General features: G+C 55.3%; 45 protein-coding genes and 3 pseudogenes (2 of these 48 cut by a window edge). 28 read left to right on the top strand and 20 right to left on the bottom strand.

All coding sequences use genetic code 11. The annotated features are described in order from the left end of the window. Positions 1-743, top strand: the 3' portion of a protein-coding gene (lspA, locus tag ACP7DW_RS22755; protein WP_071080217.1) for a signal peptidase II. It extends 334 nt beyond the left edge of the window; the window shows 743 of its 1,077 coding nt (coding positions 335-1,077); the start codon falls outside the window, past its left edge; the stop codon is at positions 741-743. A 32-nt stretch (positions 744-775) separates the two neighbouring features. Then, positions 776-1,089 (top strand): annotated as a pseudogene (locus tag ACP7DW_RS22750) (Tn3 family transposase); the annotation flags it as partial. 899 nt (positions 1,090-1,988) lie between these two features. Here ACP7DW_RS22750 and ACP7DW_RS22745 read toward each other — a convergent pair. The 4 genes from ACP7DW_RS22745 to ACP7DW_RS22730 are packed head-to-tail and all read right to left on the bottom strand — an operon-like array spanning position 1,989 to position 8,050. Next, on the bottom strand, positions 1,989-2,318 hold the full coding sequence (locus ACP7DW_RS22745; RefSeq protein WP_071080219.1) for a P-II family nitrogen regulator: 330 nt from the start codon (positions 2,316-2,318) through the stop codon (positions 1,989-1,991). A 48-nt stretch (positions 2,319-2,366) separates the two neighbouring features. Then, a complete protein-coding gene (locus ACP7DW_RS22740) occupies positions 2,367-5,459 on the bottom strand; it encodes an efflux RND transporter permease subunit (RefSeq protein WP_071080220.1) in 3,093 nt (1,030 codons plus the stop codon). Positions 5,460-5,468: 9 nt separating this feature from the next. Further along, positions 5,469-6,683: an efflux RND transporter periplasmic adaptor subunit gene (locus ACP7DW_RS22735; RefSeq protein ID WP_071080542.1), complete on the bottom strand. Its 1,215-nt coding sequence runs from the start codon at positions 6,681-6,683 to the stop codon at positions 5,469-5,471. 47 nt (positions 6,684-6,730) lie between these two features. Beyond that, on the bottom strand, positions 6,731-8,050 hold the full coding sequence (locus ACP7DW_RS22730) for a TolC family protein (RefSeq protein ID WP_101481277.1): 1,320 nt from the start codon (positions 8,048-8,050) through the stop codon (positions 6,731-6,733). Between the two features lie 542 nt (positions 8,051-8,592). On the opposite strand from ACP7DW_RS22730, the gene ACP7DW_RS22725 reads away from it, so the two are divergent. The 14 genes and pseudogenes from ACP7DW_RS22725 to ACP7DW_RS22660 all read left to right on the top strand — a co-directional run bounded on the left by ACP7DW_RS22725 (position 8,593) and on the right by ACP7DW_RS22660 (position 28,780). After that, the gene (locus tag ACP7DW_RS22725) at positions 8,593-10,545 is read left to right on the top strand and encodes an FTR1 family protein (RefSeq protein ID WP_071080221.1); all 1,953 of its coding nucleotides are present in this window, start codon (positions 8,593-8,595) and stop codon (positions 10,543-10,545) included. 227 nt (positions 10,546-10,772) lie between these two features. Then, a complete protein-coding gene (locus tag ACP7DW_RS22720; RefSeq protein ID WP_257561005.1) occupies positions 10,773-11,315 on the top strand; it encodes a sensor histidine kinase in 543 nt (180 codons plus the stop codon). Positions 11,316-12,071: 756 nt separating this feature from the next. Further along, positions 12,072-13,397 (top strand): TolC family protein, encoded by a 1,326-nt coding sequence (locus tag ACP7DW_RS22715; protein ID WP_071080223.1) that lies wholly within the window; start codon positions 12,072-12,074, stop codon positions 13,395-13,397. After that, positions 13,394-14,914 carry an efflux RND transporter periplasmic adaptor subunit gene (locus tag ACP7DW_RS22710; RefSeq protein WP_071080224.1) on the top strand — a complete coding sequence of 507 codons (1,521 nt, stop codon included), beginning with the start codon at positions 13,394-13,396 and terminating at the stop codon, positions 14,912-14,914. The genes ACP7DW_RS22715 and ACP7DW_RS22710 overlap by 4 nt, the downstream gene beginning before the upstream one ends. Positions 14,915-14,928: 14 nt before the next feature. Then, positions 14,929-18,114 (top strand): CusA/CzcA family heavy metal efflux RND transporter, encoded by a 3,186-nt coding sequence (locus ACP7DW_RS22705; protein WP_071080225.1) that lies wholly within the window; start codon positions 14,929-14,931, stop codon positions 18,112-18,114. A gap of 376 nt (positions 18,115-18,490) precedes the next feature. Further along, a complete protein-coding gene (locus tag ACP7DW_RS22700) occupies positions 18,491-18,733 on the top strand; it encodes a hypothetical protein (protein ID WP_071080226.1) in 243 nt (80 codons plus the stop codon). 247 nt (positions 18,734-18,980) lie between these two features. Continuing rightward, positions 18,981-19,373 (top strand): hypothetical protein, encoded by a 393-nt coding sequence (locus ACP7DW_RS22695; RefSeq protein WP_081344992.1) that lies wholly within the window; start codon positions 18,981-18,983, stop codon positions 19,371-19,373. 45 nt (positions 19,374-19,418) lie between these two features. Then, a complete protein-coding gene (locus ACP7DW_RS22690; protein WP_242428561.1) occupies positions 19,419-20,186 on the top strand; it encodes a ZIP family metal transporter in 768 nt (255 codons plus the stop codon). A gap of 112 nt (positions 20,187-20,298) precedes the next feature. Next, a complete protein-coding gene (locus tag ACP7DW_RS22685) occupies positions 20,299-22,890 on the top strand; it encodes a heavy metal translocating P-type ATPase (protein WP_101481278.1) in 2,592 nt (863 codons plus the stop codon). Positions 22,891-23,228: 338 nt separating this feature from the next. Next, positions 23,229-23,708, top strand: a pseudogene (locus tag ACP7DW_RS22680) (DUF4158 domain-containing protein); the annotation flags it as partial. A 1,260-nt stretch (positions 23,709-24,968) separates the two neighbouring features. Continuing rightward, positions 24,969-25,987: pseudogene (locus ACP7DW_RS22675) on the top strand (transposase); the annotation flags it as partial. 112 nt (positions 25,988-26,099) lie between these two features. Further along, entirely contained in the window at positions 26,100-26,528 is a 429-nt protein-coding gene (locus ACP7DW_RS22670; RefSeq protein ID WP_242428562.1) for a tyrosine-type recombinase/integrase, read from the top strand. A 156-nt stretch (positions 26,529-26,684) separates the two neighbouring features. Beyond that, the gene (locus tag ACP7DW_RS22665) at positions 26,685-27,356 is read left to right on the top strand and encodes a heavy metal response regulator transcription factor (RefSeq protein ID WP_071080232.1); all 672 of its coding nucleotides are present in this window, start codon (positions 26,685-26,687) and stop codon (positions 27,354-27,356) included. Then, positions 27,353-28,780, top strand: a complete 1,428-nt coding sequence (locus tag ACP7DW_RS22660) for a heavy metal sensor histidine kinase (RefSeq protein ID WP_071080233.1) — start codon at positions 27,353-27,355, stop codon at positions 28,778-28,780. The genes ACP7DW_RS22665 and ACP7DW_RS22660 overlap by 4 nt, the downstream gene beginning before the upstream one ends. A 42-nt stretch (positions 28,781-28,822) precedes the next feature. Here the strand turns inward: ACP7DW_RS22660 and ACP7DW_RS22655 are convergent, their stop codons facing one another. The 8 genes from ACP7DW_RS22655 to ACP7DW_RS22620 all read right to left on the bottom strand — a co-directional run bounded on the left by ACP7DW_RS22655 (position 28,823) and on the right by ACP7DW_RS22620 (position 34,072). Next, positions 28,823-29,308 carry an arsinothricin resistance N-acetyltransferase ArsN1 family B gene (locus tag ACP7DW_RS22655; RefSeq protein ID WP_071080234.1) on the bottom strand — a complete coding sequence of 162 codons (486 nt, stop codon included), beginning with the start codon at positions 29,306-29,308 and terminating at the stop codon, positions 28,823-28,825. A gap of 103 nt (positions 29,309-29,411) precedes the next feature. Then, positions 29,412-30,071 (bottom strand): NADPH-dependent FMN reductase, encoded by a 660-nt coding sequence (locus ACP7DW_RS22650; protein ID WP_218973449.1) that lies wholly within the window; start codon positions 30,069-30,071, stop codon positions 29,412-29,414. Between the two features lie 78 nt (positions 30,072-30,149). Beyond that, entirely contained in the window at positions 30,150-30,893 is a 744-nt protein-coding gene (gene arsH / locus ACP7DW_RS22645; protein WP_071080235.1) for an arsenical resistance protein ArsH, read from the bottom strand. Beyond that, the gene (arsC, locus tag ACP7DW_RS22640; RefSeq protein ID WP_139174851.1) at positions 30,886-31,317 is read right to left on the bottom strand and encodes an arsenate reductase (glutaredoxin); all 432 of its coding nucleotides are present in this window, start codon (positions 31,315-31,317) and stop codon (positions 30,886-30,888) included. Before arsC ends, arsH begins: the two co-directional genes overlap by 8 nt. Positions 31,318-31,331: 14 nt before the next feature. Next, positions 31,332-32,615, bottom strand: coding sequence for an arsenic transporter (locus ACP7DW_RS22635; RefSeq protein WP_071080238.1), 1,284 nt, complete (start codon positions 32,613-32,615; stop codon positions 31,332-31,334). Then, complete coding sequence (locus tag ACP7DW_RS22630; protein WP_071080239.1) at positions 32,609-33,118, bottom strand: arsenate reductase ArsC; 510 nt, start codon at positions 33,116-33,118, stop codon at positions 32,609-32,611. Before ACP7DW_RS22630 ends, ACP7DW_RS22635 begins: the two co-directional genes overlap by 7 nt. A gap of 69 nt (positions 33,119-33,187) precedes the next feature. Next, a complete protein-coding gene (locus tag ACP7DW_RS22625) occupies positions 33,188-33,688 on the bottom strand; it encodes an arsenate reductase ArsC (protein ID WP_071080240.1) in 501 nt (166 codons plus the stop codon). A gap of 57 nt (positions 33,689-33,745) precedes the next feature. Continuing rightward, positions 33,746-34,072 (bottom strand): ArsR/SmtB family transcription factor, encoded by a 327-nt coding sequence (locus ACP7DW_RS22620; protein ID WP_070289040.1) that lies wholly within the window; start codon positions 34,070-34,072, stop codon positions 33,746-33,748. Between the two features lie 554 nt (positions 34,073-34,626). On the opposite strand from ACP7DW_RS22620, the gene ACP7DW_RS22615 reads away from it, so the two are divergent. Beyond that, the gene (locus ACP7DW_RS22615; RefSeq protein WP_081344994.1) at positions 34,627-34,971 is read left to right on the top strand and encodes a CzcE family metal-binding protein; all 345 of its coding nucleotides are present in this window, start codon (positions 34,627-34,629) and stop codon (positions 34,969-34,971) included. 39 nt (positions 34,972-35,010) lie between these two features. Here the strand turns inward: ACP7DW_RS22615 and ACP7DW_RS22610 are convergent, their stop codons facing one another. After that, complete coding sequence (locus ACP7DW_RS22610) at positions 35,011-35,439, bottom strand: YybH family protein (protein WP_081344995.1); 429 nt, start codon at positions 35,437-35,439, stop codon at positions 35,011-35,013. Between the two features lie 459 nt (positions 35,440-35,898). Here ACP7DW_RS22610 and ACP7DW_RS22605 point away from each other — a divergent pair, with 459 nt between their 5' ends. From ACP7DW_RS22605 to ACP7DW_RS22560, 10 genes are all read left to right on the top strand, one after another. Further along, the gene (locus tag ACP7DW_RS22605; protein WP_139174853.1) at positions 35,899-36,252 is read left to right on the top strand and encodes a hypothetical protein; all 354 of its coding nucleotides are present in this window, start codon (positions 35,899-35,901) and stop codon (positions 36,250-36,252) included. Between the two features lies 1 nt (position 36,253). After that, positions 36,254-37,639 carry a TolC family protein gene (locus ACP7DW_RS22600; RefSeq protein WP_071080242.1) on the top strand — a complete coding sequence of 462 codons (1,386 nt, stop codon included), beginning with the start codon at positions 36,254-36,256 and terminating at the stop codon, positions 37,637-37,639. Further along, positions 37,636-39,027 carry a multicopper oxidase family protein gene (locus ACP7DW_RS22595; protein WP_071080244.1) on the top strand — a complete coding sequence of 464 codons (1,392 nt, stop codon included), beginning with the start codon at positions 37,636-37,638 and terminating at the stop codon, positions 39,025-39,027. Before ACP7DW_RS22600 ends, ACP7DW_RS22595 begins: the two co-directional genes overlap by 4 nt. A 24-nt stretch (positions 39,028-39,051) precedes the next feature. Next, the gene (locus tag ACP7DW_RS22590; protein WP_071080246.1) at positions 39,052-39,381 is read left to right on the top strand and encodes a copper-binding protein; all 330 of its coding nucleotides are present in this window, start codon (positions 39,052-39,054) and stop codon (positions 39,379-39,381) included. 21 nt (positions 39,382-39,402) lie between these two features. Continuing rightward, the gene (locus ACP7DW_RS22585; protein ID WP_071080248.1) at positions 39,403-39,771 is read left to right on the top strand and encodes a copper resistance CopC family protein; all 369 of its coding nucleotides are present in this window, start codon (positions 39,403-39,405) and stop codon (positions 39,769-39,771) included. Beyond that, on the top strand, positions 39,772-40,671 hold the full coding sequence (locus ACP7DW_RS22580; protein ID WP_071080250.1) for a copper resistance D family protein: 900 nt from the start codon (positions 39,772-39,774) through the stop codon (positions 40,669-40,671). It begins immediately after the preceding gene. A gap of 41 nt (positions 40,672-40,712) precedes the next feature. Further along, positions 40,713-41,216, top strand: coding sequence for a cupredoxin domain-containing protein (locus ACP7DW_RS22575; RefSeq protein ID WP_373918910.1), 504 nt, complete (start codon positions 40,713-40,715; stop codon positions 41,214-41,216). 99 nt (positions 41,217-41,315) lie between these two features. Beyond that, positions 41,316-43,697: a heavy metal translocating P-type ATPase gene (locus ACP7DW_RS22570; protein ID WP_081344997.1), complete on the top strand. Its 2,382-nt coding sequence runs from the start codon at positions 41,316-41,318 to the stop codon at positions 43,695-43,697. A 42-nt stretch (positions 43,698-43,739) separates the two neighbouring features. Continuing rightward, positions 43,740-45,131, top strand: coding sequence for a hypothetical protein (locus ACP7DW_RS22565; protein ID WP_232731428.1), 1,392 nt, complete (start codon positions 43,740-43,742; stop codon positions 45,129-45,131). A 97-nt stretch (positions 45,132-45,228) separates the two neighbouring features. Beyond that, positions 45,229-45,768: a flagellar basal body rod protein FlgB gene (locus ACP7DW_RS22560; protein ID WP_306821361.1), complete on the top strand. Its 540-nt coding sequence runs from the start codon at positions 45,229-45,231 to the stop codon at positions 45,766-45,768. A gap of 161 nt (positions 45,769-45,929) precedes the next feature. Here the strand turns inward: ACP7DW_RS22560 and ACP7DW_RS22555 are convergent, their stop codons facing one another. Genes ACP7DW_RS22555 through ACP7DW_RS22535 form a run of 5 tightly spaced genes read right to left on the bottom strand, consistent with a single transcriptional unit; the run spans position 45,930 to position 52,683 of the window. Further along, positions 45,930-46,190, bottom strand: coding sequence for a hypothetical protein (locus ACP7DW_RS22555; RefSeq protein ID WP_070289049.1), 261 nt, complete (start codon positions 46,188-46,190; stop codon positions 45,930-45,932). A 58-nt stretch (positions 46,191-46,248) separates the two neighbouring features. Beyond that, a complete protein-coding gene (locus ACP7DW_RS22550; protein WP_131687601.1) occupies positions 46,249-46,608 on the bottom strand; it encodes a hypothetical protein in 360 nt (119 codons plus the stop codon). Between the two features lie 5 nt (positions 46,609-46,613). Continuing rightward, positions 46,614-49,769 carry an efflux RND transporter permease subunit gene (locus ACP7DW_RS22545; protein ID WP_071080257.1) on the bottom strand — a complete coding sequence of 1,052 codons (3,156 nt, stop codon included), beginning with the start codon at positions 49,767-49,769 and terminating at the stop codon, positions 46,614-46,616. Beyond that, positions 49,766-51,337, bottom strand: a complete 1,572-nt coding sequence (locus tag ACP7DW_RS22540; RefSeq protein ID WP_071080259.1) for an efflux RND transporter periplasmic adaptor subunit — start codon at positions 51,335-51,337, stop codon at positions 49,766-49,768. The genes ACP7DW_RS22545 and ACP7DW_RS22540 overlap by 4 nt, the downstream gene beginning before the upstream one ends. Continuing rightward, positions 51,334-52,683, bottom strand: coding sequence for a TolC family protein (locus ACP7DW_RS22535; protein ID WP_257561006.1), 1,350 nt, complete (start codon positions 52,681-52,683; stop codon positions 51,334-51,336). Before ACP7DW_RS22535 ends, ACP7DW_RS22540 begins: the two co-directional genes overlap by 4 nt. 755 nt (positions 52,684-53,438) lie before the next feature. On the opposite strand from ACP7DW_RS22535, the gene ACP7DW_RS22530 reads away from it, so the two are divergent. Then, on the top strand, positions 53,439-56,411 hold the full coding sequence (locus tag ACP7DW_RS22530; protein ID WP_070289053.1) for a Tn3 family transposase: 2,973 nt from the start codon (positions 53,439-53,441) through the stop codon (positions 56,409-56,411). Positions 56,412-56,420: 9 nt separating this feature from the next. Here ACP7DW_RS22530 and imuA read toward each other — a convergent pair whose 3' ends face one another. Continuing rightward, positions 56,421-57,026, bottom strand: coding sequence for a translesion DNA synthesis-associated protein ImuA (gene imuA, locus ACP7DW_RS22525; protein ID WP_139174855.1), 606 nt, complete (start codon positions 57,024-57,026; stop codon positions 56,421-56,423). 311 nt (positions 57,027-57,337) lie between these two features. Beyond that, positions 57,338-57,671, bottom strand: the 3' portion of a protein-coding gene (locus ACP7DW_RS22520; RefSeq protein WP_242428564.1) for a replication initiation protein. It continues 863 nt past the right edge of the window; only the last 334 of its 1,197 coding nucleotides appear in the window; its start codon lies off the right edge, out of view; it ends in the stop codon at positions 57,338-57,340.

Below are 57,671 nucleotides of genomic sequence, written 5' to 3'. Positions count from 1 at the left end.
TTGAGCAGCACTACAGCCTGCCCAGCGGGCATGCTACCTATGGCGCGCTGGTGGGCGGCGCGCTCTGGCCTTTGATGGGCCGTCGTGGCCACATCGGTTTAATGCTGTACGCCATGCTGGTCGGCTGGTCGCGCATCGCAGCCGGAATGCACTTTCCAGCCGATGTGCTGGCGGGGTGGGTATTAGGATTAAGTTGCTCGGCGCTCACCGGGCGGCTGACCCTGCTGGCTGCCCCTGTGTGGCAATTGCCTCGCCGCACATCGACTTGGATCTGGTTTGCAATGGCCGCCAGCGCTGTCATGACCGATCAGCTCGCGAAGTTCGCCATCACCCGCACGTTTGCCTACGGTGAGCAGGTCGAAGTCACCACCTTCTTCAACTTTGTCCATGTTCTGAATCCCGGCGCGGCATTCAGCTTCTTGGCGAATGCCGGCGGCTGGCAACGTTACTTCTTCATCACGCTGGGTCTGGCCGTTTCTGTTTGGCTGGGACGCATGCTGTGCCAGCAACGGCCACGGCTTGAAGCGGCGGGCTACAGCCTGATTCTTGGTGGTGCGCTTGGCAATGTCGCGGATCGCGTGTTGCGTGGACAGGTTGTTGATTTCCTCGACTTCCATTGGCGGCTCGCGCACTGGCCCGCCTTCAATGTCGCCGATGTGGCAATTTCTGCCGGAGCCGTCTGCTTGCTTTTGGTAGTTGTAATCCAAAGAGGTGTAACCGCAGAAGGCGAATTGTCCGGTTGAGCTATACCCTGCGGCCGGAACTGGATGCAATGCTGGCTCACCAGAACCGTCTGCTCAAGATTGCCCGCGAGGGCGGCCAGATGACGCCTGCCGACCTGGCTAAGTTATCGAGGGCATGGCCACCGTCACCGACGAAATCATCGACCTGCACGACCGCATTATGGGCAAGCTGTTTAATGCTGCCCAGAACAAGCATCAGCAGCAGTTCCAGGCGTCCAGCATGGCGATCAATGCCAAGGCGCGCCTGTGCGGACGCATCGGCCAGGTGCTGGTTGACGCCAAACAGTCGGGCCGCGACCCATTCGCCGCCATTGAGGCCGTCATGTCCTGGGATGCCTTCGTCGATCAGTCCTTCCTCGGTCGGGCAATCCATATTTTCGATGTGATATGTCGCGCGACTTTGGTCTGCAAGCGAGGAGGTCATCATTGACGTCGATGATGTCACCGCACAACCGCAACTTGTTGATTCGTTTTTGTCTTCAAAGAACTCCTTTATTCATGTTTCCCTAGTGTACTGAGTTGGAAATTCGTTGATGATTAAATGTGTTGAAATCGCATGGAGACAAGGAACAAAGCACAGCTAGGCCGGGGCCTGGCGCGCATTTGTGACGCAGTATCGGAGCGATTCTCGGCATATTTATTCAACGAATTTTTAACTCGGGACACTAGCGTTATTTTGCAGGGTTAGCGCTGATGACTGTTTCAGAGAGAATACCGGAAAAGCGTTACTCTCTAGGCTAGGCCAGTGTACGCCACTCGGCGCATGCTATCGAAGGTGACCAGCTTGGTGGCTTGGGCTACTTTTTGTCCCGAGTGAGAGGCGTTTCGGGGGAACTGTCAGGCGAAACACTACCCGACAGGATCTGTATTACTTCCGGCACGTTCCCGTCCTTGCAGTATTGTGGGGATATTTCGACCTTGTCGTAAAGCTCAGGCTTGATCGATGAAGGCACATGCGCGCTGAGATATTCGCCGTGGCGGCCGTGGGGAACCTTGATTCCTATATAAGTTCCGGCAGCGATCTGCGCTGATGTCAATGACGTAAGACAGCGCGGCGGGGATACGCGTAAATTCTCAACGGTGTAGATTTCGCTAACATAGCCGGCTCGGCTGTTGGGACCCAATCCCGGATCTGTCGCACATCCTGTTAGAGTTAGAACCGCAGCCGTCAATGCCGATGCTACCAATGCAAATATGTGAGTTTTCATCGCAGTCTATTTCCATGAAAGTGAGGTCACCTCGTCACTAGCCAACTTTAGTGGCGCTTTGAATGTCGTTGATGAAGACCCATCCTGTGCTGGGCTGCGCAGCCTGAATAATGAGCTGCTGCAGCGACTCAGCCAAGCCGTCGTCACAAATGAGTTCCAACTTTATTTCCGCCACTACCGGCTCGGCAAGCTCGACGGAATAGTGTTGCTGGTGCGGGTCCGCACTGGTGTACAGTCTTTGCACAGTTGAGACTGTCAGGTGATAGCAACCGATACCCGAAGTGATATCGCACATTCCGGAGTCACGCAATGCCTCGGTCACTGCGGTGATGTGATGAGGATGTACAAAAGCGTTAATCTGTTTCATGTCATGCTCCGCTAAGGGATGCCGCCCGTTGGGGCGGCAAATGGTCGATTAAGTCGCCGAAAGAGCTTTACGTTGCTTGCGATTCTCCACCCACTCGTAGAGCAGCGGAAGTAGTAAGAGGGTCAACGCCGTCGAAGTGAATAGACCGCCAACAACAACGGTGGCCAGCGGTCGCTGTGTCTCGGCCCCGACTCCGCTCGACAACAGCATCGGTACCAGACCAAAAATCGCGATCGATGCGGTCATCAGGACCGGTCGCAAACGCAATGCCGCTCCTTGCCGCACCGCGTCGCGAATCGACATGCCTTGTTCGCGCTGGTCATTCAGGAAGGTGACCAGGACTATGCCATTGAGCATGGCAACGCCAAAGACCGCGATGAATCCGATCGCCGACGGCACGGACAGGTATTGTCCCGTGATGAACAGGCCCACCACACCGCCGATTGTCGCGAAGGGCACGTTGGCGATGATGAGCGTGGCGTAGGTGAGTGAATTGAAAGCTGTGTAGAGCAAAATAAAGATCAGGCCGATGGTCAAGGGAACGATGATGGCCAGTTTGGTCATCGCTCGTTGCTGATTCTCGAAGGCACCGCCCCACTCGATCACATAGCCCTCCGGAAGCTTGACCTGTTGAGCGATTTTTGCGCTGGCTTCCTTCACGAAGCTATCTACGTCCCGGCCTTTGACGTCCATCTGGATGACCGCATAGCGCTGCAGCTGTTCCCGGCGGACGAACGAATAGCCTTCGTCGAGTTCGATTGTCGCCACATCCGACAGGGGCACCAGGGCGCCGCTCTCGGTGCGAATCGGGATGGCACTGATGCTTTGGACGCTGTTGCGAAATTCTGGCGCCAACCACACCTGGATGTCGAAGCGTCTGGTGCCCTCGATCACCGTGGACACGGCCTTGCCGCCGATACCTGCCTGGACCACATCGAGGATGTCATTGGCGTTGATCCCGTAGCGCGCTGCGGCGTCCCGGTTCACATTAATGACCAATTGCGGCTTACCCTTGTTTGCTTCGAGCGACAGATCCGCTACGCCAGGAACTTTGTCAAGTACGCCCTTGAGCTGGCCGGATAGCCGGTCCAGCGTGTTCAGGTCCTCACCATACAGCTTCAATGCCAACGTGGCGCGTACGCCTGAAATCAGCTCTTCTACGCGCATCTGGATCGGTTGGGTCGCCGAAATCACCGATGAAGGTGCGGCCTTTTCGAGCTTCTCCTGCATCGTTTTTGCCAACGTCGGCACGTTGATCTTCTCGGGCCAGGTGGCTTGCGGTTTCAGATTCACCAGCAATTCCATGTAGTTCACGTCTGCCGTATCACCTTTTTCGGCCCGTCCAATCATCGCAATGGCCGAGTCAGTTTGGGGGAACGTTTTCAGCGTCTTTTCCAGTTGCTGGGAGATGCGGATCGATTCGTCGAGCGAGGTTGATGGGATGCTGCTTACTCGGAACATGATCGTGCCTTCCTGCAAAGAAGGCATGAACTCCTTGCCCAGAAAAGGAACCAATGCAAAGGACGCGAGCAGCGCCACGACCGCTACGCTGACGACGAGCTTTTTTCGTTCCAGTGCCCAATCCAGCAATGGCAGATAGAGTCGCTTTGCATGCCGAACAACAAAGGTATCCTTCTCTTGCTTAGGTTTCAGAATCAGCGCCGACAATACGGGCACCAGCGTCAGTGTCAGTACCAGTGAACCGATCATGGCAAAGGTGATGGCCAATGCCATCGGCTTGAACATCTTGCCCTCCAATCCGGTCAGGGAGAACAAGGGCAGGAAGACGACAATGATGATCAGGATGGCAAACGCAACGGGGTTCATCACTTCGCGCGCCGCCTCAAGGATGATGTGGGTCTTGTTGACGGACTTGCCGCCTTGATGGGACAGCAAACGAAATCCATTCTCGACCAGCACGACCGCGCCGTCGACCATCATGCCGATCCCCACCGCCAAGCCGGCAAGCGACATCAAGTTCGCTGAGAGACCCCATTGCTTCATCAGGATGAAGCTGATGAGCATTGCCAACGGCAAGGTGACGATAACGACTAGGGCGGACCGGATTTCACCCAGAAACAGGAACAGAATGAGTGCAACCAGAATCGACCCTTCAATCAAAGCGCGTTCCGCCGTGGCGACTGCCTTGTCAACCAATTCGGTACGGTCATAAATGGGCTTAATCGACACGCCTTTGGGCAGCCCTTGTTGAACGACCTTGAGTTTCTCCTTCACCCCTTCAACGACAACCTTGGCATTTTCCCCGATGCGCTGCAGCGCCGTGCCAAGCACGACTTCTTTGCCATCCTTTGTTACGGCACCTGAGCGCAGGGAGGGACCTTCCTTGACCTCGGCGATATCTCGCACATAGACCGGCGTACCGTTGCGGGTCGCCAGTACCACACTGCCAATGTCTTTCACACTAGCGACCAGACCCAGGCCGCGCACCAGATATTGCTCTTGTCCGATGTTCAAATACTGCCCGCCGACCTGGCGGTTATTGGCCGTTAACGTTTCCATGACGGCTTTGAGGCTGATGCCATATTTGATTAACTGATTCGGATTGATCAGCACCTGATACTGCTTTTCATCACCGCCCCAGGATGTCACGTCATCTACGCCAGCCGCCGTGCGCAGTTTGAGCCGCACATTCCAGTCTTGCAGCGTTCGCAAGTCCATTGTCGACATGCTTTGATCAGCCGATTCGACGGTATACCAGAAGACCTGTCCCAGTCCTGAGCTATTGGCACCGAGTGTCGGCTCCCCATACCCTTCCGGTATCCGCTGTTTCGCTTCCAGCAATTTTTCGCTGACCAGTCGCCGCGCGAAATAGGTATCGACGTCATCCTTGAAATTGACACTCACATAGGACAACCCAAACAGCGAGACTGACCGAATCGCCTCCACACCGGCGAGACCAGCCATGCTCGTTTCGATCGGCGTGGTCAGCAGTTTCTCGACATCTTCGGCAGCCAGTCCTGGCGATTCCGTGTAGATATTGACCTGAACCGGGGTGACGTCGGGGAAAGCATCAACCGGCAGATCGCGCCAGGTCTTTATCCCAAAAAGAATAACAATCACGAACGCAACAATGACCAGCACCTTGTAGCGCAGCGATACATCAACAATGGTATTTAGCATAGTGGCCCCTTAATCAGCGTCGCCGATTTGCGACTTGAGCATCTTGGCCTTCAATGCATAGGCACCAGAAGTCACCACTTTTTCGCCTGGCTTGATACCCGACTTCAACACCACGTTTCCACGTAGCTTTTCGCCCAGGTCGACCGCGCGCGCCTCGAAGCCATCGTCCTCGCGCACAAATGCAGTAGGTTGTCCTTGAATTAGTACGACGGCCTGTTCGGGAAGCAGCAGCTTCTTGCTCCCACCTCCCGCCATGATCGCCGCTGTAGCGAACATGTCCAATTTCAGCTTCCCGTCTGGATTAGGAACCTCTACTCTGGCTTTGATTGTGCGCGTCTCCTTGTCCATTAGGCTGCTGATATAAGAGACCTTTCCTGTAAAGCTCTCACCGGGGTAAGCGGTCAAGGTAATGAGTGCCGCTGCGCCGGTCTTGACTCTCGCAATATCCTTCTCGTACAGGTTGACATCAATCCAAACACTGGAGAGGTCCGCTATGGCATAGAGGACCTTATCCGGCTGCGCAAGCTCACCGAGCACCGCTTTTTTTTCCACCACCGTGCCGGCAAACGGCGCGGAGACAGCAAATACAGAGGTGCCGCTTGTGGACGCCTGGTGCCCGGCGACTCCCAAGGTCTGACGCCTATCTTCCGCTGCGCGCAACACGGCCTTGGATTTCTCAAAATCTCCCTTGGCACGCAAATAATCCTTTTGTGGGATGATTTGATCGGCAAACAGCTTGTCAGCACGTTCCGCACCGGCCTTTGCCAAAGCATGTTCGCTGACCGCCTGTATGAATGCAGACTGAGCTTCTCCCACTTCAATGCTGTCGATCAACGCTAGCGTTTGACCCGACCGCACATTGTCTCCCAGATTGCCTATTACTTTGACTAGCCGACCTGCGACTCTCGGCGCGACGTGGGCAAACCGGTCTTGATTGGCACCGATCGATGCTGTCACTTCGATTTGCTCACTGACCTCTTTTTCTTGTAATGGGGCGATGGAGATGTCCGCAGCTTGAATCTCTTCAGCGGAAAGCTGTAGCTTTCCCTTTTCATGTTCGGCGCTTTCTGCCGATTTCCCTTTCTCGCTCGCCGAGTCGGCTCGCTGTCCAGCAGGCTGTTCTTGTTTAGCGGCGGTCGGTGTCGAGGATTGCCCTTTGCCGCAACCGGCGAGGGCCGCTACCAAGAGGAGCGCGCAGGCGCAACGCCATTGGAGTGAGGTCATGGATATTTTTCCGTCAGAATGTTTGGAGTTGGAGTGAATCTCTGGGCTCATCTTGGTGCCCCGGTATCGAGCCATCCGGCTGCCTGCTGCAGAGCAATACGTGTCATCCGCAGTTCGGTTTCGGCATCGATCAGGTCGCGCCGTCCATCGAGTACTTGGCGGTTTACGAGAAGGAGTTGCATCAATCCGATCTCGCCTGCCTGCAGACTCTTGAGCGACAGGCGCTGGTTTTCTTCAAGAGCGGGAAGCGCGGACAGACGCAAAGCGTTCATCCGTACAATTTGGCTCTGTAGTTTTTGCCACATCGCGTTGATGTCCGCTCCTGTGTCGCGAATAGCGCTTTGCCGCTCGATCTGTGCCTGCGTCAGATCAGTACTTGCACGCCCGATTCCGCTGGCGTTATTTCGAAATAGTGGCAACGGCAGTGACAGTGTCAATCGGGTAATCCGTTCGCGGGCATCACTAGCGCCTTCACGGGCGGTCGAAATTCCCATTGTCACGTCCGGGTAACGCGCCGCGTGCTCAAGAGAGAGGCGATGTGTCGCCGCCTGTTCGCGGTGATCGAGTACTCGCAGCTGAGGACGGTTTGCGCTTTGCTCTAGCAATTTTTCCAGTGTGTAGTCGGGCGTCGGAACATCCAGCAAACCTATCGCTTCGGGAAGCTGGCCGGGTGGCAACTGGAGGATCGTGCCCAATTCTGCACGGGCTTGTATCACCTGTTCTTGCAATGAGCCGATTTGATTTCTGGCACGAACCGCTTCGACTTGGGCCAAGTTGCCATCGAGACGGCTATCCTCGCCGGCCGTCACCCGTTTCTTGATTGCCAATGCGGTATCTTCAATGGTCTTCAGCGAGCTCTGTTCCGTTGCCGCACGTTCCTGCAGCGACAGCACTTGGACGAACCGGCGTTCTACTTCACCGCGCAACCGGAGCCGCGCCTCCTCAATCGATGCATCGAGCGCATCAAGTTCCTGTCGGGCCGCTTGGCGCCGATAACCTTGTTGGCCCGCGATTTCGACGGTTTGGGCGATGCCCACCATCCACTCGCGTTGAATGTCGGATGTCAAGCCAGCTTGGGGCACAGTGCGCCGAGTGCGTTCCAATGACAATTCCGGATTGTTACGTAGCAGGCCGCGCGCATCTGCCGCTTCGCCTTCGACCGCCGCCCGCTGTGCTAGCGCACGGCGCAGATCTGGGTTCTGTTGTTCAGCACGCAGAAACGCCTGTTCGAGCGAGAGCGAGGTTCCGGACGTCATGGCAGTAACGGCGGTTTGATCAACTGAGATTTGTATCACCCGTTCACTGGCATGGGCAGCAACGGGAATGACTAGTAGTGCCGCAAAGAGCGGCAGCATAACGACTTGCATCGAATTCTCCAACAAAACGAGGAATATTCGGCGAGAGGTCGCAATAGCGCCAACTAAAGTGTGCGCTTAGAACAGAACGCCCCCGCCAGCTCAGCTGGCGGCAGGCCATTTAGGCCGTATTGGCCCATCGGGAATGTGCGATTGGTATGCCGTGGCATCGGATAAAACGGACACAAAGTCTTGTTCTACCGGAATTAATGAATTGAAGGAGTACGCTGGTGTAGCGGCGGCAAAATTACAAAACAGGTGGCAACCTGGGCAGCAACTACGTTGATATTTGTTGGCAGTTTTCTGAGTGGGCTTATCAACGGTGGAGCGTTGTCCTGCGTTTTCAGACGCAGCCTGCGAAAGACTCGTGTCCGCCAATTCGCGTATGCCTGCTATCGCTGCCCACGCCATGTGGAGCGGCAATAAAGTCATTAGCAGGATAAGGAGCGCACGTTTCATCCCTTAATATTATACACATAAGCCTACGACTAGCAAAAGAAGATTACAATGGGAATTATTCGCATTAACCTTTCGATTTTTGAAGAAAAAACTGTATGTTCACTCTCCGCTTTTTTTCGATTGCCCTGATCTGTCTCGCGTCATCGCTGCTGCCGGTTCATGCAGATGACCTATCCACACAGAACAAAACGAAGCAGGTCTGGCAGTTGCTCGACTATATCGCTGTTGACTATCATAAATCCGTCAAGGACGGTGCGGTGGTCAACCAAGTGGAATACACTGAGATGCAGGAGTTTGCTTACACCGCGGAACGGCAACTGACAGAAATGCCGACCAGCCAGGCCCTACCAGGATTGATAAAGGACGCGGCCACGCTGCGTGCGTCCGTTGCTGAAAAAGCGCCGGCGGCGGCGGTCGGCGACCAAGCGCACGCGTTAGCTGCCGCTTTGCTCGCGATCTATCCTGTTCCGGTTGCTCCCACCAAATTGCCGGATCTGCAGCGTGGTGCAGCGCTCTACCAAAGCCAGTGCGCTTCCTGTCACGGAGTATCGGGCCATGCTGATGGCCCACTGGCCGCCACCTTGAATCCACCACCCATTGCGCTGTCGGACCACAGTCGCGCTCAAGAGCGTAGCGTGTTCGCCCTGCAGCAAATCATCACACAGGGCGTCGCGGGTACATCAATGCCAAGCTTTGCACAACTATCAGAGGATGAGCGTTGGGCTGTCGCCTATTTTGCGTCTACGCTGTCGTACTCTGGGAGTGAGCGTCAGGCAGGCGCAAAGCTATGGTCGTCACGTGCGGATCTGCACGCGGCCGTGCCCACGCTTGCCAAATTGAGCCTGACCGCCGAGGCGGCGCTTGCCAAAACCGCTGTAGGAGATGCGGCGCGGCCGTTGGTCGCCTATTTGAGAAGCACGCCGGACGCCCTCAATGCATCGGGCGCGGACAGTCTTCCGATTGCCAAGAACAAGTTAAGGGAAAGCATTGCCGCCTTGGATAGCGGAGACAAGTCGGCGGCGGCGCGGCTTGCGTTATCTGCCTATCTCGACGGATTCGAACCCGTCGAGCCGGCGCTGGCGGCCAAGAACAAGGGCTTGTTTGAGAATATCGAAAAGACCATGGGCTCTTATCGCAATGCGGTCACTACTGGGAATGTCCCGCAGGCGCATTCCATCGAGCAGCGTTTGCTGGTGTTGCTGACCGAGGCGCAATTAGCGCTCGATTCATCCAATGATCCGCTGTCGACGTTTGTGGGCGCGTTGACGATCCTGCTGCGCGAAGGGCTTGAAGCATTGTTGGTTGTAGTCGCGATGATAGCTTTTCTGAAGAAGGCTGAACGCACCGACGTTCTGCCCTATGTGCATGCCGGCTGGATGGCGGCGCTGGCGGCAGGCGGACTAACATGGGCGGTCGCCACGTACCTAGTCGACCTGAGCGGAGCTAGCCGCGAGATGACAGAGGGGTTTTCGGCCATCTTTGCCGCTATCGTTCTACTCGGCGTTGGCATCTGGATGCATCAAAAGAGTCTGGCGGGGCGCTGGCAATCCTACGTCAAACAAAAGCTGTCGTCGGCGCTGAACAAAAAATCGGCCATGATGCTGTTCCTATTGGCGTTCGTCACGGTCTATCGTGAGGTCTTTGAAACCGTCCTGTTTTACGCGGCGCTTTGGACACCAGAGAACGGTGGGTACTTACTCGCCGGCCTTGCGACCGGCACGGCAATCCTCGCTGCCATCGGTGTGATTTTATTGCGCTCGTCGGCGCGTTTGCCGATCAGCCAGTTTTTCGCGTTCAGCTCGGCTCTGGTTGCAGTGCTGGCAATTGTGCTCATGGGTAAAGGTGTCGCCGCACTGCAAAAAATTGGCTATCTGGAAATAACGCCAATCACCATGCCTCGAATTGACGTCCTAGGTGTCTACCCGTCGATGCAAACCATACTGGCGCAAGTGCTGACCCTGATGATTATTGTGGCCAGCGTTGTCTACAATATCCAGTCTCAACGGAAATCAAGTGCAAAAGCGGATGACGCCATGATGGAACGTTGACTCGGTCAAGATAATTACCGTAATCTCGTCCAAGGAAGATGACCGGCTGGAATACCGTTCGTCGTTTGGGAATTGGCACGAAGTTACTGTAAATGGCGGGGTATCGACGTTGATGCGAATCAGTTTCGTTTCGCCCTCGCACGTAGCAGGCTTCCGGCCGCGTTATCCTCGAATCGACCGGCCTCCTCGATGTAACCTTGCCCCGTGCCATCGTGGCGCCAGCCGCCTTGGCACTTGATGTCGCGGAAGTCAGCACCAGCCCGATGCGCGCTGGTGGCCGTCCCCCGCCGCAGGCTATGGCTCGACAGATCCGGTACGTAGCCAAGCCCGGCCAGCGTCGCGAGTTTTTTGAAGGGTCGGCATCCGACGCCGGGATATCATTCAGCGTCATCGCCACTGGTAAAGTGCTTGCTGATGGACTTCTGCTTCGCCGCGCGGTGAGCAACCTCGTATCGAACGCCATACGGTACACCCCAAAGGGTGAAACTATCACGCTCACGGCGACAGCTAACGACGACGGGGCCGTGGTTTCCGTTTCCAATCCTGGCCCAGTCATCATGCAGGAACACCTGCCGCGGGTGTTTGACCGGTTCTACATTTCCGATAAATCGAGGTCCAGTACGTCAGCCTCGGCTGGGCTTGGACTTTCAATCGTCAATTCCTTCATAGGGCTTCACCATGGCCGTGCCAGTGTCACGAGTGAGCTTGATGGATTTACCCAGTTCACGCTATTTTTTCCTGAGACGACTGCACCGAACGAAACAGTTTGAACTTCCCCTGAAAATTCGTCTTCCACAGGTGACGTAAAATAACGTTACTTTGGAAGACTTAGTTCCTTCGATGGCCAAGGAGCTTGGGCTGAGCGACCAGACGCTGCGCAACTAGATGAAGGCGGCCACTCGGGCCAGCTCAAGGGAGCGGACAACAAGGTGGTGACGCCGGAAGCGATGGAGGTACTTCAGTTTGTGAAATATTGGCTCAGCGCTACGCTCTGAACTTATCGAGGAAATACGCGCAACATTCCAAAGTAATTTCATGCGCTATAATACTTCGCATGGTCAAACGGTTCCTTTACATGATAGCTGTCGCATTTGCTCTCCAGATGAGCTGGGGAGTCGCGAGCGCCTATTGCATGCATGAAACCGGTAAAGCCAGCCAGCATTTCGGACATCACCAGCATGAACACAGCAAATCGAAGGATGTTTGTTGTGGAAATGCGTCTACGCCGAAAAAAACTTCGGTCCACCTCGATTGCCCATCGTGCACTCATGGATCTGTTGGTGTGCTGGCATGGACTGCCAGCTTCCTCGAACCCATGATAGTAGATCATCCGGCGCCCTTGTTGGTACCGGTACTTCCCCCTCCCTACCTCGAATTACCCGAACGCCCTCAGTGGCATGTCGCCGCCTAGTCCGGCGACACTCGTTCCTATACATCTGCACATTTTTAGCTCCCTGTAGATCGTTACGCATACGCGTAGGCGTGTCATCGCCGGATTCTTCCTATTCATTTTTTTGGAGAATTTTATGCGACTATTTTTACTGCCGCTGGGGCTTGCGCTTGCATTGGCATATCCCTTGCAGGCGACTGCACAAACGGCATATCCGCCATCTGCACCTATTATTTCAGAAGCCGCTCAGGTCGGTTCTACGCCTCTCACTCTGTCTGAGGCAATCAGGCTCGCCTTTGAGGGAAACCCGGGATTACGGGCCGCCGCGCGCGATATTGATATCGCCGCTGGTGAGCGTATCCAGGCCGGCGCACGACGCAATCCTGAACTTTCTATCCTGTCCGAGGGTTTGCAGAAAGAACAGCGGACAAGAACCGTACAGTTTAGCCAGCCTTTGGAGCTGGGCGGCAAACGTGCTGCACGCATCGTCGCTGCCGATGTCGGAAGCGAAATCGCTGCCGCTGATCTGGCTGGCTACCGCACGTCGCTGCGTGCAGACGTCGTGACGGCATTTTTCGATGTCGTGGCGGCGCAAGAGCGCTACCAACTTGCACAAGAATCGCAACAACTCGCCCAGCGCGTCAGCGATGCCGCCGCAAGACGTGTCATCGCCGGGAAAGTGTCTCCGGTAGAAGAAACGCGGGCGCGCGTCGCGGGAGCAAGCAGTAAAATTGAACTCAATCAGGCAACTAACGAGTTAACGCTTTCCAAGCGGCGCCTTGCGGCAACCTGGGGCATCCAAACACCGCAGTTCTATTCTGTGGTGGCGCTTGATATGTCATCTACTGCCATTCCGACATCGAACGAATTGCTGACACGCCTGCCAGGCGCACCCCAAACGCTGCGGGCACGGCTCGAAATCGATCGCCAGATCGCACTGGCCAAAGTCGAACGCAGCCGCCGGGTACCCGACTTGAATGTGATTGTCGGCACGCAGCGCGATGAACAACTCGGTCAAGCAGGGCCACGCCGCACCATCCTGGGTCTGTCGATCCCCCTCCCGTTCTTTGACCGCAATCAAGGCAATGTCCTTGCCGCATTGCGCCGTGCCGACAAGGCAAAGGACGAACTGAAAGTGGTGGAGAACAGGTTGACAATGGAAGTTGGCGAAGCATCGGCACGCCTCGAAGCCGCCCAGTCCGAATTGGGGATTTTACGTACCGAAATTTTGCCGGGCGCGCTCAGCGCGTATGAAGCGGCATCCAAGGGGTTTGAGTTGGGCAAGTTCGGATTTCTCGACGTACTCGATGCCCAACGCACGCTGTTCCAGGCCAAAACCCAATATGTACGAGCGCTCGCCGAATCGCATCGGGCCGCTTCAGACATTGACCGCATTCTCGGCCGCGTTGAATCGAACGGCGCATTGATCGCACCTGCGATCTCCTATCAGGAAGCAAAATGAAAACACCGAACATTGAAAAGAAAACAATAGGCGCGATTATCGGCGTTCTGGTCGTCGGCATAGCCTTGCTGATCGCTATTTTATTTACCGGGAAATCCGACAACAAGGAAGAATCCAAGGAGGCCGAAACGTCCGAGAGTGCCGACGCCAAAGGCGGTTCCGGATCCGGCTCGACAAAAAAAGGAGCACACGGTGGCAAGTTATTTGTTCAGGGAGCCACGTCGGTTGAAGTGGTCCTTGCCGAAGAAAACGGCGAGGCCCGCCATCGCCTCTGGCTGTACGAGAACGGCAAACAAATCGCCCCGGCTTCGGCCACTGCGACCGAACAAATCAAACGCGCCGACGGACAAACGCTGAACTTCGACTTTGCCGTCGACAAGGACAGCCTGCTCGCCAAAGGCAGCATCGCCGAGCCACATATCTTCGACGCGTTCATTACCGTGCGCAAGGGTGGCGCGGCGATTCAGATCAAGATCCAGAGCGAGGAAGGCAAAATCGAGCTGAGCGCGGCCCAAATCAAAACCGCCGGTGTGGTCATGGCGACCGCCGGCGGGGCCAAGATCAACAGTGTGTTTCAACTGGCCGGCGAAATACGGTTTAATGAAGACCGTACCGCGCACGTCGTGCCGCGGCTGCAAGGGGTCGTCGAAAGTGTCGCGGTCGAGTTGGGACAGCAGGTCAAAAAGGGACAAGTTTTGGCGGTCATCGCCAGCACGGTACTGTCGGAAATGCGTAGCGAGTCACTTGGCGCCCAGAAGCGCCTGGCCTTGGCGAAACTGACGTATGAGCGCGAGAAGAAGCTCTGGGAAGACAAGATCTCTGCCGAGCAAGATTATCTGCAAGCTCAGCAGAGCCTGCGCGAGGCCGAAATCGCTTCACAAAATGCGACGCAAAAAATCGCCGCCATCGGTGCCTCCACCGGAACTTCGGGCGCATTGAGCCGTTTTGAACTGCGCGCCCCGTTCGACGGCGCTATTGTGGAAAAGCACATTACCCTGGGCGAGTCCGTCACGGCGGAAGCGATGGTGTTTACCATCGCCGACCTGTCCACCGTCTGGGCCGAGATCATTGTCCCGGCCAAGGATATTGGCGCTGTGCGAGTCGGCACGAAAGCCATCGTGAAAGCGACCTCCATGGATTCCGAGGCAAGCGGCGTCGTGTCATACGTTGGATCGCTGCTGGGCGAACAAACCCGCACCGCCAAAGCACGCGTTACCCTGGCCAATCCGAAGCTGGCATGGCGCCCGGGCCTGTTCGTGAACGTCGAACTCACGTCCGATGAGCGCGATGTTGCAGTGGCAGTGTCGAGCGAGGCGATCCAGACGGTGGGCGAAAGTCCTGCTGTGTACATCGGTATCGAGGGTGGCTTCTTTGCCCAGCCAGTGGAAACCGGCCGCAGCGACGGTAAATATACCGAGATCGTCAAAGGCCTTGTCGCCGGTACGGTCTATGCGGCAAAAGGTAGCTTCGTCCTCAAGGCGGAGCAGGGCAAAGACAGCGCCGAACATGCACATTAAGCCGGAGAGAACTCATGTTTGAACGCATAATCCGTTTTTCCATTGAACACCGATGGTTGGTGATGCTTGCCGTTATTGCAATGATGGGCGTTGGTATATTCAGCTACCAAAAACTGCCCATCGACGCGGTGCCGGATATCACCAACGTCCAGGTGCAAATCAATACGTCGGCAGCGGGCTACTCACCGCTCGAAGTCGAACAACGCGTGACGTTTCCTATTGAAACAGTGATGGCCGGCTTACCCGACCTCGACCAGACACGCTCCCTGTCACGTTACGGCCTGTCGCAAATCACCGTGATCTTCAAGGACGGCACGGATATTTACTTCGCGCGGCAACTGGTTAACCAGCGGCTGCAGGAAGCGCGCGAGCGCCTGCCTCAAGGCGTATCGCCAGTGCTCGGTCCTATTTCTACAGGCCTGGGCGAAATCTACCTGTGGACGGTGGAAAGCGAGCCAAATGCAAAAAAAACGGATGGCCAGCCCTACACGCCGACCGATTTGCGCGAGATCCAGGATTGGATCATCAAGCCGCAATTGCGCAATGTGACAGGTGTTACGGAAATTAACTCGATCGGCGGTTACGCGAAGGAATACCACGTCACCCCGAATCCAACAAAATTGTCCTCTTATGGTCTGACTTTCCAGGACATCGTCACCGCGCTCGACAGCAACAACAATAACGTCGGCGCCGGCTATATCGAAAAACGCGGCGAGCAATTCCTGATACGCGCGCCGGGCCAAGTCAAGTCGCTCGACGATATGCGCAATGTCATTCTCAACACAGTACAGGGCGTGCCGATCCGCATCCGCGACGTCGCTGAAGTTGAAGTGGGTCGTGAGCTGCGCACCGGCGCGGCAACCGACAACGGCCGCGAAGTCGTACTCGGTACCGTATTCATGCTCATAGGCCAGAATAGCCGCATTGTGTCGCAGGCGGTCGATAAAAAAATGGAGGAAATTAATCGTACCTTGCCCGCTGGCGTCAAGGCGGTGACGGTCTACGACCGTACTGTCTTGGTGGATAAAGCAATCAATACCGTCAAGAAAAACTTGCTCGAAGGCGCGGTACTGGTAATTGCCGTGCTGTTCCTTTTCCTCGGCAATATTCGGGCCGCACTGATCACCGCGATGGTCATTCCGCTGGCCATGCTTTTCACCTTTACCGGGATGGTTACCTATAAGGTCAGCGCAAATCTGATGAGCCTTGGCGCCCTGGATTTCGGCATCATTATCGATGGCGCCGTTGTGATCGTCGAAAACTGCGTACGCCGGCTTGCGCATGCCCAAGCACACCACCAGCGTGCACTGACCCGCTCGGAGCGCTTTCATGAGGTATTCGCGGCGGCGAAAGAAGCGCGCCGTCCTTTGTTGTTCGGCCAACTCATCATCATGATCGTCTACATCCCCATCTTTGCGCTCACTGGCGTGGAAGGGAAAATGTTTCATCCGATGGCGTTTACGGTAGTTGCCGCTCTGCTGGGTGCGATGATCCTGTCCCTGACATTCATTCCGGCTGCTGTTGCCCTGTTCATCGGCAAGCATGTCGCTGAAAAAGAAAACCGTCTGATGGAGTACGCCAAGCGAATCTATACCCCGCTGTTGGCGAAGGTCATGCTTAACAAGGCAGTCGTGGTAACGGCCTCTGTCGTACTCATTATCCTTTCGGGCGCTCTCGCAAGCCGAATGGGCAGCGAGTTTGTACCGAATCTCAATGAGGGCGATTTTGCCATCCAATCGCTGCGTATTCCAGGCACCAGCCTGACACAATCGCTCGACATGCAGAAAAAGCTCGAAGCCGGCTTGAAAGCCAAGTTTCCAGAGATCGATCGCGTGTTTGCTCGTACTGGTACTGCGGAAATCGCCTCCGATCCCATGCCGCCGAATATTTCGGATGGTTATGTGATGCTCAAGCCTGAAAAAGACTGGCCTGCCCCGAAGAAAACACGGGCCGAGGTGCTGGCCGCAGTGCAGGCCGAGGCAGCAACGTACGCCGGTAACAGCTATGAGTTTTCACAGCCAATCCAACTGCGCTTCAATGAACTCATTTCCGGCGTGCGCAGTGACGTCGCAGTGAAAATTTACGGCGACGACATGGACGTGCTAAACGCCACCGCAGCACAAATCGCCGCGGTGATCGGCCGCATTCCCGGCGCGGCGGAGGTCAAGACCGAGCAAACGTCGGGATTACCGATGCTGACAGTAAATATCGACAGAGAAAAGACGGCGCGTTATGGCCTCAATGTCGGCGCGGTACAAGAGGCCCTGGCCATCGCCACAGGGGGACGCAACGCCGGAACCGTATTCGAGGGCGATCGCCGTTTCGATATCATCGTGCGCCTGCCGGAAAACCTGCGCACCGATCTGGAAGCACTCAAGCGCTTGCCCATCCCACTTGCCCGCGCCGCAGGCAAGGATGGCGTTCCAGGGGAAGTAAGCTTTATTCCTTTGGCCGAAGTGGCAACACTCGATTTTGCACCCGGACCCAACCAGATCAGCCGGGAAAACGGCAAGCGGCGCATCGTCGTCAGTGCCAACGTGCGCGGACGAGACATCGGCACCTTTGTTCCTGAAGCCGAACAGCTGATACAGAGAGAAGTCAAAATCCCGCCAGGCTATTGGATGACGTGGGGCGGTACCTTCGAACAATTACAATCGGCCACCCAGCGACTGCAGCTGGTAGTGCCGCTTGCACTGTTCCTGGTCTTTACCTTGCTATTTGTGATGTTTAACAACGCAAAGGATGGATTGATCGTGTTTACCGGAATTCCATTTGCCTTGACGGGTGGCATCCTGGCGCTCTGGCTGCGCGATATCCCGCTGTCGATTTCCGCTGCGGTGGGCTTCATCGCCTTGTCGGGAGTCGCGGTACTCAACGGCTTGGTGATGATTTCCTTCATCCGTACGCTGCGCGAGGAGGGTATGTCCCTTGATCAGGCGATCACGACGGGGGCACTGACACGCCTGCGGCCGGTGTTGATGACCGCGCTGGTGGCCTCGCTGGGATTCATTCCAATGGCGATCGCAACCGGCACCGGCGCCGAGGTGCAGCAGCCACTGGCGACAGTCGTTATCGGAGGGATTATTTCCTCGACACTGCTCACTTTACTGGTGTTGCCGCTGCTGTATCGCTTGGCGCATGGCAAGGACGACGATGCAGAACCGGTCGGCATCCACAAAAAGGATCCCATTCCAGCTTGATTTTTTGCTACCGAGCTTTTGTTTATTCGGTTTTCCACCTGGATGTTTCAACGCCCAGGTGGATCGAATTTCAGAGCGTCGGCTTGCAATACGCGAGCAAATTATTGCTGTTGATGAAATTTTCAACAGGAAAGTACGAGGAAATTAAATGAGTTACTTAAAAATAATAATAATCTTTTTGAGAGATTGTTCCATGAAAGCCATTCTATTAATTTTACTTGTATTTTTTGTCTATGACTCTGTCTCCTATTGGACCCCGGACATACGGTGGTTGCTGAGCAGATCAAACTAAAAGACAGAAAAATTTAAAAAAAACATCAAATTTTCATCGAATCCCAACCATTAACATCTTTATTTCAGTGAATGAGGGTTTCAAATGATGGATGACAGCCGCACGGCATCTCCGAAAAAAAATAATGAAAGCGTCGCCGTTGTACAGGCGAAGGACATTCATGATGAGGTCACGTGGACCGTGATCGGCACCTCGGCGCTGACGTTTCTACTCGTTGCGGGATTCGTTTTATGGCTGCATTGGTCAAGCAGGACCAAGAAATCCGATCAGAATAAAAAAGGGCATGCGGAGGCACAACCCCGAAAGCGAAAGCGCTCCCGTCGTTAGCCGGGCGCTTGCCTCCGTTTGGTGGCAATAAAGGCTCAAGATAAATGGACTTAAAGAAATGTGTGAACATGTCGGCGACGTGTGTATGAGCGCGCCAGGTGGAAAATGTGCCGATCATGTCCAGGAGATGCACATTAAAATCATTCATATCCTTATTGATCTGGTCGAACGCGCATGCTTTACTTAAAATTATTGAAGACTTGACGTATCCGCAAACCGAGGCGATAACACCAACAGGAAATAGTCGATGAGTCACCAGCCGACAAAACAGCTAGCGGTAAACAAGGCACGAAGGGCAACGCTTTTTTTTATCACGGCGTTTGCCGAATTGGCATCGATCTATTTTGCTCTCGTATGCCTATCGGCTCCTCACAGTGCCTGGTTATGGGCAGCGGTAGCATTGAGCAGCGGTATGTTTTTCGGCTTGGTCATGTTGCACCAATCTGGCAATCAGGGCATGTATTCAATCTATGGCGCCGTTTTCTGTGCCAGCGTAGCGGCTTGGTTTTGGCTCAAGTCGAATCTGCTGATTACGCCGGTCGACTGGTGCGGAATTGCAATCGCTTTATCCTGTGTCGTGCTCATCACTTGGCCGAAGCGTCGCAAGGTGCGGCCTGAGGTTGATCGGTCAGAAAAATGACAAAAAAATCCAGATAAAACAAATAGACTTTTAAAGGGGGGTAAATTGATAAGCGATCATGCCGGCGTAGTGCTCGGCGTATTGGGCTTCGCCATATTCCCCGCGATCGCCGTCGTAGCAGGCGGTCTGGTGGCATTCGTATACCTCCCCCGAAAAGCAGTGCGCAGTGGCATCCAGCACTTCGCTGCCGGACTTATTTTTTGCGTACTGGCCACCGAATTATTGCCTGATCTGGCCCACAGGCGCATGCCGCTGTGGACCATCGTGGGGTTTTCATTGGGCTTCATCACGATGGTAGCGATTAAGTTCTTTTCTGAAAATGCCAAGATGGAAGGTAAGTCTTCGCCAAAGTTGTCCATGGGTTTGCTTGCCGCGATGGGAATCGATATCGCGCTTGATGGACTGCTTATTGGGCTTGGATTTGCTGCAGGAAAAAAGCAAGGCTTGCTGCTCACCATCGCTATGACGTTGGAAGTATTTTTTCTTGGCCTGGCATGTGCCACGTCGCTAAGCGCAAATTCCGAACCACGCGGGCGGATGATCTGGATTCCCGTGCTGCTCGGCGCTTTGCTTCTTGCCGGTGCGGCCGAGGGGGCGATCGCGTTGACCGTGCTGCCTTCGGCGGCGCTCGACGCACTGCTCGCTTTTGGCGTCGCAGCCTTACTGTACCTGGTGACCGAAGAGCTGCTGGTCGAAGCGCACGAGGCTCCTGGAGCTGGTGAGCAGCCCCCTGTCATGCTCATCGGCTTCATGCAGACAGGGATGTTTTTCATCGGCTTCATCGTATTGCTCATCGTAGGGATGATTCTTTAGCGGCAGTATACCGACAGCGGCGCCATAGATGCCGCGCCGGATAAGTTTTAAACATGGCCGGCGTTGTCAGCCGGTGGCCAACTATTACCCTTAAAAGAAAGTAAAAAATTCGATGACCACAGAAACCAAAGTTCGCCTAGACCTGCCCCTTGTGCTACCCGACGTGCGCGATGCAGGCGACCGTTGCGTGGAACGACTGACGAGATTGTTGACCGGTCGCCCTGGCATTGAACAGGTGCATATCACGGGCGTCGATGCGGGCAAGCCTACCTTGTGTGTCCACTATGACCCCGAGGTAATGACTTTGCAGCGCGTGCGCGACTTCGTGAGCGCGGCCGGAGCACAGTTGACATCCAAGTATGTACATCTTTCGCTGCGCACGAGCGCCGCCCTGCATGCGCGTGCGGCCAGAACCTTGGCTGAGAACCTACGCCGCATGCCTGGCGTGTTCGAGGCCGATGTAGCGCCCTCAGGGGCCGTCAGGGTCGAATATGACCGCACACTCGTTTCAGAAACGGTCTTGCGCGATAAAATCTCAGATCCAGAACTATCCGTTTCTGGATCGAGTGGCGCGCAGCCGGGAGCGAACAGCATACCGCCGGGACAACCCGCGCATGAAGAAAGGGACGGCGGTAGCAGTACGGCTCGCCACAAGGACGGCGTGCAAGCAAACAACCATGCAGACCACAAGCATGCCGACAGCGACTCCAAGGACAGCCATGCGAATAACGATCATGCCCATGGCGGGCCGTCCGGCGAAAATTCGGAACTCATCTTTGCAGGTATTGCCGGCATCATGCTCTTGTCAGGTTGGGCAATAGGCCGTCTGGCATTCGGTCCCGATTGGCTGCCAACAGCCATGTTTATCGCGGCGTATTTTTTTGGCGGTTATTTCACCGTCAAGGAAGCTATCGACAATTTACTTGCACGCCGCTTCGAGATCGACACCTTGATGCTCGTTGCGGCCATCGGCGCCGCCGCTTTGGGAAAATGGGCGGAAGGTTCGCTGTTGCTCTTTTTATTCAGCCTAGGGCATTCGCTGGAGCATTATGCGATGGGACGTGCACGCCGAGCGATTGAAGCCTTAGCAAAATTGGCGCCTGAAACGGCCAGCGTGCGCAGGGATGGCAAAGTGGTTGACGTACCCGTAGCTGAGCTACAACTGGGCGATATCGTTATTGTCCTACCGAACGAACGTCTCGCAGCAGATGGCGTCGTTACGAAAGGCACGACCAGCGTGAACCAGGCACCGGTGACGGGGGAAAGTGTTCCAACCGACAAACAGCCGACAGACAATCCTAAGGAGGCGGTATTGGCCTTTGATAAGGTTGCTGCTGAAAATCGAGTCTTTGCAGGAACCATCAATGGCAGCGGGGCTATTGAAGTGATGGTTGCCAGGCGTGCAGATCAATCGACTATGGCCCGCGTGGTAAAAATGGTCACCGATGCCGAGACACAGCGCTCTCCGACGCAAAACTTTACCGAGCGCTTCGAACGTATTTTTGTACCGGTGGTCCTGGGACTGGTAACCCTGCTCTTGTTCGCCTGGGTCGTTGTTGATGAATCATTCGCCGAAAGTTTCTACCGCGCCATGGCGGTACTGGTCGCGGCAAGTCCTTGCGCGTTGGCGATCTCGGTGCCGAGCGCTGTCTTGAGCGGTGTCGCGCGCGCCGCGCGCGGCGGCGTTCTTGTAAAGGGCGGTGCGCCGCTGGAAAATCTGGGTACCCTGACCTCTATTGCCTTTGATAAAACTGGCACCCTCACCGAAGGTAAACCGAAATTGACGGATGCGATCGCAGCCGCAGGGGCGACCGAAGACGAACTGTTATCGGTGGCGATGGCGATCGAGGAACAGAGCGATCATCCGCTGGCGTCCGCGGTCGTGGCCGGCGCGAAGGAACGGTTGGGCGACAAGCCAGCGACCGTGCAGGCATCCGATATCAAGAGTATTACGGGCCGTGGGGTGCAAGCCATGGTGGACGGCGAATTGGTCCATATTGGCAAGCCGGCGCTTTTTTCGGAGATCGACGGCCAGCCGTTGCCGGCGGACGTCGAAGAGTCGAACAGTAAATTGGTGGTGACTGGACGCACGACGATGATAGTACGCAAAGGGCAGCGCTTTCTTGGCGTATTGGGTGTCATGGACACGCCGCGTCCGGTTGCCAGCGACGTCATGGCGGCGCTGCGCAAACTTGGCATTGAACGGCTGATCATGATTTCCGGCGACAACCAGCAAGTCGCCGACGCGGTCGCCAAAAGTGTCGGCCTGACGGAAGCCCGCGGCGATCTCATGCCTGAGAAAAAAGTCGAGGCCATCAAGGAACTGCGCCAGAAACACGGCAAGGTGGCAATGGTCGGCGATGGTGTGAACGATGCGCCGGCGATGGCCAATGCGACGGTTGGTATTGCCATGGGCGCCGCCGGCTCGGATGTCGCGTTGGAAACGGCCGATGTTGCGCTGATGGCAGACGACCTGGCGCAGTTGCCGTTTGCCGTCGGCCTCTCGCGCAGTACGAGCCGCATCATCAAGCAGAACCTATGGGTCAGCCTTGGCGTCGTCGCAGTCCTGATACCAGCCACCATCTTTGGTTTGAACATCGGAACGGCTGTCATTTTTCATGAAGGATCCACGCTACTGGTCGTCATCAATGCCCTGCGTCTGCTTGCGTATGGCGACGTGAAACTAAAACCCACATCCGCTTGAACAAGGTCAAGGCGCCTTTGGGTACCTGACAGACCGCTACAGTGAACGGAACGAACAGGCGCGAACGCGATTGACAGGCAAATCGAACGCATCTAACGACCGCCGCCGAAGTCGCCATTCGACGGCCCGCGGCGCTGGCGGATTCGCCCCCATGGGGTGCATGTCCTCTGGCACGCCGAAAAAAATGCAAGTTGTCAAGTACCCGGCATGAATATAGAATTATTAATATTGAAAATAGAAATTTGATGATTGACCCGCATCTCCCATTCTCCGCCTGAATGGTGCCGAAATGGCGTCAGGCGTAGGGCGGGCGGCGCCACCACGAAGGAGGCCCGTTCTTGAGCAGCATTCATGAAACTGCGTACCCCCGCTTCAAGCCAGAACTCACGCAACGCGAGCTTGAGGATGTCTATACGCCCAACGAAGGGGAAAGTAAATTCATCCACCGTAAGGGCCGAACGGGCCCCGCCAGGCTTTATCTGGCGCTGCTGCTAAAAACAGTCCAGCGCCTGGGTTACTTTCCGATGCTCCATGAAGTGCCGGTGCCGGTTGTTTCGTTTATCGGCAAGACAATCGGGGTGGGGGTCATTTCTGCACGCGACCTTCTGGAAGAAGAGAAGCGGCATCATTCCCGAGAACGAGGTATCGAGGCGGTCAGACAATACGTTGGGATCAGGCCGATCACGAGCGATACCCACAAGGCCATTCTGAGTGCCGCGACCGAGGCCGCGCAGACCAAGCACGAGCTGGCCGACATCATCAACGTCGTCATCGAAGAGCTGATACGCCAACGGTTCGAGTTGCCTGCTTTCAGCACCCTCAATCGCAAAGCATTGACGGTACGCATCGACGTCAACGACCGCTATTTTAAAACGCTCGTGGATCCTCTGCCGGCTGCCTTAATAGAACGGTTTGACGCGATGCTTGTGCCGACGCCGCAGCAGGCGATGAGTGGTTGGCAGCAGCTCAAACAGGATCCCAAAAAACCGACCAATACGGAAGTGCGACTCTATCTGGAACATCTGCAATGGCTCCAGGGTTGGGCGGCCGAGCTACCTGCAGTGGCGCACATCCCCGTGCTAAAACGCAGCCAATATGTGTATGAGGCCCGTGCGCTGGACGTGGCGGACATGAAGGCGCTCAAACACGATAAACGCTACGCGCTGATGGTGCTACTATTTCACGCCCAGATGAGCAAATCTCTTGACGATGCGGTCGAGATGTTTATCCGCAAACTGCGCAAGATTCATACCGGCGCGGAAGAAAAGTTGCGGCAGTATTATCTGGAGCACCAGAAACGCGCGGAGAAACTGATTATCCAGCTGCGCGACGTCCTGGAGGCCTTCGTGGAGGGCGAAACGGACGAGGACAGGGGGGCACGCATCGCCGCGGCCTTCCACGATGAACCGGGCAACCTCCTGATCGAGTGCGACGAACACATCGCCTACACCGGGAACAACTACTTGCCTTTCATGTTGGCGCCTTATCAAACGCAGCGCCCATTGCTGCTAAATTGCCTCAGCCTGCTTAATCTCGAATCGACATCGGCCGATCGGTCCCTCATCGATGCGATCTGCTTTGTATTGGCGAACCGGCAAAGCCATCGCGAAAGCCTGTCGATCGCCGAAACGAACGTCAGTCTAAAATGGATACGGGAAAAATGGCGCAAGCTGGTCACCGGCCAACGATCCGGTGCGGTCTCGGAAGTGAATCGAAAGTATTTTGAACTGTGCGTGTTGACCGAGGCGATGCAAGAGCTACAGTCGGGAGATTTGTTTGTCGCCAATAGCGATCACTTCAGTGACTACCGGACGCAGCTGATCGATTGGGATTTGTATCAGGCCCAAGTGGAAGAATATGGCGCCATGCTCGGCATGCAGACCGAGCCAAAGGCATTCTCGGCAGCGCTCAAGCAATCGCTCGCGGCGATCGCGGCGAGCGTCGACGCCGGCTTGCCGGAAAACGAGCACGTGGATCTGAACGGCACGGAGTTAATCCTGCGCAAGCACGCGAAGGACGCGAAGCCGGAGGCGTTGGAACGAATCGACAAAATTCTCACCACGCGCCTTCCCGAAAAAAACATCTTAGACATCTTGGTGGAGTCGGAGGGGTGGCTGGATCTGCATAAACAGTTCGGCCATTGTCCGGATTCGATTCCAAAGTCGACGACCCGCGCAAGCGCTTTATCACCACGCTGTTTTGCTATGGATGCAACCTTGGCGCCACCCAGACTGCCCGTTCAGTCAAAGATCTAAGCCGTAAACAGGTGGCTTGGCTCAATTTGCACCACATTACAGAAGAGCGCTTGGAAAAGGCCATCGTCCAGGTCATCAATGCATACAACAAATTCCTGCTACCGAAGTACTGGGGCTCGGGCAAGAGCGCGTCGGCAGACGGAACTAAGTGGAACATGTACGAGCAGAACCTGCTGTCCGAATACCACATCCGTTATGGCGGCTATGGCGGTATTGGGTACTACCACGTCTCAGACATGTATATCGCATTGTTCAGCCATTTCATCCCGTGCGGCGTGTACGAGGCGATTTGCATCCTGGATGGACTGATCAAGAACGAGTCGGACATTCAGCCCGATACCTTGCACGGTGACACCCATGCGCAAAGCGCTCCAGTATTTGGCCTGGCCTATCTGCTGGGGATCAATCTGATGCCCCGCATCCGGAATCTGAAAAGCCTAGTATTTTACAAGCCAGACCGGGGCAAACGTTACGAAAATATTAACGGTCTGTTCAGCGAGTCAATTAACTGGGAGCTGATCGAAACCCATTTGCCGGACATGCTTCGCATCGCGTTGTCAATCAAGGCCGGCAAGATCACGCCGTCGACAATCCTGCGCAGACTTGGCACGTCAAGCCGCAAAAACAAATTATATTTTGCCTTCCGTGAACTAGGCAGGGTTGTGCGAACCGAGTTTCTTTTGAAATATATCGGTGACGTGGAACTACGCAAAACCATCAACGCGGCGACCAACAAGAGCGAGGAGTTCAACCAATTTATCAAGTGGCTGTTTTTTGGCAATCAGGGCATCATCGCGGAAAACGTGCGACATGAACTGGCCACGGAGCTGCGGTACCGCCGCAACAAAGCTTTGTTTCTGCTTGGTTTCTGGCGCGGGTTTCGCGGCGACGAGTTGACGCGCCTGCAAATCGCAGCATGTTCACGTCACGCAAGGTGAAGGGATGACTTGCTTCTTGCCGCCCACCAAAGGTGATCGCCAGTTCAAGGGCGGCAACTTCAAGGTGCCGTTGCTATCGCGCCTGTGCCCAGTCAGCGCTTATGAGGAATGGATCGCTGCGGCGAGATTGACGGCTGGACTGGTGTTTCGTGCCATTGATCGCTGGGGCAACATCAGCGATAACGGACTGAACATCGATAGCCTGGTACCGCTCCTGCGTAATATCCTGCAGGAAGCCGGCGTTGATGCGCATGAGTTGTACAGCGCTCACTCGCTGCGGCGCGACTTTGCCAACTGGGCAACAGCCAATGGATGGGATCTCAAAACGCTGATGGAGCACGTGGGCTGGAAAAACGCCCAATCCGCCATGCGCTACATCGACAGGGAAGATCCCTTTAACCAGCGCCGTATCGAACAAAACCTGTATCCTCTTTATAGCAAGTAATTAAACAGCTGCAGGTGGACCTTTAATTCTGACAAGATTGTAATCCTGGCGTTAGACGATTGTCATCTTTCCAAGGTAGACTGAAGACAGAGACCGACGGCGATCTTCACCATCCGCATAACGTGGACACAGCAGTTGAACTAGTGGAAAAGTGACATGCGATTATTAGTGGTTGAGGACGAGCAAAAGGCGGGCGAATATATTCAGAAAGGTCTGAGTGAGTCTGGTTTTGTTGTTGACTTGGCGAGAACTGGGCCCGACGGACTTCACGCTGCCACGACTGCCCATTACGACCTGATCGTGCTTGACGTCATGCTTCCGGGCTTAGATGGTTGGCAAATCATTGCTGAGTTGCGCAAAACGGTCGATACGCCTGTGCTGTTTCTTACCGCACGGGATGGACTCGATGACCGCATCAAAGGTCTGGAGCTTGGTGCGGATGATTACTTAGTCAAGCCATTCGCTTTTGTTGAGCTGCTTGTTCGTATTCGAACGTTGTTGCGCCGGGGGCCGATCAGAGAAGCTGATATTTTTCAGATTGCCGATCTGGAACTGGACATTCCTAAGCGAAGAGTCATACGGGCCGGTGTTCGGATTGATTTGACTGCGAAAGAATTTGCACTTTTGCATTTGCTATCCAAGCGGGTCGGACAAGTTTTATCCCGGCCGTTGATTGCATCGCAAGTATGGGATATGAATTTCGACAGCGACACAAACGTGGTGGATGTCGCAGTACGCCGTCTACGAGCAAAAATTGACGACCCCTTCGAGGTAAAACTGATCCATACGATTCGGAGTATGGGCTATGTGTTAGAAGATAGACAATGAAGGCCAAGAACTGGTCTCTCACCACGCAGCTGGGGGCGCTCTTCGTCTGCATCTCGGCAATTGTATTTTCGGCCTTAGGCATCTATCTCTATCAAGCTCTCGCGGTGCAGCTCCAAGCACGGGATGATGCAGACCTTGTCGACCGTATTGTGTTCATCAGACATATGCTTGAGGAGACACCGAGTGTAGAGTCGATTCGTGTGGATCCGCACCGTTTTTTAGATGCTGTCGATTTGCATGGCGGCTTTTTGCTCGTTATGCAGGCACAAGACGGTGAAGAATTAACCCGCAATACCCGTGACCGTTCATTCATGCATGCCAGCGGGGCTGTGCCGGTAGAGACGATGCCAGAGCCATCTCACGTACGTGCTGCACTAGGGCATAGCGAACCCAACCTAAGAGTTATTGCTGCGCTGGGTACCGTTGGTTCGACAGGTTCCGTGGTGAAAATCACGCTCGCCCGAAGCGAAGAGAGCCGCGCAGCTGTTCTATCTGCATACAAGTTAAAAGTGCTTGCATCGGGCTTCTTTGGTGCGGTGCTAACAGCCCTACTGGGGTTTCTACTAGTACGTCGCGCGTTGCACAAAGTAAAGCTCATCGCGCAGCAAGCTCAGCAGGTCAGTGCGCACAATTTGGAAGTGCGCTTGCATGCAAAATCAGCACCGAAGGAAATCCAGATACTGGCTGATTCGTTCAATGAGGTGCTTGACCGCCTGCAAAATAGCTTTAATAACCTTTCCCAATTCGCAGATGACCTGGCACATGATTTGCGTACGCCGCTCAACAATCTGATGGTTCAAACAGAAGTTGCTCTGTCTCACCCCAGAGAATCGGAGGAATATCAAAACCTTCTCTCATCTAACTACGAGGAGTTTGGCCGTCTTGCTAGAATGGTGGAAAGCATATTATTTTTGGCGCGGGCTGACCATGACCAAGTTTTGCTAGCAACTGAACAGCTTGATATGGATGTTGAGCTGACGCGAATCGCCGAGTATTTTGAAGGGCCAGCGTCCGACGCCGGGATATCATTCATCGTCATCGCCACTGGTAAAGTGCTTGCTGATGGACTCCTGCTTCGCCGCGCGGTGAGCAACCTTGTATCGAACGCCCTTCGGTACACGCCGAAGGGCGAAACTATCTTGCTCAAGGCGATAGAGGACGACGACGGGGCCGTAGTTTCTGTTTCCAATCCTGGCCCAGGCATCGCGCAAGAACACCTGCCGCGGTTGTTTGACCGGTTCTACCGTTCCGATAAATCGAGGGCCAGTACGTCAGCCTCCGCTGGCTTGGGTCTTTCAATCGTCAAATCCATCATGACGCTTCACCATGGCCGTGCCAGTGTTACGAGTGAGCTTGATGGAGTTACCCAATTCACGCTATTTTTTCCTGACACGACAGTATCGATCGAAACAGTGAAGCGCTGAAAACGCATTTTTGAGGACAGAAATCTTGTGCTCAGCGGTTAACTACGCAAGCTGCAGCTCCCAGTATCCCACATCAATCCACTGATCAAATTTACAGCCAACCCGCTTGAACATAGCCACCTTCTCAAATCCTAGGCGCTCGTGCAAAGCAACGCTAGCTTCATTGGGCTGCGCAATACCACCAATGACCACCTGCAGTTGGCGGTGGCGGAGCTCCTCGATCAGGGTACTGTAAAGCTGTCGGCCGATGCCCTGACCGACACCATCGTGCGCCACGTACACCGTTGACTCGACCGAAAAGCGATAGGCGCTGCGGGCACGCCAGGGCGTTGCGTAAGCGTAGCCGACTATCTCTCCGTCGCGTTCAAAGACGTACCACGGCAACTGCCCACCCACAGAGGCGATGCGCTGGGCCATCTCATCGATGGCGACTATCTCCTCTTCAAACGTGATGGTGGAGCTGCTAACGTAATGGTTGTATATCGTGGCGATCGCAGCAGCATCGGCGGTAGTGGCAAGTCGAATCATCAGCGGGATCCAAATAGACGTGAAGTGGCAGCAAGGAGCACGGCAGCAAACTGCGCACGGCCCCCTAAAGTGTCATCCTAGCAATGGTCCATCATATGTGGCCTCACGGCGCATTGCGTTGAGTAGGATCGCGCAGAAAAGCTGGTGAAGGCCCTGTTCCTCCCGAGCGGGCCCGCTCCCGTCCTGCGGCCTCGGCCCACCAGATCAACTGGGAAAAGGTGCGCTCGATATAGGAAACCCAGCGCATGCTGTCGACTTCGGGCGCAAAGCTGCCGTCGGCGGCGAAAACAGTGTGTGCGGCCGGAATATGGATCATGGCCGACACCGGCAAACAGCCCAGCTCGGACAGAAAAGCGCGCATGCCCACCGCCGCCCGCACACCACCCCACTGGCCCGCCGAATAGGTGACGATGGCGCTGGGCTTGAAGGCAAACAGGGAACCGCCAAAGTGGTTCAGTAAATGCATCAGTGCCGGACTCATTGAATGATTGTATTCAGGACTAACCATCACATACCCATCGGCGCCGGCAATCTCACTTGCCAGTTGCTCCAACGGCAGGGGCGCCCGCCCCTGCGCATAGGAAAAGTGTGGCTTGAACACGTCACCCAGGTCGTAATCAAGTGGATCAATGAGCACCACATTGTGACCATCACGGCTGCACTGCGCCGCGCAGGCCTTGGCGACGCGTTCGCCCACGCGCGCTGGCAGGGGCGGTATGCTGGTGCGAATAGAACCGAGAAACACCAGAATTTTCATCTTCATCTTACCCTTTTCAGCCAAAACTTCGGCTATGTCATAGTGCAGTGACGACCCGGGGGAGCGGGCCAACGTGAAAACAGCCTATTTGCTTGGCGTCTCGAGATCCATGGCCGCTTCGGCGAGGGCGTGTACTTCGGCCGGCATGGATTCCTTGCGCTCGCTATAGCGGCTAGTCAGGTAATCCGAGCGATCGCGCACCACCAGGGTGAATTTATACAGCTCCTCCATGACGTCGACCAGGCGGTCGTAGTACGGCGACGGCTTCATTCGGTCGTTGTCGTCGAACTCCTGGTATGCCTTGGCAACGGACGACTGGTTCGGGATGGTCACCATGCGCATCCAGCGGCCCAGCACGCGCAAGCCGTTGACGGCGTTGAACGATTGTGAGCCGCCAGAGACTTGCATTACCGCCAGGGTGCGCCCCTGTGTGGGACGCACGCTACCCATTTCCAGCGGCAGCCAGTCGATCTGTGACTTGAATACACCCGTCACAGCGCCATGGCGCTCCGGGCTGCACCAAACCTGGCCTTCCGACCAGAGCGACAACTCGCGCAGCTCCTGCACCTTGGGATGGTCCGGGCTGACGCTGTCGACCATGGGCAAGCCATGCGGATCGAAGACCCGCGTTTCAGCGCCAAAGTGCTGCAGCAGGCGCTCCGCCTCCAGTGTCAGCAAGCGGCTGAACGAGCGTTCACGTAGCGAGCCGTACAGCAAGAGGATGCGCGGCGGATGCGTTGCCACCGTCGCCGGCACAAGTTTATCAACCGTCGGCGTATCGAGGTGCGCGGCGCTGACGTTGGGCAAGTTATCCGTGAGCTTATGCATGGGGCACCACCCGCTTTCCTTGCGCATCGATGACCGCCTCGCCGTCTTCTTTGGCAAACGCGCCCAGTTGCGGCAAGGGCAGAATGTCAAGCACCAACTCAGATGGGCGGCATAGGCGCACGCCAAGCGGCGTGACCACGAACGGACGATTGATGAGGATGGGATGGGCCAGCATGGCGTCCAACAGTGCCTCGTCGCTGATTTGGGCCTGGTCGAGACCCAGTTCCAGGTACGGCGTACCTTTCTGGCGAATGGCCTCGCGCACGCTCAAGCCAGCACGGGCAATCAAATCGACCAGGATCTCGCGCATTGGCGGTTGCTGCAGGTATTCGATGACCTGCGGCTCAGTGCCAGTATTGCGGATCAACGCCAGGGTGTTGCGCGAAGTGCCACAGGCCGAGTTGTGATAAATAGTGATATCCATGATGAATCCTTTCTTTAATAACTGAGGCGCAGTGCCAGCGCAGCCAGTGTCACCAGCAACACAGGCAAGGTGAGGACAATGCCGACGCGGAAGTAATAACCCCAGGAGATGTGAATCTTCTTACTGTCGAGGACATGCAGCCACAGCAGAGTCGCCAGGCTGCCGATTGGGGTAATTTTCGGTCCCAGGTCACTGCCTATGACATTGGCATAAATCATCGCCTCGCGCACGGCGCCTTGCGCCGAGGTCGGATCGATCGACAAGGCGCCGATTAGCACCGTCGGCATATTGTTCATAATCGAGGACAGAACAGCCGTCAGCACGCCGGTGCCCATGGCCGCTCCCCACACACCATATTGGGCAAAGTAATTGAGTACGCCAGTCAAGTAGCCGGTCAGGCCCGCGTTGCGCAGGCCATATACGACCAGGTACATGCCCAGAGAAAAAACAACGATCTGCCATGGCGCATTGCGGATGACTTCGCGCGTGGGTATCACATGGCCTTTGGCGGCGACAGCCAGCAACAGCGCGGCGCCGACGGCGGCCACGGCACTGATCGGCACGCCCAGGCTCTCCAGCCAGAAAAAGCCGATCAGCAGCAGCGCCAGGACCAGCCAGCCGGCCTTGAAGGTCGCCATGTCGCGGATCGCGGCACCGGGACGTTTGAGCTGGGAGACGTCATAGTCTTGCGGGATGTCCTTGCGGAAAAACCACATCAGTACAAGCAAGGTCGCTATCACTGCCACCGCGTTGACCGGTACCATCACAGCCGCATACTCGGCAAAGCCGATCTTGAAATAGTCGGCAGAAACGATATTGACCAGGTTCGACACCACCAGCGGCAGGCTGGCCGTGTCGGCGATAAAGCCGGCCGCCATCACGAACGCCAAGGTCGCCTTGGCTGAAAACTTCAATTCCAGCAGCATGGCGATCACGATGGGTGTCAAAATCAGCGCGGCGCCATCGTTGGCAAACAGGGCTGCGACGGCGGCGCCCAACAGGACCAGCAAGACAAACAGCTTGCGACCGCTGCCGCCACCCCAGCGTGCCACGTGCAATGCGGCCCATTCGAAGAAACCGGCCTTGTCGAGCAGCAGGCTAATGATGATGACGGCGATAAACGTGCCGGTTGCATTCCATACGATGTGCCAGACGACGGGAATGTCCGACAACTGGATGACGCCAGCCAGCAGCGCGACGCCAGCGCCGATGGCCGCGCTCCAGCCAATACCCAGGCCACGCGGCTGCCAGATAACCAGTACCAGAGTCGCCAAGAAAATCAGGAAAGCAGTCAACATACGAGTGCCTCCTTGGGGGCAGCCGGGGCAAAGACACTGGAAATGTTGTCGACTTCAGCTTTCAGGCGTACAGGGTCATGCCGCAGCTGCTCTAGCGGCAAGGCGAAGAAAGCCTCGATGCGTGCGCGCAAAATGCCATACGTCACCTGGAAAGCAGCGTCCTTTTCTGCATCTGTCCCCGTGACATGGCCAGGATCGTCTACACCCCAGTGGCTACGAAGCACTGGGCCCAGGTAGGCCGGGCACGTCTCGCCAGCGGCGTTGGCACACACGGTGATGACGATATCGGGCACGGAAGGCAGAGCGTCCCAGGACTTGCTGTAATACCCTTGGGTCGATATCTGCTCCTTGGCCAGCAACGCCAGTGCTCCTGGGTGCAGCGCCCCGGCCGGATGACTGCCTGCGCTCAGCGCACGCCAGTCTGCCGGCGCCAGATGATTGAAAGTCGCTTCTGCCAGGATGGAGCGGCAAGAGTTGCCAGTACACAAAAAAAGAACGTTCATGAAATTATCGCAAAAGAGTGAAAAGTAAGGCATGCCCGTGATCTGTGGGCATGCCGAGACGCTCGCCCATCAGACTGCGCTTTGCCCGATGGCTTTGATTTCGTGCTGGATCGCGTTTTTTTCGAGCATGTGCAGCGGCAAACTGACGAAAACGTTCATCCGGGTCATGATCTGCCGGAACACCTTATGGAATACCTCGCGCTTTTCTGCATCAGTGCCAGTAGCTGCAGCCGGGTCTTCGAAACCCCAATGCGCTGAGAGCGGATGACCTGGCCAATATGGGCAGACTTCGCCGGCGGCGTTGTCGCACACAGTAATGATGAAATCCATGTGCGGTGCGTCTGCGGTACCGAATTCATCCCAACTCTTGCTGCGCAGTTTGTCGAGCGGATAGCCGGTCGCTTCAATTTGCTCAATGGCGAATGGGTTGACGCTGCCGCCCGGGTGGCTGCCAGCCGAAAAGCCACGGAAGCGGCCCTTGCCCATGTTGGAGACCAGCGCCTCGGCCATCACGCTACGGGCTGAGTTGCCGGTACAGAGGAACAACACGTTGTACACTTTGTCGATCATGACGACTCCTTTAATCACTGCGTTGGTGGGGGGGCGATTCAATTTGTACGTTTGGATTCATGCGGCATCACAGGCTGCGCCTTGCGCAGTAGTGCAAGGCGCGCCGCCGCAGCAGTTTTCGGTCAAAAAGCCGATCAGGGCATTCATGCTGTCGATATGCGCGGCGTAGATGACAAAGCGTCCATCTTGGCGCGGCACGATCAGGTCCGCGTGCACCAGTTCCTTCAAGTGAAATGACAGGGAAGATGGCGGGATGCCCAGCTGTTCGGCAATCTTCGTTGCCGCCATCCCTTGCGGTCCGGTCTGGACAAGCAAGCGAAAGATGGCCAGGCGTGACTCCTGTGCCAGTGCCGCCAACGCAGCGATGACATTTTTAGTTTCCATGTGCACTCCTTTTAATTTCATAATTCCATAATAATCGAATTATGAAATTAATGTAAACCTATTTTTATGCGCGGCTATGATTCACCTTGGTACGGAACTCTTGTCGTCCGGGTCTTCTCCAGACGTGTCGACATACCAATTAGCTGAATCTTCGTACAGAGTGGCAGAGGTATGTGTCTCTCAGCACGTTGGAAACTTTGGTATCGCACGTATCTGGCGACAAACGACTTATCGAGAGGTAATAAGCTGCTCAATCAAATGGCGGTAGCAAAGGCGATTGGCTGATAGCGCTTAAAGCGAATGCTTGGCGGCTGCAACGACGGCATGCCTATCTTCACACTCGACCTACTCTTGATAAACCATTGCTGCGCCTAGCATGTTGCCGCAAGAAAGTCGCGGTTCCACTTCGAACCTACTACCTTAATCAAATTATTAAGGTTTCTGTAATGTAAATGTAATGTTTCCGTCATTCGGGTGTGCGGGTCACCTACGTAGAATAGCTTCATCGGATCCGCAACCTCATTCACCCGCACCTGAAAAATAAGGACATTCCAATGAAATCCCTCAAAGCAAACATCATCGCCGTTTTCGCTGTCATCGCGCTCAGCCCCCTCGCCGCGATGGCACACCAAGGCGAAATGCACTCGAATCCTGCGTTTGGCAGTGCTGCTCCGGCGCCGGCCGCCACGCGCACTATCACGATTTCATCGACTACGAAGTATGTGAATGTCGCCCAGGGCGACGTCGTCAAGTTTGATGTGGATGGTAAGACGTTCACTTGGCAGTTCGATACACTGCGAGCCAATTCGAGCTTTGACTTTTCGGCAATTGCGCCGTCTGGCGTGAATACCCACGGCGTACGTGTGTATGTGGCACCTAACCCGACCTACGCCAACTAACTACATGTACGCCCGCCAGTGTACTGCTGGCTCATGAAGTTACTGAGATTTGCGGGACGACCAGTGCAGATGAAAGATGACCCATTGATCGCCCTGTTTTTCGAGCAAAGCTGTTTCAGTGCCGAATAAGTGCACATTTTTGCCCTGAAATTGTCCTGTGGTCTCTGTTTCCTGCATCACGACGGCCAGGTTTCCGTCAATACGTTCGTTTTGTTTTAGGACTTTGCTTTTAGTGGCCTTAGCAAAGGCGGTATCGGCTGGCAGGTGATGGCCAGCGTATTCATCACGTGAACGCTCAACATGCCCAGATTCGTAGATTTTAATTTCCGGGCTAAGCAAAGTGCTCGCGTGCTCGGAATTGCCGCTGGCGAGTGCCTCGTGAAATGCGGCAACGGTTTCAGTTGGTGTGGCGGCGTATAGGGGAAGACTGAATATGGAAATAGCGAGAAGGGAAGTCAGTTGGCGCACAAGGTCTCCAGTGTTTTTGTTTATATGATGAATTGCATTGGTGCAATTAAATCAGCGGGCGGTGATTGTGGCAAGGTGGAAGTGAAAATACTCTGGCAAACTGAAATTCGCTTGACCTTCCGTTCATTGGAAGGTGTAGCGTGAGGAAGCAATTTCATTTCGGGTGGTTCTGGAAATGTACAAGCAACTCGGTTGACCATCACAGGGAAGATACTGCAGATGAATTTCATGCTCACGCGCATTGTAAGCAACCTGGCCCAGGTAAGGTACAGGATAGCGTACGCCTTGCCCTACCTTTGGAGGCAACGCCACGGAGCTGACAATGGTCATTACTCGTTCCTCGCGCCCCTTGAGCTCCCTTCACACCACTTTCCCCGCCGCTTGCTGAAATCATGCACTGGCGTTCGCCTCACCTCGTGCTGTATCCACCCAATTACCAGTCAATTTTGAAAGAGACTCATGCAACGCTTCCACTTATTGCTTCTGGCAACGGTTAGCTTCTCGCCGGTTGTCTATGCACAGTCCGCTCAGCCCGCTAGTGCCACTGCGGCGGTGACAGATGCTAACGCTACGGTGCCGCCGCTGAAATATGTCTCCGCTTTTGCTGATGTTAAGCCGATTGGGGAGTCCCAAACATCTCCAGATAAGGCCTGGATTCAAGCAAATCAGGATGTGACAGGAGGCTCTCACCATGGAGCTCAAGGGGATATGTCGATGGAAATGGCACCCAGTGCAAAAGGCCCGGAAAACTCCAAGCCGTCTTCGGCCAGCGATCCGCACAAAGGCCATCAAATGAACATGAAAGGCAAATGACATGAAGCGATTATCGTTGCCAGTGCCCAATCGGGTAGCTGCTGTGTTCGGTGTGGTATTTCTTGCCGGATGCGCCAGCTTTTCACCGGATGGTGGCTTAAATGATGTCTCTCAGCTAACGCAAGAGCGAATTGGACAAGTCAAGCCCTTCACGAAAGAGAGCCTGAAAGACGGCCAGCATTCCGCTACTCAGGTGCAGACCTTGCTGTCCGCACCCCTTACGCCAGAGTCTGCGGTCCAGATTGCGCTTCTCAATAATGCAGCGCTGAAGGTCTCCTTCGCCGAATTGGGGGTCTCGGAGGCTGAGTTTGTGCAAGCTGGACGGATGCGCAATCCTAGTTTTAGTTTCGGCCGCGTCAGCGGCGGTGGCGACGCGGAAATCGATCGCAGTGTGATGTTTGACATTGTAGGTTTGCTGACGCTGCCCACGCGTCGACGCATTGAGCAAGGACGCTTTGAACAAGCCAAGTTGCTAACAGCTGCTCAGGCTGTGCAGTTGGCGGCAGAGACACGTCGGGCATATTTTATGGCCGTTGCGGCGGCCCAATCGGCCGCTTTCGCGGGGCAAGTGCGCGGCGCCGCCGAGGCATCATCGCAGCTCGCCGACAGCATGACCAAGGTCGGAAACTGGAGCACACTTGACCAGGCCCGTGAGCGTGCGTTTTACCAAGATGCGTTGACACAGTTGGCGAGGACAAAGCATGAAGCAACAGCGACGCGTGAGCAGCTCATTCGCCTCCTTGGCCTATGGGGTGAGCAACAAAACTTTGTATTGCCAGACAGATTGCCCCCCCTGCCGGAAAAGCCGCGGGAAACGAACAATGCGGAAGCACAGGCCATGTCACAACGCCTCGATATGCTGTCGGCCCGCCGCGAAACCGAAGCGATGGCCGCAGCACTCGGCTTAACAAAGGCAACTGGCTTCATCAACGTCTTTGACGCAGGCTACACCAACAAGAGTACGACAGGCTTGCCACGCGAGAACGGTTACCAGATTTCCCTCGAACTACCGATCTTCGATTGGGGTGGCGCCAAGGTGGCGCGGGCGGAAGCGCTCTATATGCAGTCCGTCCATCGCACCACCGACACTGCCGTACGGGCACGCTCAGAGGTGCGGGAGGCCTACTCCGCATACCGCACTAGCTATGACATCGCCCGTCATTATCGCGACGATGTCGTGCCATTGCGGAAAAAAATATCCGACGAGGTTCTGCTTCGCTACAACGGGATGCTTGCCAGCGTTTTCGAATTACTGGCGGACTCGCGTGAGCAACTGGTGAGCGTGAACACAGCCATCGAAACCCAGCGCGACTTTTGGATAGCAGAAACCAAACTTCAGTCCACCATCAACGGTGGAAGTACGAACGATACAAGGGCCATGCCATGATTTCACGTAGAGACTTTTTCAGAGGTGCAGGTGCTGTAGCGGTAAGCGCCGCTGCCGTGAGCAAGGCTGGTGCCGCGTCATTGCCTGAGGCAATGTTGATGGACAATGCCAAGACGCACATCCCCTCGGCGCCACCCACTGGCCGGCCCTACAATCCGGTCGTGACCCTGAATGGCTGGTCATTGCCATGGCGGATGAAAAACGGTGTAAAAGAATTCCATCTGGTGGCCGAACCCGTGGTGCGTGAACTTGCACCAGGGATGAAAGCCAACCTGTGGGGCTATAACGGCCAATCCCCAGGTCCGACAATTGAAGTGGTCGAGGGTGACCGGGTACGCATCTTCGTGACGAACAAGCTACCTGAGCACACCAGTGTTCATTGGCATGGCCAGCGCTTGCCGAACGGCATGGATGGCGTCACGGGCCTTACGCAACCGGGTATCGCTCCTGGAAAGACTTTCGTCTACGAATTCGAGGCCAAACGGCCAGGTACGTTCATGTATCATCCCCACGCCGACGAGATGGCCCAGATGGCGATGGGGATGATGGGTTTCTGGGTGACCCATCCAAAGGATCCATCGCTCCATGCTGTGGACCGTGATTTCGTTTTCCTGCTCAACGCGTATGACGTGGAGCCGGGAAGCTATACGCCGAAGATCAACACCATGCTGGACTTCAACCTGTGGACATTCAATAGCCGCGTCTTCCCCGGCATTGATTCATTGCCTGTGCGCCAAGGTGACAAGGTACGCATCCGTGTCGGTAACCTGACGATGACGAATCACCCTATTCATATACATGGCCATGAGTTTTTCGTCACCGGTACGGATGGCGGCTGGACACCACCGGCGTCTCGCTGGCCTGAAGTCACCACCGATGTCGCAGTTGGGCAAATGCGCGCCATCGAGTTCGTCGCTACTGATCTGGGTGACTGGGCACTTCACTGCCATAAATCCCACCATACCATGAATGCAATGGGCCATTCGGTACCGACAATGATTGGCGTCAACCACCGTGGCGTTGCTGAAAAAATTAACAAAATCGTCCCTGAATATATGGTGATGGGCGACAAGGGCGGCTCCATGGGAGGCATGGAAATGCCGCTGCCAGATAATACTTTACCGATGATGACGGGTGAAGGACCGTTCGGTGGGGTTGAGATGGGGGGAATGTTTACCGTATTGAAGGTGCGCAAGGACCAGAAGCGCGGCGACTACTCCGATCCTGGCTGGTACAAGCATCCGGCCGGAACCGTGGCATACGAGTGGACGGGTACCCTTCCTGAGCCAGAACGTGCAACTAACGCTGGGGGGCAGTCGATGCCAACGATGAACAAACCCAATATTGAAGTTACGGTTCGTAAACCGACCGGGCATAGCGGTCACTAGTTTTTTTAACTGAAAGGAAACATCATGAAAAACCTGCACAAAGTTGTATTGGCAACCTTGATTGGCCTGTCATCCGTGGCAACGACCTCCGTGGCGCTCGCCCAGCAGCAGAGCGCCTCCGCGACGCAAGACGCGATGAGCGAAGGGGAAATCAAGAAAGTGGATAAGGACGCCGGCAAGCTTACCATCAAACATGGCGAGCTGAAGAACTTGGGCATGCCAGGGATGACCATGATGTTCAAGGTCAAAGAGCCGTCGATGCTCGACAAGGTCAAACAAGGCGACAAGGTACGTTTCGTGGTGGAAAAAGTTAACGGTGCACTCACGGTCACTTCCATCGAAGCAGTAAAGTAAATTTAACAAAGAGAGTTGAACATGAAGACACTGCGGAAAATGATTCTTGCCACATCCATTGTGGCGGCAACGCTGGCTACCCCATTTGCCTTGGCACATGCGAGCTTGAAGAGCTCCAATCCCGAGGCAGGTGCCTCCCTGGCAGTTGCACCAAAGGAGATTGCGCTGACCTTCAACGAGAAGGTGGAAGAAGCCTTTAGCTCAATCACTCTGAGCGATGGCGAAGGCAAAGCCGTTGCTGCAGACAAGGCAAAGGTTGATGCAGTAAATCCGGCCATCTTACGCTTGGAAGTACCGACATTGAATGCTGGCGCCTATACCGTGAGCTGGGCAGTTGCAGGGCACGATGGACACCGTCGCAAAGGCGACTTTAAGTTCACGGTGAAATAAATGGATGCAGTCTCGCTGTTGCAAGTCAGTTCAGCTTTGCTGCTGAACTTCGGCTTTGCCTGGCTCGTCGGATCATGGTTTGCACGTTACTGGATGCGTTCTAGCGGTGTCGATCATGATCATTTCGAACCAGCGCTGCGCAAACTTGACTTGATGGCAGCGGCAATCAGCATGGTTGGTAGTGCATCGGCACTATTGAGCGCGACGGCGGTCATGGGAGGTGTAGGGCTACGCGAAGCGTGCCCGATGTTTTGGATGATGGTGTCTACAACCGACTACGGACATGCAGGCTGCGCCATTGTTGTGGCGATGCTTGTTCTCTTTTTTGTTCGATTAACAGGCGGAGTCGGCCGCAGCAGCGATATTGCTGTCGTTCTGCTTTTGGCTACTTTTTCTGCAACACGGGCGTCCATGGGGCATGCGGGCGAGGAAGGCTTCTGGACTATTCCGCTAGCGGTTGAAGCGATTCATTTTTTTGCCATCGGCCTATGGACTGGTGCGGTGATGGTGTCCGGCTGGTTTGTTCTACATGAGACGCGGATAAGGACATTTGATACGGGGTCCATCGATCAATACCTCGAACTGATGTCCCAGGCCGCAATGCTTGCAGTAGTTGCCATTGTTGCTACTGGTATCTACAGCGCCTGGCACCGTGTGGGGAGTTCAGAGCATCTTGTTCATACCACCTATGGCATCACTTTGCTGGTCAAAGTTGCAATGGTCTTCCTGGCCATCGTCTTGGGCGGCTACAACAAATTTCTTGGATTGCCTGCCGCCTCCCGCTCCTCCCGCGGCGTCACTCTGGTGAGAGTTGTTTTACAAGTAGAGACCTTGCTACTGCTCGGTGCACTGTTTGCGGCGGCAATTCTTACCACTCAACAACCACCTACCGCGATGTAATGTCGCGACGGTTTTCTACAAGGGAGTACGATATGAAAAAGATGACCTCAAATGCAATTGCAATAATGTTACTGGCCAGCTTGAGCACTTTCAGCAATGCTGCGGTACCGGATAGCAGCCCGGCAGCACATGGTGGTCATCAGCATGGCGCAAATGAGCAGAGCGTATCTCTTGTCGGCAAGGCGGGCGACCCGAAAAAAGCGACGCGTACCGTCACTGTCGATATGAACGACACCATGCGCTTTAACCCAGCGTCTATTGCCGTGAAACGGGGCGAGACCATTCGCTTTGTCGTCAACAATTCCGGCAAGATCAAGCATGAGATGGTCATTGGTTCTGAGAGCGAGTTGAAAGAACATGCCCAACAAATGGCAAAGTTTCCGGAGATGGAGCATGCGGAACCCAATCAGGTGACCTTGACGCCTGGAAAATCGGGAACCATTGTCTGGCAGTTCGACAAAGCCGGCAAAGTGGAATTTGCGTGCTTACAACCCGGCCACTTTGAGGCGGGCATGAAGGGGCAGGTAGTGGTTTCTGCCAAATAGATGACTTCATTCGGCGGGAATGTTCAATTCCCGCCGTTGCCGCAATAGCTGGTTCCACCACAGCCAACGAAACAGGCGAATCTGGCCAAGGAGTGATTCATGAGTAGAACTGACGCCGAGCATCATGCACACGAGCATCATCACGACAGCCACAGTAAAACTGAACCCGACGATGCGCGGCTGGCAGTAGACGAAAAACCATTCATTGACCCGGTATGCGGTATGCACGTTGGCGCAAATCCCGAAAAAGAAATCACCTACAAAAGTATGGTCTACCACTTCTGTAGCGGAAAGTGCATGACAAAGTTCAACGCAGCGCCAGATTCCTTTATCGATAAAGCGAATGCGGCACCCAACCCTACGCATGCCCCCCAGGAGGGAGCAGTCTACACCTGCCCGATGCACCCCGAGATTCGCCAGCCAGCACCGGGAACTTGCCCTATTTGCGGCATGTCGCTCGAACCTGAAATGCCGACGCTAGATGAGGCGGAAAACCCGGAGCTAGTCGATTTTCGCCATCGTTTCTGGTGGACGCTGCCTCTTACCTTAGTGGTGTTCTTACTGGCGATGTTTGGGCATGTGTTCCTTTCTATGGGGCTGCCAGGCCAAAACTGGATTGAATTCGCATTAAGTACACCTGTCGTACTGTGGGCCGGCTGGCCATTTTTCAGACGCTGGGCGCAATCGCTGGCACGCATGAGCCCGAATATGTGGACTTTGATTGGCTTTGGCGTAATGGCTGCTTATGGCTATAGTGTCGTCGCCACAATCGCACCGGGCCTCTTCCCGCTTACCTTTGCTGCACATGGCCGCATAGGCGTATATTTTGAAGCAGCGGCAGTCATTGTTTCGCTCACGCTTCTTGGACAGATACTTGAGCTGCGCGCACGCTCCCAAACTTCCGCCGCAATCAAATCCTTACTTGGCCTCGCTCCAAAGACGGCTCGACGCATTCAGGACGATGGCTCCGAGGATGACATCCCGCTCACGCACGTCCACGTCGGCGACAAACTCCGTGTCCGACCCGGTGAGAAGGTACCAGTTGATGGCGTAGTGCTCGATGGCGAGAGCTCGCTCGATGAGTCAATGCTGACTGGCGAGCCCTTACCTGTGACAAAGCGTGCAGGAGACACGTTGATTGGCGCAACGATCAATACCAGCGGGAGCCTGATTATGCGTGCCGAAAAAATCGGCAGCGACACGATGTTGTCTCAAATCGTACAAATGGTCGCGCAGGCGCAGCGCTCCCGCGCGCCTATGCAACGACTCGCCGATAGTGTTGCAGGCTATTTCGTGGTCGTTGTCGTGGCAATAGCGCTACTGACGTTCGTGTTATGGGGAATGTATGGCCCTGAACCGAGCTGGGTCTTTGGTTTTGTTAACGCCGTTGCAGTACTGATCATTGCTTGCCCATGTGCATTGGGGTTAGCCACGCCGATGTCCATTATGGCCGCCACAGGCCGCGCGGCCACCCAAGGTGTGCTCTTTCGGGATGCCGCAGCGATAGAAGACCTCAAGAAGGTCGACACACTGATTGTCGACAAGACGGGGACCCTCACTGAAGGTAAGCCTTCCTTTAACAGCGTGGTCGCAGCGCCCGGTTTCAAGGACGAAGACGTCCTGCAAATGGCGGCGAGCATAGACCAGGGCAGCGAACATCCGTTAGCGCACGCGATCGTCTACGAAGCGAACAGGCGAGCACTGGTGCTAACCAAACCTGACAGTTTTGAGTCTGCCAGCGGTATTGGCGTGCGCGGCACGCTTGGCGGGGTGCACATCGCACTGGGCAACACCGCGCTGATGGATGCTGACAAAGTCGATTGGAGGCCGCTTGCTGAGGTCGCTGAACGCCTGCGGACAGAAGGTGCTAGCGTCATGTATCTATCCTCTGACGGCGTTTTGGCTGGACTGATTGCGGTGTCGGATCCCATCAAGGCAACGACGCATGAGGCCATAGAAGGCTTGCGCGCTGAAGGGCTGACCGTAATCATGGCCACTGGCGATGGCGTCACCACTGCGAAGTCCGTAGCCGAAAGGCTGGGCATCACGGAGTTCTACGGCGAGGTGAAACCACAGGACAAGTTGGCCTTGGTAGAAAAACTGCAAAAGCAAGGCAAGGTGGTCGCAATGGCCGGCGATGGAATCAATGATGCCCCCGCACTGGCGAAGGCCAATGTTGGTATTGCCATGGGTACAGGAACAGACGTGGCTATCAATAGCGCTCACGTCGCTTTAGTAAAAGGAGATCTGCGTGGGATTGCCCTTGCCCGTCGAATCTCGGTCGATACTGTTCGAAATATGTGGCAGAACCTGGGCTTCGCGTTTGTCTACAATGCCTTGGGCATTCCCCTGGCTGCCGGTGTGCTGTATCCATTTACTGGCCAACTGCTATCGCCGATGATCGCCGCGTTAGCGATGAGCCTGAGTTCCGTGTCTGTCATTACCAATGCACTCCGGTTGCGCGGTACCGGTCGGCCTTAACCGCTGACTGTGGCACCGAGCGACATTCTTGTGGAAGCAAACATGAATATACCTGCGATAGTGAAAGCTGCATCGAATAATGGCTGCTTGCTTAGCAACGAAGAATTGAATTTTCTTCCGGCTGCACGCCTCAATAGAGACTGTTTCTGCACCAGTTTGGATAGCTCCGCATTGAAAATAGCGCTTTCTAGCGAACCGGGCATGGACGGATTGCACGAGTTGATCGAGGAGCGGTGTCCCTATCTATTTTCTGCGCGGCCTATTTTTGTCTCGTATCGCCAAAGCAAACGTATTGCGGACGTTATTGCAGCGATTGAATCCGTAATATCGCTGCCATCGTATCGTGCGCGCGTTCTGACTGATGCTCCTGACATTGCCAAGCATAATCCTGATGATGCAAAAGGAGTATTTTTTGGCTATGACTTCCACATCCACGACGATACCTTGGCGCTCATCGAAATCAACACAAATGCCGGTGGAGCGATGCTCAACGCCGCGATGGCAAAAGCCCATAGATCGTGCTGTCTCAGCGATAGTGAATTGACACGAGCCATTGATAGCGGTGCGACCCTTGAAGATACCATCTTCAACATGTTTGAGTCGGAATGGGCGCTCTCTCAACGTTCACAGCCACTTCGGACAGTCGCGATAGTTGACGATCATCCAGAGCAGCAGTATCTCTATCCCGAGTTTGTTCTTTTTCGACGCTTGTTCGAACGCCACGGCATAGAGGCCGTTATTGCCTCACCATCGGACCTTACCTATCGTGATGGCGTTTTACGTCATGGGGATCTTGCTATCGACTTGGTCTATAACCGGCTGACCGATTTCATGCTTGAGTCGCCCCAGTGTCTCCCATTGCGTTCGGCGTATCTAGAAAGCGCAATCGTGCTAACGCCGCACCCCCAAGCGCATACCCTCTATGCAAATAAGGCAAATCTGGTTCTGCTATCGGATAAGAAAGAGCTCGTAGCGCTTGGCGTAGCCCCCGCCGTGCAAGATATTCTGCTCAAGAGCATACCGCGAACGCAGATTGTGACGGCCTCCGATGCGGACCGCTTGTGGACGGAGCGCCGAAAGTTGTTTTTTAAACCTGTTGCAGGTTACGGGGGGCGAGCCACGTACCGTGGTGAAAAGATCACCAAACGGGTATGGCAGGACATTCTGGCTGGTGACTACGTCGCTCAGGCCCTCGTCATACCCGGTGAGCGCTCGATCGGTTCCACCGATAATCCTAGCTCGCTGAAATTCGACCTTCGAGTCTATGTTTATGACGGAAAGGTGCAGTGGACCGCGGCCAGGATGTATCAGGGGCAAACCACCAACTTTCGCACCCCTGGAGGTGGTTTTGCACCTGTTTATAGTTTGGACGACGAGCGCACTGCGAATGAAATCAGCTCTATCGCGACTAGAGCTAGTTCCCATCACGATTGAGACGTGTTTGATCCTTAAAGCGAACAGGTTAGTTAGTTACTCTATCCGACCAGCTCTCTGAAACGTCAGAAATCGAATGTCAATGAGGGAGGAATCCATGAATAAAATTGAATCGATCCAGGCATCTATCGGGCTCACAGTTAAGGGTAGCACCAGCGCGGAAGGCAAGACGGCAGGGCAAATGTTTTCTGCCACATTAGCTAATGCACTAGGATCGACGCCAATAGTGGCAATGGCCTTGCCTCCAGTGGCAACTATTCAACACACACAGTTTGACCTTCCATTGAATTTGACCGCTGCTAAGATTTGGCAGCAGGTGAGTATCAATGAACGTGCGCTCGGACTGCGGGCGTACCGTCAAGAACTTCTCGCATCCAATATCGCGAATGCCGATACGCCTGGATATGTGGCGGTAGATATTGACATTGAGAAGGCCTTAAAAACAGGAAAGTCAAAAGATGACGTTTCCCTGCAATTTCGTATTCCAGCCCAAGGTAGCATTGATGGAAACACCGTTGATATGGATGTTGAACGGGCCCAATTTGCTCACAATTCCCTCATGTATGAATACAGCGTTGATCGTGTCAAGGGACGCTTCAAGGAACTAGATGACCTTTTGAAAAATACACCATATTAGTAATCTCTTCTTGGAAATACTGACAGTAGCGACTTAATGCAACTACCGCAGGCAACGGAAAGATTAAGTCATGGCGTGATCGGGTAAGCACCTGAATGGATACGATCGCTGCTGGCCGCATATGCCACCAGCAGCGATCGCATCCAGCACTCAAAACCGCGTTACTTTTTCTTCATCATTTCCTGACAGTCCTTCATCATTTGATCCATTTTTTCATACATTTTCGGATCCATTTGATGATCCTTTTTTGGCTCCATCTGATGTTCCATTCCAGCTTGCGGGGCTTTATTGGCCGCTCGCATCATTTGCGCCTGCTTGGCCTTGCGCCCTTGCTCAATCAGTTGCCAGTCCGGGCCAGCGAAGGCGGGAAATGCAGTGCTAAGAGTGCTGATACAGAGCAGCGTAAGTAGTAATTTTTTCATGATAGACTCCTCGATAAACTAATTTGATGTATGCATCGTCATCCCCATGGTCAAGTGGCTAATTCAACCATCGACAATACAAAAGCCGCAGCGCAACTGCGGGAACGTCTGACATATCAGAAAAAAAATCACTTCTATCCGTTTGCGAAACAAAACGCATCGTAGCAGTGGTAGCACCGAGATCCGGATAGTCGCCGCCTGCGTTATGGTCGGCAAAAGGTGGTCCCATATAGCAGAAGGCGCATGTCTGGCAGCTTGGCATGGCCATCGGCTGCGCAATCGCCGCAGATGCAGGCATGTCGTTTTGCAGTGGAAACGCCGGTATATGGCTGCACCAGATAAAACCGAACAACACCACCGCACACCTCACGAAATACACGAGGTGCTTAGCCGAGCGGTAGGTGCCGAACGGTCTCATGACGGCTAATTCTCCTCTGCTGCTGCCGAGCCGGCGGCACGGATCTGACGCCGACGAAGCAGCAGATAAACCGCAGGGACCACAAACATGGACAACAACGGCGCGGTAATCATGCCGCCAACCATCGGCGCGGCGATGCGCTGCATGACCTCCGACCCGGTGCCGGTGCCCAGCATAATCGGCACCAGGCCGGCGATAATGACCGCCACCGTCATTGCCTTGGGCCTCACGCGCAAGACCGCCCCTTCACGAATTGCATCGAGCAGATCGGTTTCACTAGCGTTACCATTCGCCAGACGTTCATCCCAGGCATGCTTTAAATAAAGCAGCATGATTACGCCGAATTCGGCCGAGACGCCAGCCAACGCGATGAAGCCGACGCCGCCGGCGACTGACAGGTGATAGTCGAGCAACCACAGTAGCCAAATGCCGCCGGCCAGCGCAAACGGCAGCGTTGCCATGATCAAGGCCGCTTCATCGAAGCGCTTGAAGGTCAAATAAAGCAGCACGAAGATAATAAGCAAGGTCGCTGGCACGACGATTTTGAGTTTTTCAGTGGCACGCTCTAGATATTCGAACTGCCCCGACCATGCAATGGAGTAACCCGCCGGCAATTTGACTTCCCTGGCGACGACTTGCTTCATGTCATACACAGTCGAACTCAAGTCGCGATCGCGAATATCGACATACACCCAGCCTGACAGCCGGGCATTTTCACTCTTGAGCATCGGTGGGCCGTCGTCGATGCGGATCGCGGCGACATCACCCAGCCGGATTTGCGCCCCCCGCTCTGTCAGCACCGGTAGCTGGCGCAGTTTCTCAATTGAGTCGCGCACCTCGCGTGGATAGCGCACATTAATCGGGAAACGCTGCAATCCTTCAACAGTTTCACCGATATTGTCGCCGCCGATCGCCGCCGACACCACGCTTTGCACGTCTGCTATATTCAAGCCATAGCGGGCGGCCGCGTCGCGATCGATGTTGACGTCGATGTACCGTCCGCCGTTCAGGCGCTCGGCCAGCGCTGAGGAGACACCCGGCACCTTCTTGACTGCGCGTTCTATCTCACCAGTGATGCGGTCAATTTCCTGCAAGCTAACGCCTGCGACCTTGACGCCGACCGGGCTTTTTATGCCGGTGGCCAGCATGTCAATCCGGTTGCGGATCGGCGGCACCCAGATGTTGGACAGCCCAGGCACCTTGACGGTGCGGTCCAGTTCCTGTATCAATTTTTCCGGCGTCATGCCAGGGCGCCACTGATCGCGCGGCTTGAACTGGATCATGGTTTCGAACATTTCCAGCGGCGCCGGATCAGTGGCGCTCTCGGCTCGACCGGCCTTGCCGAAGACGCTTTGTACCTCTGGTACCGTTTTAATCAGCCGGTCAGTCTGCTGCAACAACTGCGCGACCTTGCCGGCCGACAGACCGGGCAACGCCGACGGCATGTACAGCACATCGCCTTCATCCAATGGCGGCATGAATTCGCCGCCGAGCCGGGTCATGGGCCAGATCGTGATGGCTGCTACCAGTGCTGCCGCCAGCAAAGTCAGCTTTGGAAAACGCAGTACGACATCGAGCAAGGGGCGGTATAGCGCGACCAGGAAACGATTGAGGGGATTCTTTTGCTCATCGGGAATCCGGCCGCGGATCAGATAGCCCATTAAAATGGGAATCAGCGTCACCGCCAGTCCAGCCGCCGCCGCCATCGCATACGTCTTGGTAAAGGCCAGCGGCGAAAACAGACGGCCCTCTTGCGCTTCCAGAGTGAACACGGGAATAAACGAGAGAACGATGATCAAAAGCGAAAAGAACAGTGCTGGTCCAACCTCAACAGCAGCGTCGCCAATGACGCGCCAATGCTCATGACCCTTTAGCTGTTTACCTGGATGGGCATGATTCCAGGCTTCAATATGCTTATGGGCATTCTCGATCATCACCACGGCGGCATCGACCATCGCGCCTACAGCAATGGCGATACCGCCCAGCGACATGATATTGGCGTTGACTCCCTGGTAGTACATGACGATAAAGGCGATCAGGATGCCGATCGGCAGCGTGATGATGGCCACCAGCGCCGAGCGCAAGTGAAACAGGAACAGCGCACAGACCACAGCGACGACAATGAATTCCTCGATCAGCTTTTCTTTCAGGTTGGTCACAGCGCGCTTGATCAGGTTCGATCGGTCGTAGGTGGGGATGATCTCGACGCCGGGCGGAAGGCTCGCTTTTAGCTTTTCCAGCTTGACCTTGACGGCATCGATGGTTTCCAGCGCATTTTTCCCGGAACGCATGATGATCACGCCGCCAGCAACTTCGCCCTCACCATTCAAATCGGCAATCCCGCGCCGCATCTCTGGCCCGATCTGGATGCGCGCGACATCGCCCAGCCGGACCGATACGCCAGCGTCAGTCGTCATCAACGGAATCTTGCGGAAGTCGTCAAGCGACTTCAGATAACCAGAGGCCCGTACCATGTATTCGGCCTCGCCCAATTCCAGCACGGAACCGCCCGTTTCCTGGTTGGCTTTCTGCACGGCATCGATAATTTTGCCATGTGGGATGTTAAAGGCGCGCATCTTGTCTGGATCGAGCACGATCTGGTACTGACGCACCATGCCGCCAATGCTGGCCACTTCCGAGACGTTGGGCACCGCTTTCAACTCATACTTGAGAAACCAGTCCTGCAAGGCGCGCAATTGCGACAAATCGGTCTTGCCGCTACGGTCGACCAGCGCATATTCATAGACCCAGCCGACGCCGGTCGCATCTGGTCCGAGCGCGGTTTTTGCCTGCGGTGGCAGGCGTGACTGCACCTGGTTCAGATATTCCAACACCCGTGAACGCGCCCAGTACGGATCGGTACCGTCTTCAAACAGAATGTAGACGAAGGAGTCACCGAAAAACGAGTATCCGCGCACCGTCTTGGCACCCGGCACCGACAGCATGGTGGTGGTCAGTGGATACGTGACCTGGTTCTCGACGATTTGCGGCGCTTGCCCCGGATAGCTGGTGCGGATAATAACCTGCACGTCCGACAGGTCGGGAATGGCATCGAGCGGCGTGCGCGCCAGCGACCAAATGCCCCAGACCGTAATGAATACAGTCGCCAACAAGACCAGAAAACGGTTGCTGATAGACCAGCGGATCAGTTTTGTGATCATTTCGCCACTCCCGCGGGTGCTTTCATGCCACCCATGGGTTTATTTTCGGGTTTCGGCGCACCGGAGGTCGGCGCAATGGCCACGATCTCAAAGCTGCCATCCTCGCCTTGCTGGATGTCGAAGGCGACTCGGTCACCTATGCCAATATTGCGCTGCAAGCCCGTGGAAGACACTTTGAAACCCATCGTCATCGCCCCCCACTGCAGCGACGTGATAGGGCCATGCGAAATGGTGATTTCATCCTTGCCGATCTGTTCGACCTTGCCTACCCCATGGTGGCGCGGAAGTGCCTTGTCTGCGTCAGGGGACTGCGTATCGCTCATGCGTGTCGTCGTTCCCTTCAGGCTGGCCTCGGAATCGATCAAGAACTGCGCCGAGACGACCACTTTCTGACCAGCGGATAGGCCCTTGCGAATTTCGGTGAGACCACTGCCTTCGCTGCCGACCTCCACATCGACGGGCATAAACTTGCCGCCCTCCTGGGCAAGCATGACAACGCTGCGCGTACCCGTCTGGATGACTGCCTCCGACGGCACCTGCAAAACATCGGTGCCACTGTTTGACGCGAAGGTCAGAGTAGCAAACATACCGGGCAACAACTGAGCGCCGGGGTTAGCCAGCTCCACACGGGCTTTCAGGGTTCGCGTCGCGGCATTAACTTCCGGCAAAATGGCACCCACCTTGCCCTTGAAAATAGTTCCGGGTAGCGCCTGTACCTGCGCTTCGACGGCGTCACCAGGGCGAACCTTGGCCGCCACGCTTTCGGGAACCTCCGCGTTGACCCATACTGTCGCAAGTCCATTGATGCGAAACAGCGGCGCACCAGCGGAGACGGTCATTCCTTCGCGGGCGCCAAGCTCTGCGATCACACCGCTGATGGGTGCTGAAACCGTCAAGCGAGGATGGACCTTTCCACTTGACTCGACTAGCCGGATTTGCCCCTCACTCATACCAACTAGCCGCATGCGCTGGCGGGCAGCGTCGACCAGGGATGCTGTTTCATTGCCTTGCATACGACGGCTTGCCAGATAGTCTTCTTGTGCCGCGATCCAGTCAGGGACATACAAGTCAGCCAAGGGTTGCCCCTTTTCCACCGGATCGAGCAGGGCACGCGCATACAAGCGCTCTACAAATCCACCGCTACGCGCCTGCACCAGTGCCACGTCGCGCTCGTTATAGGCAACGTTACCGACGGCAACCAAGCCGGCGGACATCCTTCCTGATGTGACGAGCGCTGTGCGCACTCCCAGGTTTTGCTGGACCCGCGGGCTAATCGTAACATTACTGTCCTCACCATCCCCCGCAGCATAGACGGGCACCAGCGGCATATCCATGAACGGTGACTTACCGGGTTTGTCAAACTTCTGGCCCGGCACCATGGGGTCATGCCAATATAATGGTTTCTTGTTGGCAGCACTCGCGGCGCCTGCTGCGTTGCCGGATACCGCCTTGACGTCACCTGTAGATACTGTCTGATGTGCTTGTCGTAAACCAAACTGGTAACCGGCATAAGCGACCGCTGCAAGGGATCCCGCAAGTACCAGGACGCGTAATTTCTTATTGTTCATTTGAATTCCTGCTGGCGATGTACTGCGGAAATCTGCGTGATTGCGATGTCGGGAAAGAGGAAGCGAAGCTGTGCCCAGAACTGGGCTGTATTCATCTGCAACTGCAGCAACTGAACGTGCATGTCCGCACTGTTACGCCTGGCAGCGAGCACCTCAGCCAAAGAGGCTTTTCCGCCACGATAAGAGGCCAGGACCGCTTGGCTTCGCTTGTCGGCAAGGGGCAATAGCTGGAGCGCGTAGCGCTCGCTACGTTCTTGGCCACTCCTCCATTCGATGAGCAAGGCACGGATGTTGGCGGCATCTTCTCGCAGCAGTTCGTCGCGTTCGCTCCTCGCTTGTTCGACCAAGGCGAGTTTGGAGCCTAGTTCGCGGTCCTGCCGGTTTTTGCGATCCCACTGTAATGGCAGGGATAGGCCAACGGAGACCATGTTCGAGTAGGCCGCGCCGCGCTGCTGGAATGCGAACTCGATACTCCAGTCCGGATGCCGATTCGCTTGCGCCAGATTGACGTCGGCCTGGGCGACTTCTTCCTGCCGATTCAACACCATGATCTGCGGGCGGTGCGCCAGTTCAGTGTCGAGCAACACCGGGTCCAGAGGGATGGTGCCCAAGTCGGGCATGCTGGAATCGGCAAGTTCGCCGCTGCTGCCAGTCCAACGCACCAGCATGTTTTTTGCCGTATTGAGGTCGCGTTCGACCTGACTGGCTCGGTCCTCAAGGGTTAACAAGGCAGAACGCGCAGCCAGCACGTCGGCCTGGCTGCCACGCCCGCCCCGATAGGCGGCCGTAGCGGCGTCAATTTCCTGGCGGGAAAAGACCACTTGTTCTGTCAGAACTACTGACATTTTCCGAATGTAGTAGACGTTGAGCCAGGAGATCGCCGTGTCGCGCTGAATCGCGGCGAGTGCGACATCTTTTTGCGCCTGCGCCTTGTCGGCTTCGCGCTCAAGACGTGCGGAACGCCAGCGCAATTTATCGGCGCGTGTCAGTTCCTGCGAAATGCCGATGCGCCGCATCGTCATGAAATCCCCGCTCAAACTAAAGCGATCGGTGCCACTTAAGGGCACATTATCGATGCCGACCTTGAGAGTGGGATCGGGGCGCTGCGCCACTGCTACCGCCATTTCGTGTGCGGCGACAGTTGCCTGGTCCTGCGCATGAAGTTGGCGCGAGCGGGCGACAGCCTGCTGCAGCGCCTCGGTGAAGGTGACTGGCTGGGGGGCCGCGCGCGCATCATGAACGAAGGCAAGCAGCGGAACAGTAAGGGCGAGAGTTAACGCCGTCTTCATGAATGGGTGAAGGCGGACGATGCGTGCATTTGTATGCACGGTGTACGGGATTGACATGGCAGCTCCAGAATGCGATGGGAGGCATCGCCTTGTCGAACCCGACAAGGCGATGGCGATCTAGGCAGTCTGGAGTGTTAAATACGGAAACAGCAATGGCGGATAGCGATAGGCGGTGCCGTTGGCCTCGCCAAGGTAATGAGCAAAGGAGGTTTGGCTGTATACACTACGGGAGTGTCATAAATAGCTAACGTCAGAAGCAGGACAACAGGTACGAAAGATGGGTGGTCGGCGACAGGCGTCTTGTCCAGCGACTGCCTGGACGCATCCCCCACAGCATAAATTTGACACAACGTCGACTGGTCAGTGTCCATGCCGGCGCAGTCTGTCATCGCGGGCATCGCAGACACCCCAACACCTGCGGATGTAACGGAACTACCGACTCCCATCGGTACGCCGGGGCATAGGTATGAAGCGACCGCATGCTGCATGAACAGCATGCTAAGTATCGCGACAAGAGCCGTGAACAATCGCACTGTGCGGGAGGTCTTCATAAACTATCTAAACGGATGATATTCGTAGCCTAGGTTGTATCAAACCAACTGTCAAGCTATTGCTATGCTGTCACTTGACCGTGAGCAAGTACGGATCGAATGACAGATATCATCACTATACGCATTACCATAATGGGAAGGTCAATCAAAGACATATGTCGCCGGATTGGAATGCTTTACGTTTAATTGCTTGACAAAAAACTTGCAATCGATGCACCATTTCCAGCAATTCCTTCGCTGGACCGGTGTCGATTGATTTCAATGACGAATATCCATGAAACGGCTTATCCACGCCTGAAACAAGAGTTCACTGAGCAGGAGCTCGGGGCGATCTACACGCCTTCGCGCGCACAAATTGACCATATCTTCACGCTGTATCGCCAAGCATCGCATCGTACTTTTTTGCTGATCCAACTTATGCTGTTGCAAAGGCTCGGTTATTTCGTCCCTTTGTCGAGCATCCCGTCTATCGTGGTGCGGCATATCTGCGAACATAGCGGTCTGCGCGTTCCGGCAAAACGAGCGCTGGCGCAATACGATCAATCCGGTAGCAAGACAACACACCAGCGCCGTCTGCGCGGGTACGTGGGGATCCGGGTGATGGACTCGTCCGATGAATACTGGCTGGAAGATCAGGCCCTGCAGGCTGCCCATACCAAGCAGGAGCTACCCGACATTATCAATGTCCTGATTGAAGAGTTGGTCCAGCGTCGCCTGGAACTGCCTGGATTCACCTACTTGTTCAGGCTGGCTCGCCATTCCCGTACCAGCGTCAATGACGGCATCTATAAGGCGGTGGCTGGCGGATTGCCAACTTGCGTGGTCGAGCGTTTTGAACACATGCTCACTGCGGGTAAGAACCTGCGCATATGGGATAGCCTCAAACGCGAGCCGAAGCAGCCCAATGTGCGTGCGGTGACGGATTTCCTGGCCCACATTGAGACCATGATCGCGCTGGCGCAGGATCTGCCCAATACCGAGGCCATCGCCGCAACCAAGCGTGAACAACTCGTTTTGGAGGCGCGTGCCCTGGATGTGGCGGAAATGCGGCGGCTCAAGCCACTCAAGCGCCACACCCTCATCGTGCTGCTGATTCAAAGCCAGTTGCAGAAGGCAATGGACGATATCGCCGAAATCTTCATCAAGACCATCCGCAGCTTGCATAACGGTGCCGAGGAACGGTTGCGGCAATATCACCTGCAGCACGCCGAACAGATTGAGCGTTTGATCGGACAGTTCCGCGAAGTGCTGACCGTCCTGAGCGACGAGGGCAGCGACGAGGAGCGCGTCGCTAGGGTCGAGCAATCCCTCGACGGGGATCTTGGGGCATGGATCACTGAATGCGACGAGCACATGGCGTATGCTGGCAATAACTATTATCCGTTCATGCTGGTCGGGTATGTTGGCAAGCGCAGCCTGCTCTTCAAGTGCCTCGAAGCGCTCAGTCTGAAATCGAGCTCCCAGGATCAGAGCCTGCTGGCGGCGATCGCCATCATCCAAAAGCATCGCTCCAGCCACAAGGAACAACTGCCAGCGGCAGAAGGTGCGCTACCTGAATTGGCACTGGACTGGATGTCCGATAAGTGGCGCAAGCTGGTTTTTGGCCGAGTCGCAGCCGATGCCCCAGCGAACGTGCATCGCAAGTATTTCGAACTTGCCGTGATGACGCAAGTCATGGATGAACTCAAGTCGGGCGATCTGTACGTCGAGCATAGCGGCGACTACGATGATTATCGCAACCACCTGGTGGACTGGGAGCAATACGAGCGTGAAGTGAAAGCCTATGGTGAACTGGTAGGGCTGTCGGTGGAAGCTCCGGCGTTTGTCGCGCAGTTGCGCGACAAACTCGGCAGTCTAGCGCGCGACGTTGACAGCCGATTCCCGCAAAATAGCCTTGCCGATATAGACGAGAGCGGCATTGTGATCCGTCGCATGGAGCGCCCGAAGCCGCCACCCGAACTTGACGCCATCGAGCAGATGGTCACCAATGAAATGGATCCGGTGAGCATCCTTGATGTATTGACCGAGACTGAAAAATGGTTGGACTTGCATAAACTCTTCGGTCCGTTGTCCGGCTTCGAGGCCAAAGTAGACGATCCGCGCAAGCGCTTCATCACTACGTTGTTTTGCTATGGTTGTAACCTGGGCGCCACGCAAACCGCACGCTCGATCAAGGGACTGAGCCGCAAGCAGGTGGCCTGGCTCAATCTCAAGCATGTCACCGAGCAGCGTCTGGACAAGGCGATCGTCAAGGTGATCAATGCATACAACCGCTTCGCATTGCCACGTTATTGGGGGTCGGGAAAGAGCGCGTCGGCCGACGGTACCAAATGGAACATTTACGAGGCTAACCTGCTTTCCGAATACCATATCCGCTACGGTGGATACGGCGGCATTGGCTACTACCATGTGTCCGACAAGTACATCGCGTTGTTCAGTCACTTTATTCCATGCGGCGTCTATGAGGCGGTTTACATCCTCGATGGGCTAATCAACAACCAGTCGGACATCCAGCCAGATACGCTGCACGGCGATACCCAGGCCCAAAGCACGCCTGTCTTTGGCCTGGCTTCGCTGCTGGGTATCGACCTGATGCCCCGCATCCGCAATATCAAAGATCTGGTGTTCTTCAAGGCGGACAAGGCCGACCAGTATGACAATATTGGCAGCCTGTTCCGTGGATCGATCGACTGGGAACTGATCGCGCGCCATATGAAGGACATGCTGCGCGTCGTTATTTCCATCAAAGCGGGCAAGATTGCGCCATCGACGATCCTGCGCCGCCTAGGGACCGCTAGCCGCAAGAACAAGCTCTACTACGCGTTCCGCGAGCTCGGTAGGGTACATCGGACAATGTTCCTGCTCAAGTACATCAACGACGCAGAATTGCGTCGTACCATCCATGCAGCAACCAACAAGAGCGAGGAATTCAACGGCTTCATCAAATGGTTGTTTTTTGGGGGCGAAGGCATCATTGCCGAAAACGTTCGGCACGAACAGCGCAAGGTTATCAAGTACAACCAGCTCGTTGCGAACATGGTCATCCTGCACAATGTCCATGAGATGACGCGGCTCCTCAAGACAATACAGGCAAAGGGATATGTGCTAACGGAGGAGGTGCTTCGCGGCTTAGCGCCATATCGGAAAGGGCACATCAACCGATTCGGCGAATATATGCTGGACCTTGAACGCGAGGTAGCCCCGATGAATTATAAAGTCGAATTTACCAAATAAATCAATTGGTTAGGTCGGTTTTTGCGAAAAAAACTGCAATCCCGGCCGGCCCTCAACTCCCAGCCGAAGGGACGCGGGCGAGGCTTCACTCGCGCACGCCATAGGACGAATCAACCAGAACCAAGTTTCCGCGCCTTGGGCCGCCAAATTCAAGCGACGCAGTGAATCGGAACGGATATGGTTCTGCCAAAATACTACGGCACCACAACTACCATTTTTGAGTATTTGTTCCGTCGTCCAAAGAGCGTCTCCAGTACTTGGAGCACGAACCCATATCAATCGATTCACATCGATACCCCATATCTTGAACGCAAGCGAATGCGGGATATAAGGAGGCTGAACCAACACAATTCTTTGCTTATCCGACAACTTGGCAAGCAATGGCTTAAGCAGCTGCAACTCTCCAATACCCGATTGCTGAACCAGCAACTCGATAAGCGACGAACGTGGCCAGCCAGCACCAGGCAATTCTCCATCCAGCAACGAATATCCGGACGAACAGCTAACGTCGCGCGACACTGCCAGCTCACTTGCACGCCAGACATGAGAAATCACCAAGGGATCAGTGACCTCCACAGAGAATTCAGAGCAAACTTGTGAGCAGAGCAAAGCCATGAGGAAACACAATCGTTATCATTACAGTACTGTATGTATGTACAGTGTATGCGTGATTGTTTGATTGTGCAAGAGTCGGCTTCAGCTAAAAAAACCCGCTGAACAAAAAAGCTCTTGAGCCTGCCTTCGCGCGCGGGCGTCCCCGCTTGCTTGCGCCCCGACGGAACCCCCGTCGCCACGCCCGGTTAACTTGGAAACCCATAAATTCAACATCCTAAAAACCAAAGCCAACAACACGCAACCGACTACATGCTGCAACCACCACCACCCCGAAAAACACGATGCTGAGAAAATCATCCGTCCTCGACCTGCTACCCACTATCAGAAACAACAGCAATCTGACAAACCACACCATCAATACACGCAAGCGGAACAAGTTGCAAAAAAGCAACCCCCACTGCAGGTACCTGATGTGTAGCAAACTTAACATCCGCCGGGGCTGCGCCGGCGCTCGATGCATCTGGCGTTTTCAGAGCCTGGCGGGCTTGCTCAACGAGCGTTTTGTAGGTGGCCACCGTCTGCCGGGTCACGCCGGCGATGCGTCCAATCGCGATCTGGGTAAGACTCTCTCCGCGTTGTAGCAAAAGCCTGCAGGCGGCGCGGATCCTGTCCGCTGTACTCTTCTGCCGTTCGCAGTGAGTGCGT

The sequence above is a fragment of the Janthinobacterium sp. PSRC1-1 genome, assembly GCF_049897525.1.
Taxonomy (GTDB): Bacteria; Pseudomonadota; Gammaproteobacteria; order Burkholderiales; family Burkholderiaceae_D; genus Janthinobacterium; species Janthinobacterium tructae.
Note: the sequence above shows the minus strand (reverse complement) of the source record. Positions and strands in the feature narration are given on the sequence as shown.

Bases quoted from the DNA above. Each gene is read 5' to 3' on its own strand.
- ACP7DW_RS22745 (WP_071080219.1), bottom strand. From the start codon at position 2,318: ATGAAACAGATTAACGCTTTTGTACATCCTCATCACATCACCGCAGTG.
- ACP7DW_RS22740 (WP_071080220.1), bottom strand. From the start codon at position 5,459: ATGCTAAATACCATTGTTGATGTATCGCTGCGCTACAAGGTGCTGGTC.
- ACP7DW_RS22735 (WP_071080542.1), bottom strand. From the start codon at position 6,683: ATGACCTCACTCCAATGGCGTTGCGCCTGCGCGCTCCTCTTGGTAGCG.
- ACP7DW_RS22730 (WP_101481277.1), bottom strand. From the start codon at position 8,050: ATGCAAGTCGTTATGCTGCCGCTCTTTGCGGCACTACTAGTCATTCCC.
- ACP7DW_RS22725 (WP_071080221.1), top strand. From the start codon at position 8,593: ATGTTCACTCTCCGCTTTTTTTCGATTGCCCTGATCTGTCTCGCGTCA.
- ACP7DW_RS22715 (WP_071080223.1), top strand. From the start codon at position 12,072: ATGCGACTATTTTTACTGCCGCTGGGGCTTGCGCTTGCATTGGCATAT.
- ACP7DW_RS22710 (WP_071080224.1), top strand. From the start codon at position 13,394: ATGAAAACACCGAACATTGAAAAGAAAACAATAGGCGCGATTATCGGC.
- ACP7DW_RS22705 (WP_071080225.1), top strand. From the start codon at position 14,929: ATGTTTGAACGCATAATCCGTTTTTCCATTGAACACCGATGGTTGGTG.
- ACP7DW_RS22700 (WP_071080226.1), top strand. From the start codon at position 18,491: ATGATGGATGACAGCCGCACGGCATCTCCGAAAAAAAATAATGAAAGC.
- ACP7DW_RS22695 (WP_081344992.1), top strand. From the start codon at position 18,981: ATGAGTCACCAGCCGACAAAACAGCTAGCGGTAAACAAGGCACGAAGG.
- ACP7DW_RS22685 (WP_101481278.1), top strand. From the start codon at position 20,299: ATGACCACAGAAACCAAAGTTCGCCTAGACCTGCCCCTTGTGCTACCC.
- ACP7DW_RS22665 (WP_071080232.1), top strand. From the start codon at position 26,685: ATGCGATTATTAGTGGTTGAGGACGAGCAAAAGGCGGGCGAATATATT.
- ACP7DW_RS22660 (WP_071080233.1), top strand. From the start codon at position 27,353: ATGAAGGCCAAGAACTGGTCTCTCACCACGCAGCTGGGGGCGCTCTTC.
- ACP7DW_RS22655 (WP_071080234.1), bottom strand. From the start codon at position 29,308: ATGATTCGACTTGCCACTACCGCCGATGCTGCTGCGATCGCCACGATA.
- ACP7DW_RS22650 (WP_218973449.1), bottom strand. From the start codon at position 30,071: ATGAAGATGAAAATTCTGGTGTTTCTCGGTTCTATTCGCACCAGCATA.
- arsH (WP_071080235.1), bottom strand. From the start codon at position 30,893: ATGCATAAGCTCACGGATAACTTGCCCAACGTCAGCGCCGCGCACCTC.
- arsC (WP_139174851.1), bottom strand. From the start codon at position 31,317: ATGGATATCACTATTTATCACAACTCGGCCTGTGGCACTTCGCGCAAC.
- ACP7DW_RS22635 (WP_071080238.1), bottom strand. From the start codon at position 32,615: ATGTTGACTGCTTTCCTGATTTTCTTGGCGACTCTGGTACTGGTTATC.
- ACP7DW_RS22630 (WP_071080239.1), bottom strand. From the start codon at position 33,118: ATGAACGTTCTTTTTTTGTGTACTGGCAACTCTTGCCGCTCCATCCTG.
- ACP7DW_RS22625 (WP_071080240.1), bottom strand. From the start codon at position 33,688: ATGATCGACAAAGTGTACAACGTGTTGTTCCTCTGTACCGGCAACTCA.
- ACP7DW_RS22620 (WP_070289040.1), bottom strand. From the start codon at position 34,072: ATGGAAACTAAAAATGTCATCGCTGCGTTGGCGGCACTGGCACAGGAG.
- ACP7DW_RS22615 (WP_081344994.1), top strand. From the start codon at position 34,627: ATGAAATCCCTCAAAGCAAACATCATCGCCGTTTTCGCTGTCATCGCG.
- ACP7DW_RS22605 (WP_139174853.1), top strand. From the start codon at position 35,899: ATGCAACGCTTCCACTTATTGCTTCTGGCAACGGTTAGCTTCTCGCCG.
- ACP7DW_RS22600 (WP_071080242.1), top strand. From the start codon at position 36,254: ATGAAGCGATTATCGTTGCCAGTGCCCAATCGGGTAGCTGCTGTGTTC.
- ACP7DW_RS22595 (WP_071080244.1), top strand. From the start codon at position 37,636: ATGATTTCACGTAGAGACTTTTTCAGAGGTGCAGGTGCTGTAGCGGTA.
- ACP7DW_RS22590 (WP_071080246.1), top strand. From the start codon at position 39,052: ATGAAAAACCTGCACAAAGTTGTATTGGCAACCTTGATTGGCCTGTCA.
- ACP7DW_RS22585 (WP_071080248.1), top strand. From the start codon at position 39,403: ATGAAGACACTGCGGAAAATGATTCTTGCCACATCCATTGTGGCGGCA.
- ACP7DW_RS22580 (WP_071080250.1), top strand. From the start codon at position 39,772: ATGGATGCAGTCTCGCTGTTGCAAGTCAGTTCAGCTTTGCTGCTGAAC.
- ACP7DW_RS22575 (WP_373918910.1), top strand. From the start codon at position 40,713: ATGACCTCAAATGCAATTGCAATAATGTTACTGGCCAGCTTGAGCACT.
- ACP7DW_RS22570 (WP_081344997.1), top strand. From the start codon at position 41,316: ATGAGTAGAACTGACGCCGAGCATCATGCACACGAGCATCATCACGAC.
- ACP7DW_RS22565 (WP_232731428.1), top strand. From the start codon at position 43,740: ATGAATATACCTGCGATAGTGAAAGCTGCATCGAATAATGGCTGCTTG.
- ACP7DW_RS22560 (WP_306821361.1), top strand. From the start codon at position 45,229: ATGAATAAAATTGAATCGATCCAGGCATCTATCGGGCTCACAGTTAAG.
- ACP7DW_RS22555 (WP_070289049.1), bottom strand. From the start codon at position 46,190: ATGAAAAAATTACTACTTACGCTGCTCTGTATCAGCACTCTTAGCACT.
- ACP7DW_RS22550 (WP_131687601.1), bottom strand. From the start codon at position 46,608: ATGAGACCGTTCGGCACCTACCGCTCGGCTAAGCACCTCGTGTATTTC.
- ACP7DW_RS22545 (WP_071080257.1), bottom strand. From the start codon at position 49,769: ATGATCACAAAACTGATCCGCTGGTCTATCAGCAACCGTTTTCTGGTC.
- ACP7DW_RS22540 (WP_071080259.1), bottom strand. From the start codon at position 51,337: ATGAACAATAAGAAATTACGCGTCCTGGTACTTGCGGGATCCCTTGCA.
- ACP7DW_RS22535 (WP_257561006.1), bottom strand. From the start codon at position 52,683: ATGTCAATCCCGTACACCGTGCATACAAATGCACGCATCGTCCGCCTT.
- ACP7DW_RS22530 (WP_070289053.1), top strand. From the start codon at position 53,439: ATGACGAATATCCATGAAACGGCTTATCCACGCCTGAAACAAGAGTTC.
- imuA (WP_139174855.1), bottom strand. From the start codon at position 57,026: ATGGCTTTGCTCTGCTCACAAGTTTGCTCTGAATTCTCTGTGGAGGTC.